This window comes from Enterobacter cloacae complex sp. IR5428, assembly GCF_049238585.1.
Lineage (GTDB): Bacteria > Pseudomonadota > Gammaproteobacteria > Enterobacterales > Enterobacteriaceae > Enterobacter > Enterobacter intestinihominis.
The window spans coordinates 1-45,184 of sequence record NZ_JBMKHV010000021.1 but is presented as its reverse complement, the minus strand read 5'-3'; the positions used below and the strand labels follow the sequence as shown (position 1 = coordinate 45,184).

The 45,184-nt window shown below is 54.4% G+C and carries 39 protein-coding genes, 1 tRNA gene and 2 rRNA genes; 19 read left to right on the top strand and 23 right to left on the bottom strand.

What is annotated here, in order from left to right:
- Positions 1–5: 5 nt before the first annotated feature.
- From rrf (ACOTXC_RS21190) to rrf (ACOTXC_RS21180), 3 genes are all read left to right on the top strand, one after another.
- Positions 6–121: ribosomal RNA gene (gene rrf / locus ACOTXC_RS21190) — 5S ribosomal RNA — on the top strand.
- 14 nt (positions 122–135) lie between these two features.
- Positions 136–211, top strand: a tRNA-Thr gene (locus ACOTXC_RS21185).
- A gap of 43 nt (positions 212–254) precedes the next feature.
- A 5S ribosomal RNA gene (gene rrf, locus ACOTXC_RS21180) occupies positions 255–370 on the top strand.
- Positions 371–717: 347 nt separating this feature from the next.
- On the opposite strand, the gene ACOTXC_RS21175 is transcribed toward rrf (ACOTXC_RS21180), so the two are convergent.
- The 3 genes from ACOTXC_RS21175 to ACOTXC_RS21165 all read right to left on the bottom strand — a co-directional run bounded on the left by ACOTXC_RS21175 (position 718) and on the right by ACOTXC_RS21165 (position 5,451).
- Positions 718–939, bottom strand: coding sequence for a lipoprotein (locus ACOTXC_RS21175; RefSeq protein WP_003860364.1), 222 nt, complete (start codon positions 937–939; stop codon positions 718–720).
- Positions 940–1,186: 247 nt separating this feature from the next.
- On the bottom strand, positions 1,187–4,300 hold the full coding sequence (locus ACOTXC_RS21170) for an efflux RND transporter permease subunit (RefSeq protein WP_421767948.1): 3,114 nt from the start codon (positions 4,298–4,300) through the stop codon (positions 1,187–1,189).
- 11 nt (positions 4,301–4,311) lie between these two features.
- Positions 4,312–5,451 carry an efflux RND transporter periplasmic adaptor subunit gene (locus ACOTXC_RS21165; RefSeq protein ID WP_023298751.1) on the bottom strand — a complete coding sequence of 380 codons (1,140 nt, stop codon included), beginning with the start codon at positions 5,449–5,451 and terminating at the stop codon, positions 4,312–4,314.
- 396 nt (positions 5,452–5,847) lie between these two features.
- On the opposite strand from ACOTXC_RS21165, the gene envR reads away from it, so the two are divergent.
- On the top strand, positions 5,848–6,495 hold the full coding sequence (gene envR / locus ACOTXC_RS21160; RefSeq protein WP_022649574.1) for an acrEF/envCD operon transcriptional regulator: 648 nt from the start codon (positions 5,848–5,850) through the stop codon (positions 6,493–6,495).
- Here envR and ACOTXC_RS21155 read toward each other — a convergent pair.
- The 14 genes from ACOTXC_RS21155 to ACOTXC_RS21090 form a co-directional block, all read right to left on the bottom strand.
- On the bottom strand, positions 6,490–8,574 hold the full coding sequence (locus ACOTXC_RS21155; protein WP_126292135.1) for a putative bifunctional diguanylate cyclase/phosphodiesterase: 2,085 nt from the start codon (positions 8,572–8,574) through the stop codon (positions 6,490–6,492). The two genes, envR and ACOTXC_RS21155, sit on opposite strands and share 6 nt — an antisense overlap.
- A gap of 139 nt (positions 8,575–8,713) precedes the next feature.
- Positions 8,714–8,878, bottom strand: a complete 165-nt coding sequence (locus ACOTXC_RS21150) for a DUF2556 family protein (RefSeq protein ID WP_003860373.1) — start codon at positions 8,876–8,878, stop codon at positions 8,714–8,716.
- Between the two features lie 178 nt (positions 8,879–9,056).
- Positions 9,057–9,353 carry a DNA-binding transcriptional regulator Fis gene (gene fis / locus ACOTXC_RS21145; protein WP_000462905.1) on the bottom strand — a complete coding sequence of 99 codons (297 nt, stop codon included), beginning with the start codon at positions 9,351–9,353 and terminating at the stop codon, positions 9,057–9,059.
- Positions 9,354–9,376: 23 nt separating this feature from the next.
- Positions 9,377–10,342, bottom strand: a complete 966-nt coding sequence (gene dusB / locus ACOTXC_RS21140; protein ID WP_006812176.1) for a tRNA dihydrouridine synthase DusB — start codon at positions 10,340–10,342, stop codon at positions 9,377–9,379.
- A gap of 329 nt (positions 10,343–10,671) precedes the next feature.
- The gene (locus ACOTXC_RS21135; protein ID WP_421767947.1) at positions 10,672–11,412 is read right to left on the bottom strand and encodes a carbonic anhydrase; all 741 of its coding nucleotides are present in this window, start codon (positions 11,410–11,412) and stop codon (positions 10,672–10,674) included.
- Positions 11,413–11,549: 137 nt separating this feature from the next.
- Positions 11,550–12,431, bottom strand: coding sequence for a 50S ribosomal protein L11 methyltransferase (gene prmA, locus ACOTXC_RS21130; RefSeq protein WP_058646881.1), 882 nt, complete (start codon positions 12,429–12,431; stop codon positions 11,550–11,552).
- An 11-nt stretch (positions 12,432–12,442) separates the two neighbouring features.
- Entirely contained in the window at positions 12,443–13,894 is a 1,452-nt protein-coding gene (panF, locus tag ACOTXC_RS21125; protein ID WP_022649570.1) for a sodium/pantothenate symporter, read from the bottom strand.
- A complete protein-coding gene (locus tag ACOTXC_RS21120) occupies positions 13,884–14,126 on the bottom strand; it encodes a YhdT family protein (protein WP_022649569.1) in 243 nt (80 codons plus the stop codon). The genes panF and ACOTXC_RS21120 overlap by 11 nt, the downstream gene beginning before the upstream one ends.
- A gap of 108 nt (positions 14,127–14,234) precedes the next feature.
- Complete coding sequence (gene accC, locus ACOTXC_RS21115; protein WP_003860388.1) at positions 14,235–15,584, bottom strand: acetyl-CoA carboxylase biotin carboxylase subunit; 1,350 nt, start codon at positions 15,582–15,584, stop codon at positions 14,235–14,237.
- A 10-nt stretch (positions 15,585–15,594) separates the two neighbouring features.
- Entirely contained in the window at positions 15,595–16,056 is a 462-nt protein-coding gene (accB, locus tag ACOTXC_RS21110) for an acetyl-CoA carboxylase biotin carboxyl carrier protein (protein ID WP_010436174.1), read from the bottom strand.
- 21 nt (positions 16,057–16,077) lie between these two features.
- Complete coding sequence (aroQ, locus tag ACOTXC_RS21105) at positions 16,078–16,530, bottom strand: type II 3-dehydroquinate dehydratase (protein ID WP_022649568.1); 453 nt, start codon at positions 16,528–16,530, stop codon at positions 16,078–16,080.
- Positions 16,531–16,764: 234 nt separating this feature from the next.
- Complete coding sequence (gene msrQ, locus ACOTXC_RS21100) at positions 16,765–17,364, bottom strand: protein-methionine-sulfoxide reductase heme-binding subunit MsrQ (RefSeq protein WP_022649567.1); 600 nt, start codon at positions 17,362–17,364, stop codon at positions 16,765–16,767.
- Complete coding sequence (gene msrP, locus ACOTXC_RS21095; RefSeq protein ID WP_126490710.1) at positions 17,365–18,366, bottom strand: protein-methionine-sulfoxide reductase catalytic subunit MsrP; 1,002 nt, start codon at positions 18,364–18,366, stop codon at positions 17,365–17,367.
- A 77-nt stretch (positions 18,367–18,443) separates the two neighbouring features.
- A complete protein-coding gene (locus ACOTXC_RS21090) occupies positions 18,444–19,418 on the bottom strand; it encodes an MDR family oxidoreductase (RefSeq protein ID WP_023298743.1) in 975 nt (324 codons plus the stop codon).
- 183 nt (positions 19,419–19,601) lie between these two features.
- On the opposite strand from ACOTXC_RS21090, the gene csrD reads away from it, so the two are divergent.
- From csrD to tldD, 8 genes are all read left to right on the top strand, one after another.
- Positions 19,602–21,542, top strand: a complete 1,941-nt coding sequence (gene csrD, locus ACOTXC_RS21085) for an RNase E specificity factor CsrD (protein ID WP_022649564.1) — start codon at positions 19,602–19,604, stop codon at positions 21,540–21,542.
- Between the two features lie 282 nt (positions 21,543–21,824).
- A complete protein-coding gene (gene mreB / locus ACOTXC_RS21080; RefSeq protein ID WP_000913396.1) occupies positions 21,825–22,868 on the top strand; it encodes a rod shape-determining protein MreB in 1,044 nt (347 codons plus the stop codon).
- 62 nt (positions 22,869–22,930) lie between these two features.
- Positions 22,931–23,947: a rod shape-determining protein MreC gene (mreC, locus tag ACOTXC_RS21075; RefSeq protein WP_003860400.1), complete on the top strand. Its 1,017-nt coding sequence runs from the start codon at positions 22,931–22,933 to the stop codon at positions 23,945–23,947.
- Positions 23,947–24,435, top strand: a complete 489-nt coding sequence (gene mreD / locus ACOTXC_RS21070; RefSeq protein ID WP_003860402.1) for a rod shape-determining protein MreD — start codon at positions 23,947–23,949, stop codon at positions 24,433–24,435. The genes mreC and mreD overlap by 1 nt, the downstream gene beginning before the upstream one ends.
- 9 nt (positions 24,436–24,444) lie before the next feature.
- Positions 24,445–25,038, top strand: coding sequence for a Maf family protein (locus ACOTXC_RS21065; protein ID WP_003860403.1), 594 nt, complete (start codon positions 24,445–24,447; stop codon positions 25,036–25,038).
- Positions 25,028–26,497, top strand: coding sequence for a ribonuclease G (gene rng / locus ACOTXC_RS21060; RefSeq protein WP_003860405.1), 1,470 nt, complete (start codon positions 25,028–25,030; stop codon positions 26,495–26,497). Before ACOTXC_RS21065 ends, rng begins: the two co-directional genes overlap by 11 nt.
- Before the next feature lie 42 nt (positions 26,498–26,539).
- A complete protein-coding gene (gene yhdP, locus ACOTXC_RS21055; RefSeq protein WP_421767946.1) occupies positions 26,540–30,346 on the top strand; it encodes an AsmA2 domain-containing protein YhdP in 3,807 nt (1,268 codons plus the stop codon).
- An 83-nt stretch (positions 30,347–30,429) separates the two neighbouring features.
- Positions 30,430–31,875 (top strand): metalloprotease TldD, encoded by a 1,446-nt coding sequence (gene tldD, locus ACOTXC_RS21050; protein WP_022649562.1) that lies wholly within the window; start codon positions 30,430–30,432, stop codon positions 31,873–31,875.
- Between the two features lie 113 nt (positions 31,876–31,988).
- Here tldD and aaeR read toward each other — a convergent pair whose 3' ends face one another.
- On the bottom strand, positions 31,989–32,915 hold the full coding sequence (gene aaeR / locus ACOTXC_RS21045; RefSeq protein WP_022649561.1) for an HTH-type transcriptional activator AaeR: 927 nt from the start codon (positions 32,913–32,915) through the stop codon (positions 31,989–31,991).
- A gap of 178 nt (positions 32,916–33,093) precedes the next feature.
- Between aaeR and aaeX the strand changes: the two genes are divergently transcribed.
- The 5 genes from aaeX to ACOTXC_RS21020 all read left to right on the top strand — a co-directional run bounded on the left by aaeX (position 33,094) and on the right by ACOTXC_RS21020 (position 38,069).
- Positions 33,094–33,297 carry a p-hydroxybenzoic acid efflux pump operon protein AaeX gene (gene aaeX, locus ACOTXC_RS21040; RefSeq protein WP_003860416.1) on the top strand — a complete coding sequence of 68 codons (204 nt, stop codon included), beginning with the start codon at positions 33,094–33,096 and terminating at the stop codon, positions 33,295–33,297.
- A 7-nt stretch (positions 33,298–33,304) separates the two neighbouring features.
- A complete protein-coding gene (aaeA, locus tag ACOTXC_RS21035) occupies positions 33,305–34,237 on the top strand; it encodes a p-hydroxybenzoic acid efflux pump subunit AaeA (protein WP_023298740.1) in 933 nt (310 codons plus the stop codon).
- Between the two features lie 5 nt (positions 34,238–34,242).
- Entirely contained in the window at positions 34,243–36,210 is a 1,968-nt protein-coding gene (gene aaeB / locus ACOTXC_RS21030; protein WP_023298739.1) for a p-hydroxybenzoic acid efflux pump subunit AaeB, read from the top strand.
- Between the two features lie 86 nt (positions 36,211–36,296).
- Positions 36,297–37,751, top strand: a complete 1,455-nt coding sequence (locus tag ACOTXC_RS21025) for an NAD-dependent succinate-semialdehyde dehydrogenase (protein WP_421767945.1) — start codon at positions 36,297–36,299, stop codon at positions 37,749–37,751.
- Between the two features lie 45 nt (positions 37,752–37,796).
- On the top strand, positions 37,797–38,069 hold the full coding sequence (locus tag ACOTXC_RS21020; protein WP_022649557.1) for a barstar family protein: 273 nt from the start codon (positions 37,797–37,799) through the stop codon (positions 38,067–38,069).
- A 59-nt stretch (positions 38,070–38,128) separates the two neighbouring features.
- Here the strand turns inward: ACOTXC_RS21020 and yhcN are convergent, their stop codons facing one another.
- Positions 38,129–38,392, bottom strand: coding sequence for a peroxide/acid stress response protein YhcN (gene yhcN / locus ACOTXC_RS21015; protein ID WP_006812160.1), 264 nt, complete (start codon positions 38,390–38,392; stop codon positions 38,129–38,131).
- A gap of 378 nt (positions 38,393–38,770) precedes the next feature.
- Positions 38,771–39,241 carry a transcriptional regulator ArgR gene (gene argR, locus ACOTXC_RS21010; RefSeq protein WP_003860428.1) on the bottom strand — a complete coding sequence of 157 codons (471 nt, stop codon included), beginning with the start codon at positions 39,239–39,241 and terminating at the stop codon, positions 38,771–38,773.
- A 397-nt stretch (positions 39,242–39,638) separates the two neighbouring features.
- Here argR and mdh point away from each other — a divergent pair, with 397 nt between their 5' ends.
- The gene (gene mdh, locus ACOTXC_RS21005; RefSeq protein ID WP_023298737.1) at positions 39,639–40,577 is read left to right on the top strand and encodes a malate dehydrogenase; all 939 of its coding nucleotides are present in this window, start codon (positions 39,639–39,641) and stop codon (positions 40,575–40,577) included.
- Positions 40,578–40,628: 51 nt separating this feature from the next.
- On the opposite strand, the gene degS is transcribed toward mdh, so the two are convergent.
- The 3 genes from degS to zapG all read right to left on the bottom strand — a co-directional run bounded on the left by degS (position 40,629) and on the right by zapG (position 43,725).
- A complete protein-coding gene (gene degS / locus ACOTXC_RS21000; RefSeq protein ID WP_003860430.1) occupies positions 40,629–41,696 on the bottom strand; it encodes an outer membrane-stress sensor serine endopeptidase DegS in 1,068 nt (355 codons plus the stop codon).
- A gap of 92 nt (positions 41,697–41,788) precedes the next feature.
- On the bottom strand, positions 41,789–43,156 hold the full coding sequence (gene degQ / locus ACOTXC_RS20995; protein ID WP_022649555.1) for a serine endoprotease DegQ: 1,368 nt from the start codon (positions 43,154–43,156) through the stop codon (positions 41,789–41,791).
- A 170-nt stretch (positions 43,157–43,326) separates the two neighbouring features.
- Positions 43,327–43,725, bottom strand: a complete 399-nt coding sequence (zapG, locus tag ACOTXC_RS20990; protein ID WP_022649554.1) for a Z-ring associated protein ZapG — start codon at positions 43,723–43,725, stop codon at positions 43,327–43,329.
- 189 nt (positions 43,726–43,914) lie between these two features.
- Between zapG and zapE the strand changes: the two genes are divergently transcribed.
- The gene (gene zapE, locus ACOTXC_RS20985) at positions 43,915–45,039 is read left to right on the top strand and encodes a cell division protein ZapE (protein ID WP_046620908.1); all 1,125 of its coding nucleotides are present in this window, start codon (positions 43,915–43,917) and stop codon (positions 45,037–45,039) included.
- The last annotated feature ends 145 nt before the right edge of the window (positions 45,040–45,184 follow it).

Sequence of the window (45,184 nt, the reverse complement as noted above, 5' to 3'; positions counted from 1 at the left end):
ATTTGCCTGGCGGCTTTAGCGCGGTGGTCCCACCTGACCCCATGCCGAACTCAGAAGTGAAACGCCGTAGCGCCGATGGTAGTGTGGGGTCTCCCCATGTGAGAGTAGGGAACTGCCAGGCATCAAATTTAGCGTGCTGATATGGCTCAGTTGGTAGAGCGCACCCTTGGTAAGGGTGAGGTCCCCAGTTCGACTCTGGGTATCAGCACCACTTTATACTTAGGTTAAAGTTCGGCAAGAAGTAAAAGAATTTGTCTGGCGGCTTTAGCGCGGTGGTCCCACCTGACCCCATGCCGAACTCAGAAGTGAAACGCCGTAGCGCCGATGGTAGTGTGGGGTCTCCCCATGTGAGAGTAGGGAACTGCCAGACATCAAACAAGTAGAAAGGCCATCCGAAAGGATGGCCTTTTTGCGTTATGCCCTCAGCTAAACCAATTTCCTTATCAGATATTCCAACGAGTGCCGTTAATACCTTACTGACGTATTAAAGCGTCTTAACCCAGCTATAAATGAATTCACGGAATGCATAATGCTTACTCGCAGCAGCGTTAAATCAATTCAGTGATTCAGACTGAGGTTGTATAGGTAAGGAAATAGGGCTATAAAAAAAACAGGATACTGAATCTAAAAATTATCTGATGATATCTGAGAGGGGAAATATACATCCCTTTGATTAGATAAAATAAAAGCGCGGCGATGGCCGCGCTTTTAAAAGTATTATTTAGTCAGGGCGACAATACCGAGAGTCAGGCCAGCTATTGCTGCGGCGCCACCGGCAATCGCACCTGCTGTTTCCCAGTTATCCTGGGTAGTCCCCTTCATACAGGTATTGGTGTGAACCAGTCGCCCCTGATCGTCGTATACCGGTACACAGGGAGAGTCGTGCGCGCAACCAGCAAGCAGCGCAGCGAGAAGTGCAACGGAAAGGAATCTTTTCATGATGTTACCTCAATATGATCGCTTATTCGCTTAAGAGCCGATGCGGCAATTTACGAATTGATGATTATTTTACCACCGCACTAATACCATACAGCACGGGGAATAATCTCAAATTGTGTGGATTGTAAAAATCATGGAGAAAAAAGAGGGGCGTTGATTATTTATGGAGGAAATGTGAAGAGATGTCTTTTTATTAGAATGCTGACAGGAAATAAAAAAGGCACCAGAGGTGCCTTTATGATTTTCATTAATCCTTATGCTTTGTAAACCGTCGCCGGACAACAACGAAGAAAACAGGAACAAAGAAAATGGCCAGCAGAGTGGCTGACAGCATCCCGCCCATCACGCCCGTCCCGACAGCGTTTTGTGCCCCACTACCTGCGCCACTACTGATGACCAGAGGCATAACACCAAGGATAAATGCCAGAGAGGTCATCAGGATAGGGCGCAGACGCATACGTGAGGCTTCCAGCGTGGCTTCAATAATCCCTTTGCCTTCTTTATCCATAAGATCCTTGGCGAACTCAACGATCAGTATGGCGTTTTTGGCTGATAAACCAATTGTCGTAAGCAGACCAACCTGGAAGTAAACGTCATTGTTCAGCCCACGTATTGATGCAGCCAGAAGCGCGCCGATCACCCCCAGGGGCACAACCAGCATGACCGAGAATAGAATTGACCAGCTTTCATAGAGAGCCGCCAGACACAGGAACACCACAATCAGTGAAATGGCATACAGTGCTGGAGCCTGATTTCCGGAAAGACGTTCCTGATAAGACATCCCCGTCCAGTCGTAGCCAATTCCGGAAGGCAGTTTCGACGCAAGGCTTTCCATCATCTCCATTGCCTCACCGGTACTTTTGCCTGGCGCAGACTCACCGAGGATCTCCATTGATGGCATCCCATTGTAACGTTCCAGACGAGGTGAGCCGTACACCCAGTGAGAGCTGCTAAAGGCAGAGAAAGGCACCATTTCGCCGTTAGCACTACGCACATACAGGTCGTTAATATCTCCTGGTAACATACGGAAGCGAGCATCAGCCTGGACATAAACTTTTTTCACGCGTCCATGATCGATAAAGTCGTTCACATAAGTGCCACCCAATGCTGTTGAGATGGTCTGATTGACATCAGATATGCTCACACCCAGCGCCTGGGCCTTCTCCTGGTCGACATCCAGTTTGTACTGTGGCGTATCTTCCAGTCCGTTAGGACGCACGCGGACCAGTAAGTCAGGATGTTCCCTTACCATGCCAAGCAGTTGGTTACGTGCCTGCGTGAGCTGCGTATGTCCCAGGTTTGCCTGGTCAATCAGTTCAAAGTCAAAGCCTGTTGCGGTACCCAGTTCAATAATGGCAGGGAGGTTAAACGGAAATACAAGACCATCTTTGATCTGGCTAAACGCTTTCGTTGCGCGGCTGACAATCGCCTCAACGCCGTTTTCCTTGCCCGGGCGTTCTTCCCATGGCTTCAGGCTGACGAAAGCGATACCGGAGTTCTGCCCCTGCCCGCTAAAGCTAAATCCGTTTACGGTAAAGACCGATTCAACGTTCGCTTTCTCTTTCGTCAGATAATAGTCCTGAACCTGATCGAGTACCTGCTGGGTACGCATCTGCGTCGCCCCTGCCGGCAGCTGAACCATCGTCATAAACACCCCCTGATCCTCTTCCGGCAGGAAGGAGGAAGGCAGGCGCAGGAACAGTACTGCCATGCCGCCGACGATGATGACGTAAACCAGCAGATAGCGTCCGGTCTTACGTAAAATGCCGCTCACGCTGTTGCTGTAGTGCTCCACGCTCTTATCAAAAAGCGCGTTAAACCAGCCGAAGAATCCACCTTTCTTTTCATGATGGTCGCTGGAAACCGGTTTGAGCAGCGTTGCACATAAAGCAGGCGTTAATATCAACGCCACCAGCACCGATAAGGCCATCGCGGAGACAATGGTTAGCGAGAACTGGCGATAGATAGCCCCGGTTGAACCTCCAAAAAATGCCATCGGAATAAACACCGCTGAAAGCACCATGGCAATGCCCACCAGAGCGCCCTGGATTTGCTCCATCGACTTCTGGGTCGCCTCTTTTGGCGGCAGCTTGTCCTCAACCATGACGCGTTCTACGTTCTCAACCACCACGATGGCATCATCGACGAGCAAACCTATCGCCAATACCATCCCGAACATCGTCAGGGTGTTAATGGAGAAACCAAACGCAGCCAGTACTGCAAAGGTACCCAGTAGCACCACGGGCACGGCAATAGTCGGAATAAGGGTCGCCCGCAGGTTTTGCAGGAACAAGTACATCACCAGGAACACGAGAACGATCGCTTCAAACAGCGTCTTCACCACTTCATGGATTGAGATCTTCACGAAAGGTGTGGTGTCGTACGGATAAACGACTTTCAGGCCCTGAGGGAAGAAGGGCTGCAACTGCGCCAGTTTACTCTTAATGGCGGCAGCGGTATCCAGCGCGTTTGCGCCAGTCGCCAGCTTGATCCCGAGCCCCGTTGCTGCCTGGCCATTGATTTTGGTGACCATGTTGTAGTTTTCGCCACCCAGTTCAATGCGGGCCACATCTTTCAGGTGGACCATTGAACCGTCCTGGTTCACCTTCAGCGTCACACGGCCAAACTCCTCCGGCGATTTCAGGCGCGTTTGAGCAATAATTGAGGCGTTCAGTTGCTGCCCTGGTACGGACGGCGTTCCTCCCAACTGGCCCGCAGCAATCTGGTCGTTCTGCGTTTTCAGTTGGTTAATGACATCCAACGGCGTGAGCTGATATTTATTCATCGCGTTGCTGTCCAGCCAGATGCGCATTGCATACTGCGCACCGAACAGCTGCACATCACCGACGCCGGAAGTACGGCTGATCGCATCTTTTACGTTAGAAGCGACATAGTCGGAGATATCATCCTGAGTGAGGTTTTTATTATCCGACACAAATCCCGCGACCAGCAGGAAGCTGCTGCTGGATTTTTCCACGCCGATCCCCTGTTGCTGTACTTCTTGCGGTAGCAGCGGCATAGCGAGCTGGAGTTTGTTCTGAACCTGCACCTGCGCGATGTCAGGATCCGTACCCGACTCGAACGTCAGGGTGATGGTGACGTTACCGGCAGAATCACTGGTGGACGACATGTACATCAGATTGTCGATTCCGTTCATGTTCTGTTCGATAACCTGCGTCACGGTATCCTGGACCGTCTGGGCATCAGCGCCAGGGTAGGTCGCTGTCACCGCAACTGCTGGCGGCGCAATGGTTGGATATTGCGCCACCGGCAGTTTTAAAATGGCCAGCCCGCCCGCAATCATCAGAATGATGGAGAGCACCCAGGCGAAAACAGGCCGTTGAATAAAGAAATTAGCCATCTCGTTATCCCTTAACTGGCTGGAGTCGCGGCGGTATCAGGAATAGCCACGACGGTGACGCCAGGGCGAACTTTTTGCAGGCCGCTGATAATGACGCGGTCGCCATTTTTCAGACCTTCCGTGATCAACCACCGATCGCCAATCGCCTGCGGTGCAACGACAGTGCGAGATTCCACCTGGTTTTTATCGTTTACCACAAGCACGGTTGCATCACCGCGAGGTGTACGGGTTACCCCCTGCTGGGGAACAAGGATGGCATCAGGCTGTGTGCCTTCGTCAATGCGTGCACGGACAAACATACCCGGTAACAGCATATGCTGAGGGTTAGGGAAGAGAGCGCGAAGGGTGATTGAGCCGGTACTTTCATCTACCGTGACATCAGAGAACTGAAGCGTTCCTTTCAGCGGATAAGGCTGGCCATTTTCCATCAGCAACTCAACGCTGCTGGTGTCTCCCTTTTGCAGGCTCGTCTGCTGCTTCAGACGCATAAAATCGCTGCTGGATTGCGTTACATCGACATAAATGGGATCGAGCTGCTGAACTGTCGCCAGTGCGGTTGACTGACCATTAGTGACTAACGCCCCTTCAGTGACGCTGGATTTGCCAATGCGCCCGTTGATTGGCGATGTGACTTTCGTATAAGCAAGATTGATCCGCGCGCTCTCAACGCCAGCTTTCGCGGCAACGACGCTTGCATCCGCCTGCTGGGCGGTTGCCACCGCCTGATCATACTCCTGCTTGCTCACATATTGCGTACCGACCAGCGGAAGGTAACGTTTTACCGTCAGATGGGCTATGTTTGCCGCCGCCTGCGCTTTTACCAGTTCACCTTTCGCATTATCGTAGGCTGCCTGATAGGTGGCCGGATCGATCTGATAAAGTGATTCACCCGCTTTGACGTCGCTGCCTTCGGTAAAATTACGGTGCAGAATGATACCACTTACCTGGGGACGAACCTCCGCTACACGATAAGCGTCAGTTCTGCCTGGCAATTCCGTCGTTACGGCCAGTGGCGCGCTTTTGACAATATGAACACTGACCTGAGGAGCTTGCCCATGCTGCTGTGGGTTTTCTTGCCCATCGCACCCGGCGAGCAGTGCAGCACAGACAATGAAACCGGATAAGGGTAAGCGTCTGAAGTGATTCGTCATTACTGTTCCTTAAACTACCCTTGAACCGATATATGCCATAAGTCGGTGAAAGGGTGTGAGGCAAAAAAAGAAATGTAGCTGCGTATAATAATGAGGGTATTCAAGGTTTTTTAATTTATAAGTGCTGATGGAGGCAATAAAAAGCAAAATCAGATTCTGAATCAGTGTATTCGAAATCCGGCTTCTGTCAGGATAATCAACGGAATACTTATGAGTAAATACAAACTATTTATTTAATGAATTTGATTCGCTCAATTTATTCGTATGAATTATAAATTAAATGAATTGACTTTTTTTGTGCAAAACTAAAACGGGTCATGGTGAATACTTTGACTTACACGACCCTTTAATAACGTTTGATGTCGTATCAACCGTATAAGTAATGAGTAGCAGGCTATGGCGCGTAAAAAGAAAGAAGAGGCTCAAAAGACCCGGCAGCAGCTGATTGAAGCCGCTATCGGGCTATTCGCGACACGTGGCGTGGCTAATACCACGCTTACCGACATCGCCGATGCTGCTCAACTTACTCGCGGGGCGGTTTACTGGCATTTTTCGAGTAAAGCGGAAATATTTAACGCCATCTGGGAACAGCAATTGCCGCTGCGTGAAATGATTCGTGACAGGTTAATACTTTCTGAAAAAGATGACCCTTTGTTAATGCTTCGTGAACAGTTTATTGTCGCGCTGCAATATATTGCGAGCGAGCCACGTCAGTATGCTCTTTTACAAATTCTGTATCATAAGTGTGAATTTCATGACGATGTGATTTCAGAATGTGAAATACGCAAGCGGATCGGTTTAAACGATACTTATCTTCGCAGGACGTTGAGACAATGCGTTGCGCGTAGCATTATTTCTTCCCAAACTAATATTGAACTGGCGCTGATTGTTTTCCACGCATTTTTTAGCGGAGTCATTAAAAACTGGTTAATGGATAGCAACAGTTTTAATCTGTACAAACAGGCGCCGGCGCTGGTGGATAATATTCTTGCGACACTAAATATCACTCGAGTGGCGCCAGTGTTCTACGATACAGCCTCATGATTGCATACGGGATGGTGACATCTCCCCGTGCTGGCACTGTTCCATAATAGCCTGCGCGGTAATCGGTTTGCCCAGCAGATAACCCTGTAGCGTATTGCATCCCAGTTCTGTCAGAAAGGTCTGCTGCGCTGCGGTTTCGACCCCTTCTGCCACGACCTTCAGATTCAGCGTTTTTGCCAGGGCGATAATCGCCGAGACGATCGTCGCATCTTCACTCTCTCCACTTAACTCTTTTACAAAAGCACGATCGATTTTCAACTCGCAGGCAGGGAGTCGCTTAAGATAAAGAAGGCTTGAATAACCTGTACCAAAATCGTCTATCGAGGCTTTTACGCCCGCATCCGTCAGCGCTGTCAGGACACGAACGCTTTCGTCCGGATTGCTCATCGCCGTGGTTTCGGTCACCTCCAGGATCAACATGCCGGGCGGTACGCTATGGCGCGTCAGACAATCGAGAACCGTTTTAACCAGCGACGGCTGTTCGAACTGCAACGTAGAAAGATTCACCGCCATTGACCAGTCCGTGTGGCCCTGAAGGTGCCATTCTCGCAGTTGGCGGCAGGCCTCGTCGATTACCCAGTTTCCAATTGGAATAATCAGCCCGGTTTTCTCTGCAAGCGGTAGAAACAGGTCGGGGGGCAGTAATCCCTGTTTGGGATGCTGCCAGCGTAACAGCGCTTCGAATCCGATGACCGGCCCGGCAGGGGCATGGAATTTAGGTTGATAAAGCAGGCGTAACTCATCACGGTCGATGGCCTGCCACAGATCATTCATCAGCTGTAGATGCGTCTGCGCCAGCGTATTCATTGACGGCTGAAAGAAGTGATAACCGTTGCGACCCATATGTTTCGTGTGGTACATCGCAGCATCAGCGTTAAACATCAGTTCACGATCGGTTTTGCCATCGTGTGGATAGAGCGCAATGCCAATGCTCAGGGTGACCATCAATTCGTAAGGATCGAGATGGAACGGGCTATCAATGACGCGTACCAGTGAATTTGCCAGTGAGGCAGCATCATCCGGGGTAGTGGTTTCGGCCAGCAGGACGAATTCATCCCCACCGATACGCGCCAGCGTGTACTGACCTTTCAACTGCAACAGCAAACGCTGAGTCACCGCAACCAGAAGATTGTCACCGACATCATGACCATAGGCATCGTTGACGGTTTTAAAGCCATCAAGATCCATAAACATCAGCGCGAAAGGGCTTCCTTCGCGATCGGCCTTGCTGATGGCCTGATCGAGGCGATCCTCAAGCAGAATACGATTGGGTAAGCGCGTCAGCGTATCATGCAACGCCAGCTGTGCGAGTTCACGGTTAGCTTCTGCCAGGGATGAGGCCAGCAGCGAGGTACGAGCCTGAAGGCGGGCATCGAACATCGATACCAGCAGCGTAATCCCCAGAATAGCGAGCGCGACCACGCTAACCAGTATCGCCAGCCAGCTCCCGTTAATGCCATGATGGTGGACCATCGTCGACATTGGAAATTGTGCTGCTTCCATGCCGGCGTAATGCATGCCAGCGATAGCGATGCCCATGGTGATCGCCGCCCCCAGACGCATCAACGCCATTCGTGCAGCTTCCTGACGTAAACGGAACGTCAGCCAAAGAGCGGCCAGTGAAGCGGCAAGGGCTATGCCCACAGAGATAGCCATCCACGTTTTATCCCAGACAATACCCGGAGTGACCTCCAGGGCAGCCATACCGGTGTAGTGCATGGTAACTATGCCTGCACCCATCACGACGGCGCCAGGCAGCAGTCGGCGCAAATGTAGCTGCTCGCCGCTAACGAGCCACAGGGCGAACATTGACGAGCTGATGGCGATAATCATCGAAAGCACGGTCAGGGTCGCGTTGTAACTCATGCTCATGGAAAGATCCATCGCCAGCATACCGATGAAATGCATCGCCCACACGCCAATCCCCATCGAAACTCCGCCACCTGCCAGCCAGACGCGTGCAGCGACGCCCTGGCTTCCGGCAACGCGCGCAGCCATATTCAGCGCGGTATAGGCGGCAAGAATGGCGACAATAAAGGAGATGACGACGAGGATTTGGTTGTATTGGCTAACCAGCATGGTCTGTTCACTCGTTGTGAGACGTTAAGCAAGAGCGGTTGGAAAGGGCACAGACATTATCATCGTCAGGAAATGACGAAAAGTGATTTAAGCCCCTGTTTTTATTGGGTGATAACAGAGGGGTACAGGATGGAAGAGGCTAGTCCAGCTCTGAGCAGTTGACCAGTTTTAGCGGGTTCACGGAATTCATATTGCGACATTTATCGGTTTCGGTGCTCATCAGTTCAATCCACTGCATCAGCAGCGCATCGAAAATGAAAACAGAGACAGCAAAAACGACCAGCCACCAGTATTTACGAATCATGTGTCATTCCGCGAAAAGAGAGCCTGTAAGGTGGTGGAAATATACACGAAAAGCGGGCGTTGAAAAGTGGGGAAGGAGAAGGTTTACAAAGCGTTGACGGTCGCTCATCCGTGCAATAAAAAAGGCGCTTCCCCATGCCGAAGAGCGCCTTTTTAAACAAGCATTTAACTGATTAGTATCAGTTCATGCCGTATTTTTTCAATTTCTTACGCAGGGTACCACGGTTGATGCCCATCATCAGGGCAGCGCGGGTTTGATTACCACGGGTGTATTGCATCACCATGTCCAACAGTGGCTGTTCAACTTCAGCCAGTACCAGCTCATACAGGTCATTAACATCCTGACCGTTCAGTTGAGCAAAATAGTTCTTCAGTGCCTGTTTAACCGAGTCACGCAGGGGCTTTTGAGTCACCTGATCCTGAGAGTTAACGGTAGAAACGGTCAGTACGTCAGAATTTACGCGTTGTTCGAACATAGTTCTGTCAGCTCTTTATTTCATTACGCAAGATTTTCGAAGTATGCCTCCAACGCCTCCAGCTGTTCGCTGGCATCCTCAATGGCGTTGAATGTGCGCCGAAACTGGTCATTTGGAGCGTGCTCCTGGAGATACCAGGATACGTGTTTACGCGCAATTCGGTACCCTTTTGCCTGGCCGTAGTGGTCATGCAGTTCCCGAACATGCGAACAAAGCAAGCGCTTAACCTCTGCCAGAGGCAGCGGGGCAAGCAGCTCCCCAGTGTCCAGATAATGCTGGATTTCCCGAAAGATCCAGGGTCTTCCCTGAGCGGCACGTCCTATCATCAGAGCATCAGCTCCCGTATAGTCGAGCACAGCTCTGGCTTTAAGCGGGTCAGTTATGTCGCCATTCGCGATAATCGGAATGGAAACTTTCTGCTTAACTGCCCGAATGCTGTCGTATTCAGCTTCACCGTTGAACAAACAGGCGCGAGTGCGTCCATGAATGGTCAGGGCCTGAATGCCACAGTCTTCGGCCAGTTGGGCAATCTCTACACAGTTACGGTGTTCCGGCGACCAACCCGTGCGAATCTTCAACGTAACAGGAACGTCCACTGCGCTGACAACCGCCGTCAGGATTGACTTCACCTGGTCGGGGTATTGCAGAAGGGCTGAACCTGCAAGCTTGCGATTCACCTTTTTGGCCGGGCAACCCATATTGATATCAATAATCTGGGCGCCACTTTCCACGTTAATACGCGCGGCATCTGCCATCTCTTCAGGCACGCTTCCGGCAATTTGCACGGTGCGGATACCTGGCTCATCCACGTGCACCATCCGAAGGCGGGACTTGTCGCTTTCCCAAACCTGCGGGTTAGACGACATCATCTCGGAAACGGTTAATCCTGCTCCCATCTCGTAGCACAGCGTCCTGAACGGCCGGTCGGTAATACCTGCCATTGGGGCTGCGATCAGGCGATTTCTAAGCTGGTGGTGTCCGATGCGCATGAGTTAAGAAATGACCATACTGTGACTGCAAGGCGGCGTATATTACGCATTTTTTGCACGAGATGAAAGGCCAAACTTTGAACAATCCTCTGTTGTAGATCAAGGAATCGCCAGTCATTCTTTTCGGATAAGATTATTCGCTATTTAAATCATTGTGTTATGAAGAAATGAACATTTTGTGGGCGCTTACAATTTCCCGTAACTTCTCATCATTTCTGAATAAATGAATCAATTAGCCGGGATAATCTGCTGCGATATGCAGCAGATTATGGCGCTTCTTTGCGATCTGCGTCGCATTTCAGCACAGGATATCAGCGCAAAAAATCGGCTTATTCAACAACCAGACGGCCATGAAGCGGCTGAACCGGGCGGCTGTTTTCGTGGTGCATAGTGTGAGTGAATTTTTGCAGCTGTTCAGCAGAGACGGTCAGCGGATGCTTGAGCACCAACCATGTCACCCCTTCTGAGCACGGTGGCGTGGTCAGGGAGCCGCTAAAACGCCAGTAGGTTTTATCCGCAGGCAGTAATTTATTCATATCGAGGGTTGGCTTAATTGTAACGTTCTGGTCAACCTGCCCTGGCATCACGCCCCAGAGTTTATCCAGTGCAGCGTTTGCCGCGCCCTGATCGAACATAACGGCAACGACCGTCAGTTCGCCGTCAGCGTTTTTATGGACCAGATGCATTTCCATTGCGTATTTTTTACCGTGCACCGTGTTTTCGGATGGTGCATGGAAATGGAACTGCTGTAACGTCCAGCGCTGTTTATCAAGCGTGATGCTGTCGCGTGTATCGGCATTTTCACTCGCCTGGATAGTATGGCCGTTGTTTGTCAGAATGACCGGGCCGTCGATATAGTGCGTTTCCAGCGGAGAGATGTGAGCTTTGACCGTATTATCAATGTTAACCGGCGACTGATACATCCCGCTTTTACATGTCTTGTACGCCTCGTCCAGTTCGCCCCAGTGTTCCGGTGCGCCTTCTCCCTGATAGCTCCAGTGTGATGCGTAAGCCGTAGCCGAAATCATGCTCAGCGCCAGCAGCGCTGCCTTGCCTGAAATGTGTTTCATCGTATTCTTCCTGTGAATTTTATTATCCAAATCAATGATTAACATTATGATTTGTGAGGTTATTTTATCGAAGAAAGGATGAAGGGGGGAGAAAAAACCGAAGGGAAAAGGCGTGGTCAGACGACCACGCCAAAGGCTTATTTTTTACGACCGGTGATGCGACACCACTCTTCTTTCTCGACAACCGGGTCGAGCGCAAAGAGATCGGCGTAGGCTTCACAGACGCTGGCTGCCTGGCTGGCAAGGATACCGGACAGGCCCAGCAGACCGCCTTCAACCGGCAGCACGCTGATTAACGGCGCCAGCTCGCGTAACGGGCCAGCCAGGATATTCGCGACCACCACATCGGCTTTCATGGCCTCTGGCTGTGCATCGGGCAGATACAGTTCAAGGCGATCGGAAACGCCATTACGCTCGGCGTTATCACGGCTGGCCTGAATCGCCTGCGGATCGATGTCGATCCCGATGGCTTTTGCCGCGCCCAGTTTCAGCGCCGCGATAGCGAGGATCCCGGATCCGCAACCGAAGTCGATCACGGTTTTGCCTTCCAGATCCAGGCCATCCAGCCATTGCAGGCACAGGGAGGTTGTCGGGTGGGTACCGGTGCCGAACGCCAGACCCGGATCCAGCATTACGTTGACCGCATTTTCATCGGGAACGTCGCGCCAGCTTGGGCAGATCCACAGACGCTGACCAAACTGCATCGGATGGAAGTTGTCCATCCACTCGCGTTCCCAGTCTTTGTCTTCCAGCTGTTCGATTTTATGCGCGAAACCCGCGCCCAGCAGCGGATGGTTTTCCAGAATCGCCACGACCTCTTTCATGTCGGTTTCTGCATCGAACAGGCCGATAACGTCCGTATCACCCCACAGGCGCGTTTCGCCTGGTAGCGGCTCAAAGACCGGCGTGTCATGCGTGTCCTGGAACGTGATAGAGACCGAACCGACCTCCATCAGCGCATCACTCAGTTCTTCGGCGTTCGCGCCGGTTGTGTTCAGTTTCAATTGGATCCACGGCATGGCAAAACTCTTTATTTATCAGTAGAAATCAGGGTGGCGGGTGGAACGGGACGGCCAAAACGGTTACCCACCACAAACGCCAGTAAACTTAACAGTAACGAAGGCACGATCGGGTGAAAGCCAAGATACTGAATTTTCAACGTGGCGAGAACGGCATACAGGACGCCCCCGACAATCATGCCGCTTAATGCACCCGCGGCATTCGCGCGTTCCCAGTACAGCCCCAGCACCAGCGGCCACAGGAAAACGGCTTCCAGCCCGCCAAAGGCGAGCAGGTTCAACCAGATGATCATCTCCGGTGGACGCCACGCGGCCAGCAGCAGCAACGCCCCCAGCACCAGGGTAATCACCGCCGACATGCGCTTGAGGCGTCGCTCATTTTCGACCTGTTCAGGGCGCAAATTCAGATAGAGATCTTTAATGATCGTAGCGGAACTTTGCAGCAACTGAGCGTTGATGGTCGACATAATGGCCGCCATGGGTGCGGCGAGGAAAATTCCGGCGGCAAACGGCGGAAGTACTTTCACCATCAGGGTTGGAATGACCAGATCCGGTACGGTAAGGTCAGGGATCACCGCGCGTCCCAGCGCGCCCGCCAGGTGCATACCAAACATCAGGATTGCCACCACAATTGTCCCGATAATAATCCCGCGGTGTACCGCTTTGCTGTCTTTATATGAGATGCAGCGCACGGCGGTATGCGGCAGGCCAATCACGCCAAAGCACACCAGCACCCAGAACGAGGTCATAAAGGTTGGAGAGAGGATGTCATCCGCCCCCTGCGGCGAGACCAGTTTCGGATCGATCGCTTCCAGGGTTTCAACCGCATGGCTCAGGCCCCCTGCGGCATGCACGATACCCACCAGCAGAACGAGAGTGCCAATAAGCATCACCATTCCCTGCATCGTGTCGTTCAGAACGCTGGCACGGAACCCGCCAAACGCGGTGTACAGCGCGATACTCACACCGAAAATGACCAGACCCGTCTCGTAGGGGATCCCGGCTGCCGTTTCCAGCAGACGTGCGCCGCCGATAAACTGCACCGTCATCGCACCAATAAACGCCACCAGCAGACTCAGGCTTGCCAGCCATACCAGCAAGCGACTCTGATAGCGGGCAAACAGCATATCGTTCAGCGTCACGGCATTGTAGCGACGGGCCAGAATGGCAAACTTTTTACCCAGTATGCCCAGAGAGAGCCAGATGGCAGGCAGCTGGATCATAGCCAGCAGTACCCAGCCCAGTCCGTACTTATAAGCGGCGCCCGGGCCACCGATAAACGAGCTGGCGCTGATGTAAGTAGCGGTCAGCGTCATGGCCAGCACGACGCCACCCATTGAGCGGCTCCCGAGGAAATACTCGTTCAGAAAGGTGCCGGTCGAACGTTTACGCATCGCATAAACCGACAGGCCAAACACCAGGAACAGGTAAGCGACAAGCGGCAGAATGACTTCAAGCTGCATCATCGTCCTCCAGGGAGATATCGCGATAGATGAATTTCACCATCGCCCAGCACAGCACAATAAACACCAGCGGCAGCAGCAGGCAGGCCATTTCAAACCAGTGCGGGAGGCCGGTAATGCCAATCGCTGAATCAGGTAAGTAAGCAGTTACTAACCATGCAGCGAGATAGAGAAGGGTCAGCCACAGCGCCCAGCGCGCTTCTTTATGGGCCTGAACAAAACGTTTGTCCATTTTTTGTCCCTTGTGGATGAAGAAAGCGGGGATTGTACATGATGGGGCTTTGCGATCCCCAGAAATAAAAAAGGCCGGATAATCCGGCCTTTTAGCAACACTGGTCTCTTACTTCTCGTTCAGACCGAGTTTTTTCTCCAGGTAGTGGATGTTAGTACCACCATTCTGGAAGTGCTCGTCGCTCATGATGCGCATCTGGAGATCTACGTTGGTTTTGATCCCGTCGATGATCAGCTCCTGAAGGGCGTTCTTCATGCGGGCAATGGCCACGTCACGGTTTTCGCCGTAGCAGATCAGCTTACCGATCATTGAGTCATAGTACGGCGGTACGGTGTAACCGGCGTAAATATGGGACTCCCAGCGCACACCAAAGCCACCCGGCGCGTGGAAACGCGTGATTTTACCCGGGCTTGGCAGGAAGGTGTTCGGGTCTTCGGCGTTGATACGGCACTCTACCGCATGGCCTTTAACCACAACTTCTTCCTGTTTGATGGACAGCGGCTGACCGGCTGCGATACGCAGCTGTTCTTTGATCAGGTCAACGCCGGTGATCATTTCGGTAACCGGGTGTTCAACCTGAATACGGGTGTTCATCTCAATGAAGTAGAACTCGCCGTTTTCGAACAGGAACTCAAAGGTACCCGCCCCGCGATAGCCGATATCGACACACGCTTTGGCGCAACGCTCACCGATGTAGCGACGCAGTTCCGGCGTAATGCCCGGCGCTGGCGCTTCTTCGACGACTTTCTGGTGACGACGCTGCATGGAGCAGTCACGTTCAGCCAGATAGATCGCGTTGCCCTGACCGTCAGCCAGCACCTGAATTTCGATGTGGCGTGGGTTTTCCAGGTATTTTTCCATGTACACCATGTCATTGCTGAAAGCCGCTTTCGCTTCCGCTTTGGTCATGGAGATGGACTGCGCCAGTTCAGCATCGCTGCGTACAACGCGCATACCGCGACCGCCGCCGCCGCCAGACGCCTTGATGATAACCGGGTAGCCAATGCGTTTAGCATGGGCGCGGTTAGCATCCATATCGTCGGTCAGCGGGCCGTCAGAGCCCGGTACGGTTGGCACGCCGGCTTTTTTCATCGCGGTGATGGCAGACACTTTGTCACCCATCAGGCGAATGGTGTCGGCTTTCGGGCCAATGAAGATAAAGCCAGAGCGTTCAACCTGCTCAGCAAAGTTGGCGTTCTCAGAGAGGAAACCATAACCCGGGTGAATCGCGACCGCGCCAGTGATTTCGGCGGCGCTGATGATAGCCGGGATGTTCAGATAGCTTTTTACGGACGGAGCCGGACCGATACAGACCGTCTCATCCGCCAGCAATACGTGTTTTAAATCGCGATCCGCGCTTGAGTGCACGGCCACGGTCTTGATGCCCAGTTCTTTACAGGCACGAAGAATACGCAGTGCAATCTCGCCACGGTTGGCGATAACAATTTTATCCAGCATGTTCGCCTCGTTACTCGATGACGACCAGCGGCTCGTCAAATTCTACCGGCTGACCACTTTCGACCAGAATCGCTTTCACAGTACCTGATTTGTCTGCTTCGATCTGGTTCATCATTTTCATGGCTTCAACGATGCACAGGGTATCGCCTACGTTGACTTTCTGACCCACTTCGATGAACGCTTTCGCGTCCGGGCTCGGGGTGCGGTAGAAAGTACCAACCATTGGGGAACGTACGATGTGACCACTGATTTCTGCAGCTGCTGCAGGTGCGGCTTCTGCTGCTGGTGCAACGGCTGCGGAGAGCGCAGGCTGCTGCACTGGCGCAGCATAAGCTTGCTGCATTACCGGGAAGCTAGCGGCTGGGGCTGCACGGCTGATGCGTACAGACTCTTCGCCTTCAGAAATTTCCAGTTCGGAGATGCCTGATTCTTCAACCAGCTCGATCAGTTTTTTAATCTTACGAATATCCATGAGTGGGTTCCGTACTCTTGTTTAGTGTGATTGTGACAAGCGTTTTACCGCTGTCTGTAAAGCGTATGAATAGCCGTCTGCACCCAGCCCACATATCACGCCAGCGGCGATATCTGACAAGTAGGAATGGTGGCGGAACGGCTCTCGGGCGTGCACGTTACTCAGGTGGATCTCGATAAACGGGATACTCACCGCGAGCAGTGCGTCGCGTATAGCAACACTGGTGTGCGTAAACGCGGCCGGATTGATCAGGATATAGTCCACAGTGTCTTTAGCCTGATGAATACGGTCGATGATTGCGTACTCCGCGTTTGACTGAAAATGGTCCAAATCCACATTCAGCGAGGCTGCTTCCGTACCCAGACGGTTAACAATTTCGCTCAATGTCAGCGTGCCGTACTTCTCTGGCTCACGGGTGCCGAGCATGTTCAGGTTCGGTCCGTTCAATACTAAAATTTGGAATTTGTCAGCCATTGTGCCGCTATCTCCTGCGATTTTCGGGTAAAAAACAACATATACCCTCAATACGCAATTGTCACCCTTTCAGAGGCCAAAAACCCCTGTCCGGAAAACCGAAGTCGCACATTATAACGATTTCGTAGCATTTGGCAGCTAAATACTGGTCTTATCAGGGAAGATTATCAACCGCTATCCGAAAAAGATTCGCGGCTGATAAATAATCTGCGGGAAAACGCACAGTTTCGTGGACTATCGTACCCACTGGCGGAACTTCTTGTAACGCCATGCTAAAAGGGCCAATGCCAGCAGGGCGTAGATGACCGGCTGAGGAGATAAAATCTTCACCGACCACAGGTAATGGATGGGCGCGAGGATCGCGACAAGATAGACGAAGTTGTGCAGCAGTTGCCAGCGCCGTCCCATTTTTCGCTGCGCGTACTGCGTGGATGTCAGTGTCAGCGCCAGTAAAACCAGCCAGCTTACGATACCCAGCGTCAGATAAGGACGCGTAACCAGTTCGCTGCCAAGGAGTGCCAGGTTGTTAATGCCCAGTTCCAGCAGGGCGTAACTGGTGAGATGCAGCGTCGCCCAGGCAAAACACCATAGCCCCAAAAGCCGACGGGTACGTATTAGCAATGGCTGTTTAGCGTAGCGCGCAAGCGGTGAGACGAGCAAGGTCGCCAGCAAAAATTTCAGAGCCATCCGACCCGTAAAATGCTGAATATCTTTAGCCGGATCGGCACTGAACTGTCCCTGGCTGGCTGCCCAAAAGAGCCAGATAAAGGGGAGCAATCCGGCTAAATGCAGGAGTACCTTCAGCCAGGTTATCTGCTTTGCCGTTAAACGCACTTAGAAGTTCTCCCGTAAATTCAGCCCACGATAGAGGGATGCCACCTCATCTGCATAGCCGTTCAACAGCAGCGTTGGCTGGCGTTTAACATCCAGCGCGCCGCCGGAACCGATAAAACGTTCCGTCGCCTGCGACCAGCGTGGATGATCAACGTGCGGGTTAACGTTGGCAAAAAAACCATACTCATCTGGCGCTGCGAGATTCCAGGTGGTGGGTGGGCGTTCACGGGTGAGCTTAATGCTGACGATCGATTTGATGCCCTTGAAACCGTATTTCCACGGTACGGTCAGGCGAATGGGCGCCCCGTTTTGCGGCGGCAGCGCTTTGCCGTAAACCCCGACGGTGAGCAGCGTAAGCGGATGCATGGCTTCGTCGAGACGTAAACCTTCAACGTAGGGATACTCCAGCCCGCCGCCGATAAACCGATCCTTCTGGCCTGGCATCTCGTCCGGGGCATAGCGCGTCTGGAAGGAAACATACTTCGCGTTGCTGGTGGGCTCAACCAGCGCCAGCAGTTTATGCAAAGGGAAACCTACCCACGGCACCACCATCGACCAGGCTTCCACACAGCGCATACGGTAAATGCGTTCTTCAAGTGGGAAGCGGGTGGTGAGGTCATGATGATCCAGCGTCAGCGGCTTTGCCACTTCGCCATCAATCTTCAGCGTCCAGGGATCGGTTTTCATGCTCCCGGCGTTGGCGGCAGGATCGGCCTTATCAAGGCCAAACTCATAGAAGTTGTTATAGCCGGTGACTTTATCTTCCGGCGTCAACGTCAGTTTATTCTGCCATTGCGCCGGTTTGGTGAAGTTAAGCGGTGCGCCAGAGGGGGCTTTCGGGCGGTCATTGCCCTTAAACCAGTCGAGCAGATCGGCGTGGGCCGCAGGGGTGAGCGTCAGGGCAGTGGCGCTGATGCCAAGCATTTTCAGGATCTGGCGACGCTGTAGCATAAAGACAGACTCGGACGTTACGTCTGCTTCCGTCAGTTTTCGGGTTTTCATGGCATCCTCCGTCAGGCGTTTTTCTAAGCATGACGGAGGAGGAGGGTTAGCGCGAATATGTCACGAAAATTTGAAGATTAGGCGATTTTAACCAGCGCACGACCGTGGAACTGGTTGTCCATGATTTTATTGGCGTACTCTGGCGCCTGGCTCAGGGTAATCTCAGTGGCGCTCTGCTCATAGAATGAGGCTGGCAGATCCCGCGCCAGACGTTCCCAGGCCTCAGCCCGCCGCTCGGCTGGGGTCATGACCGAATCGACACCCTGAAGACGCACGTTACGCAGAATAAATGGCATCACCGTCGTCGGCAGGGCAAAACCACCCGCCAGACCACAGGCCGCCACGCAGCCACCGTAATTCATTTGCGCCAGCACCTTCGCCAGCACTTTGTCGCCGACGGTATCTACAGCGCCAGCCCAGACCTGTTTTTCAAGCGGACGGGTCTCGGCGAATTCGTCGCGGCTCAGAATACGGCTTGCGCCCAACTGACGTAGATAATCATGCGTACTTTCGCGGCCAGAGACGGCGGCGACCTGGTACCCCAGCTTGTGCAGCAGCGTGACGGCCGTGCTGCCCACGCCACCGCTGGCGCCGGTCACGACAATTTCGCCAGAGTCAGGACGGATCCCGGCCTCTTCCAGCGCCATCACGCAGAGCATGGCGGTGAAACCTGCCGTGCCGACGATCATCGCCTTACGGCCGTCCAGGCCTTTCGGCATCGGGACCAGCCAGTCACCTTTTACGCGCGCCTGCGCTGCCAGTCCTCCCCAGTGGTTTTCACCTACGCCCCAGCCGGTGAGCAGCACCTGCTGTCCGGCGTGAAAACGCGGATCTTCACTGGTATGCACGCGTCCAGCCAAGTCGATGCCTGGCACCATTGGGAAATTTCGGATGATTTTACCTTTTCCCGTAATGGCCAGTGCATCTTTATAGTTCAGGCTTGACCAGTCGATATCTACGGTCACGTCGCCCTCCGGCAGGCGGCTCTCGTCAATGGCTTGCACCGAGGCAACGGTTTTGCCGTCCTGCTGTTCTAAGATCAAAGCCTGCATACAGGGTCCTCACTAGGATTGATGATGGGAAAATATGTACTGAAGACTATACTCGCTCAATGAAACGCAGTGCCGATTTAACGCAATAAATTGCCAGATACACCAGGTTTGGTAGTATGCCGCATTTGAAATGCAAGTTAGCGCTCACTTGCGACCCCTTAAACCCACGGAGTAATCTCAAGGATGCGATTAACGACGAAGTTCTCAGCTTTTATCACCTTGCTGACGGGACTGACCATATTTGTCACGCTAATCGGCTGCTCGCTGAGCTTTTATAATGCCATCCAGGATAAGCTGGTTAACCGGGTAGAATCGGTTGCATCGGTTATCGACACTCGCCTGATTACAACCTCCTTCCCGGCACTTTCGCGTGAACTGGATGAGTTAATGGTGCCTGTGGATATCGTGCAGATCGACATTAAACAGGGGAAGCAGACCGTTTTCAGCCATACCCGTCAGGGCAGCTACCGTCCTGCCGGCACGGTAGATCAGTATCGGGACATAACGGTACGCTCACTTAAACATCCGGGTATGACAATCCATCTGATGTACCAGGATCCGATGAGCAACTATTTACGCTCGCTCATGACCACCGCGCCCTTAACCATCGCCGTTGCCTTGATCGTCCTGCTGATTTTCCTCGCCGTTCGCTGGCAGCGTCGTCAACTTTCCGGCCAGGAACTGCTGGAAACACGCTCGGTGCGAATACTGAATGGCGAGCGGGGTCCGCAGGTACGGGGATCGGTTTATGAATGGCCATCACGTACCAGTAGCGCCCTGGACGTGCTGCTCTCCGAAATCCAGTTTGCCAGCGATCAGCGTAGCCGTATGGACACGTTGATTCGCTCCTACGCCGCGCAGGATAACAAAACGGGCCTTAACAACCGTCTCTTCTTTGATAATCAGCTGGCTACGCTTCTTGATGACCCCGAAAAGGTGGGGACGCATGGCGTGGTAATGATGATTCGCCTGCCCGACTTCGATCTGCTCCGTGATACCTGGGGCCAGCGCGTGGCGGAAGAGAACCTCTTCACGCTGATTAACCTGCTGTCCACCTTTATTATGCGCTACCCCGGCGCGTTACTGGCACGCTACCACCGCAGCGACTTTGCCGTCTTGCTGCCGCATCGCACCTTAAAGGAGTCCGAGAGTATCGCCAGCCAGCTGTTGAAAGCCGTCGATGCGCTACCCCAGAGCAAAATGCTCGACCGCGACGACATGGTGCATATGGGCATCTGTGCCTGGCGCGGCGGTCAGTCGACGGAGCAGGTGATGGAACATGCAGAAGCGGCCACGCGCAACGCCGTATTGCAGGGGGCGAACGGCTGGGCGGTCTATGATGATACGCTACCGGAAAAAGGGCGCGGCAACGTACGCTGGCGAACCCTGATTGAACAGATGCTGAGCCGGGGTGGACCGCGCATCTATCAAAAACCGGCGGTCATAAAAAATGGTCATGTCCATCATCGTGAGCTGATGTGCCGTATTTTTGATGGGACCGAGGAGGTTATCTCCGCAGAGTATTTGCCGATGGTGCTGCAATTCGGATTGTCCGAAGAGTATGACCGCCAGCAAATCACCCGCCTCATTCCGTTTTTATCGTACTGGCCTGAAGAAAATCTGGCTTTACAGGTGACCGTCGAATCGCTGATCCGTCCGCGTTTTCAGCGTTGGTTACGTGACACGTTAATGCAATGCGAAAAATCGCAACGCAAACGCATTATTTTTGAACTTGCAGAGGCAGATGTAGGTCAACACATCAGCCGGTTGCGCTCGGTTGTGCGTTTAATCAATGCGCTTGGGGCTCGCGTGGCGGTAACACAGGCGGGTCTTACCCTGGTCAGCACCAGCTGGATCAAAGAGCTGGATGTCGAATTATTGAAGCTGCATCCGGGTCTGGTAAGGAATATCGAAAAGCGCACGGAAAACCAGCTGCTGGTACAAAGCCTGGTGGAGGCGTGCAAAGGAACGCAAACGCAAGTATTTGCCGCAGGCGTACGTTCACGCAGTGAATGGCAGATGTTGACAGAGCGCGGCGTGACGGGCGGTCAGGGGGATTTTTTTGCCGCCTCTCAGCCGCTTGACACCAATGTGAAAAAATATTTGCAAAGATACTCTGTTTGACCTGCCGTTTACTTTGTTTTCACGTAGAATATCGCGCCTGTAGCTTTGAGTAAGACGAGCATAAAAGCCAGTGAACGACCTTTTATAGGTTACAAGTGAAAGTGAGGGACGCTGCTGTTTACTCAGCCCTGAGGGATTCAGGGGATGAATTTGTAACAAAGGAAACGTGCTGCACTAATTTTCACCGTAGCAGACGATTTTTGCGCCTTGTCGCTGCTGCGTGTGGTTGGTAAAGTAAGCGGATTTTGTTTTCCGCCCCAGCTTTCAGGATTATCCCTTAGTATGTTGAAAAAATTTCGTGGCATGTTTTCCAATGACCTGTCCATTGACCTGGGTACCGCGAATACCCTTATCTATGTAAAAGGACAAGGCATCGTATTGAATGAGCCTTCCGTTGTGGCCATTCGTCAGGATCGTGCTGGCTCGCCAAAAAGCGTGGCCGCAGTAGGCCATGATGCGAAGCAGATGCTGGGCCGTACGCCGGGCAACATTGCCGCGATCCGCCCAATGAAAGATGGCGTTATTGCTGACTTCTTCGTGACCGAAAAAATGCTTCAGCACTTCATCAAGCAGGTTCATAGCAACAGCTTTATGCGCCCAAGCCCGCGCGTACTGGTGTGTGTGCCGGTTGGCGCAACCCAGGTTGAACGCCGTGCAATCCGTGAATCCGCTCAGGGTGCCGGTGCGCGTGAAGTGTTCCTGATTGAAGAACCGATGGCTGCGGCAATTGGTGCGGGTCTGCCGGTTTCTGAAGCAACCGGTTCTATGGTGGTGGATATCGGTGGCGGTACCACTGAAGTGGCCGTTATCTCCCTGAACGGCGTGGTGTACTCCTCTTCCGTGCGTATCGGCGGGGACCGTTTCGACGAAGCCATCATCAATTACGTTCGCCGTAACTACGGCTCTCTGATCGGTGAAGCGACCGCAGAGCGCATCAAGCATGAAATCGGTTCTGCCTATCCGGGTGATGAAGTTCGCGAGATCGAAGTTCGCGGTCGTAACCTGGCAGAAGGCGTGCCACGCGGATTCACCCTGAACTCCAACGAAATCCTCGAAGCGTTGCAGGAGCCGCTGACCGGCATCGTGAGCGCGGTGATGGTAGCGCTGGAACAGTGCCCGCCAGAGCTGGCCTCCGATATCTCCGAGCGCGGTATGGTTCTGACCGGTGGTGGTGCGCTGCTGCGTAACCTCGACCGCCTGTTAATGGAAGAGACAGGTATTCCTGTCGTAGTTGCAGAAGATCCACTGACTTGCGTCGCCCGTGGTGGTGGCAAGGCGCTGGAAATGATCGACATGCACGGCGGCGACTTGTTTAGCGAAGAGTAGTCGGGTGTGAGAGGGTAGCAAATGGCTACCCTTTCTCTCTGACGCGAGAATACGCATAGCCTATGAAGCCAATTTTTAGCCGTGGCCCGTCGCTACAGTTTCGCCTGATCCTGGCGGTTCTGGTGGCGCTCGGGGTCATTATTGCCGATAGCCGCCTCGGTACGTTCAGCCAGATCCGAACGTACATGGATACCGCCGTCAGTCCTTTCTACTTTATTTCAAATGGTCCCCGTGAACTGCTCGACTCCGTGTCGCAAACGCTTTCATCGCGTGACCAGCTCGAACTCGAAAACCGTGCATTACGCCAGGAACTGCTGCTGAAAAACAGCGAGCTACTGATGCTGGGGCAATATAAGCAGGAAAACGCGCGTCTGCGGGAACTGCTTGGCTCGCCGCTGCGCCAGGATGAACAGAAAATGGTCACCCAGGTGATCTCCACCGTAAACGATCCATACAGCGATCAGGTGGTGATTGATAAAGGCAGCGTGAACGGCGTATACGAAGGTCAGCCTGTCATCAGCGATAAAGGCGTTGTGGGCCAGGTCGTGGCGGTTGCCAAACTGACCAGCCGTGTGCTGCTGATTTGCGATGCCACCCATGCACTGCCGATTCAGGTGCTGCGTAACGATATTCGCGTAATTGCCGCCGGTAATGGTTGTACGGACGATCTGCAACTGGAACACCTGCCCGCCAACACGGATATCCGCGTGGGTGACGTGCTGGTGACGTCTGGTCTGGGCGGTCGTTTCCCTGAAGGCTACCCGGTTGCGGTTGTCTCTTCCGTGAAGCTCGACACTCAACGTGCCTACACCGTGATCCAGGCGCGTCCAACGGCTGGCTTGCAGCGTTTACGCTACCTGCTGCTGCTATGGGGCGCCGATCGTAACGGCGCTAACCCGATGACGCCGGAAGATGTGCATCGCGTGGCCAATGAGCGCCTGATGCAGATGATGCCGCAGGTGCTGCCTGCGCCGGATGCAATGGGGCCACCTGCGCCCGTACCGGCTCCGGCGACGGGGTTAACGCAGCCGCTACCGGATGCGCCGCCACCGCCGCAAGTCTCGGGTGGAGGGCAGTAGTGGCCAGTTATCGTAGCCAGGGGCGCTGGGTAATCTGGCTCTCATTCCTCGTTGCATTGTTGCTGCAAATTATGCCCTGGCCGGACGACATTCTTGTTTTCCGGCCAAACTGGGTATTACTCATTTTGCTCTACTGGATCCTTGCCCTGCCGCACCGCGTAAATGTCGGCACAGGTTTTGTGATGGGTGCCATACTGGATCTTATCAGTGGCTCTACGCTTGGCGTCCGCGCCTTATCCATGAGCATTATTGCGTATCTCGTTGCACTCAAATTCCAGCTCTTTCGTAACCTTGCGCTCTGGCAACAGGCGCTGGTGGTGATGTTGTTGTCGCTCGCTGCGGATATCGTTGTTTTCTGGGCAGAGTTTTTAGTGATCAACGTCTCTTTCCGACCGGAAGTGTTCTGGAGTAGTGTAGTAAACGGTGTGCTCTGGCCGTGGCTGTTCCTGCTGATGCGTAAAATTCGCCAGCAGTTTGCCGTGCAATAAAAGGTTTCTATGACGTCTTTGTATCTTGCCTCCGGTTCTCCGCGTCGCCAGGAACTGCTCGCGCAGTTGGGTGTATCCTTCGAACGCATCGTTACCGGTATCGAAGAAAAACGTGCTGAGGGCGAAAGCGCTCAGCAGTATGTCTCCCGTCTGGCGCGTGAAAAAGCGCAGGCGGGCGTTGCATGCGTGCCGCGTGACTTACCGGTGCTGGGGGCCGATACCATCGTCATCCTCAATGGTGAGGTGCTTGAGAAACCCCGCGACGCAGACCATGCTGCGCGGATGCTGCGTAACATGTCCGGACAAACCCATCAGGTGATGACGGCGGTAGCGCTGGCAGACAGCCAGTACGTTCTGGATTGCCTTGTGGTAACGGAAGTGACGTTCAGAGTCCTCACCGACGAGGAGATCGCCGGCTATATCGCCAGCGGTGAACCTATGGATAAAGCAGGTGCATACGGTATTCAAGGGTTGGGTGGCTGTTTTGTCAGGAAGATAAATGGCAGCTATCACGCCGTAGTCGGCTTACCGCTGGTGGAAACGTATGAGTTGCTGAGCAATTTTAACTCACTGCGTGAGGGAAGGGATAATTATGACGGCTGAATTGTTGGTAAACGTAACGCCATCGGAAACCCGTGTGGCCTACATTGATGGTGGCATTCTTCAGGAAATTCATATTGAGCGTGAAGCGCGGCGCGGAATCGTAGGCAATATCTACAAAGGTCGTGTCAGTCGTGTACTGCCGGGTATGCAGGCGGCTTTTGTAGATATTGGGCTCGATAAAGCGGCGTTTTTACACGCCTCCGACATCATGCCGCATACCGAATGCGTGGCAGGCGAAGAGCAAAAGCAGTTTGCCGTGCGCGACATCTCTGAGCTGGTGCGTCAGGGCCAGGATCTGATGGTGCAGGTGGTAAAAGATCCGCTGGGCACCAAAGGCGCGCGTCTGACCACCGACATCACCCTTCCTTCACGTTATCTGGTCTTTATGCCGGGGGCGTCGCACGTCGGCGTGTCACAGCGTATTGAGAGCGAAAGCGAGCGTGAACGCCTGAAAAAGGTGGTCAGCGCCTACTGCGACGAGCAGGGCGGGTTTATTATCCGTACCGCAGCGGAAGGGATCAGCGAAGAAGACCTGGCCTCGGATGCGGCCTATCTGAAGCGCGTCTGGACCAAAGTGATGGAGCGTAAAAAACGCAACCAGACCCGCTACCGGCTGTACGGTGAGCTGGCGCTCGCTCAGCGCGTATTACGTGATTTCGCCGATGCGCAGCTCGACCGAATCCGCGTGGACTCCCGTCTGACGTACGAAGCCTTACTGGAGTTCACCGCCGAGTACATCCCGGAAATGCCGGGGCTGCTGGAGCATTACACCGGACGCCAGCCAATATTTGATCTCTATGACGTTGAAAACGAAATCCAGCGTGCGCTGGAGCGTAAGGTTGAGCTGAAATCGGGTGGCTATCTGATCATCGATCAAACCGAAGCGATGACCACCGTCGACATCAACACCGGCGCGTTTGTCGGCCATCGCAACCTCGATGACACCATCTTTAATACCAATATAGAAGCGACGCAGGCCATCGCACGCCAGCTTCGCCTGCGTAATCTGGGCGGTATTATCATCATCGACTTTATCGATATGAATAATGAAGACCACCGCCGTCGCGTGCTGCACTCCCTGGAGCAGGCGCTGAGTAAAGATCGCGTGAAAACCAGCATCAATGGCTTCTCGCAGCTCGGTCTGGTGGAAATGACCCGGAAACGGACCCGCGAAAGCGTGGAACATGTCCTGTGTAATGAGTGTCCAACCTGCCATGGACGCGGAACGGTAAAGACGGTGGAGACGGTCTGCTACGAGATCATGCGTGAGATTGTCCGTGTCCATCATGCCTACGACTCAGACCGTTTTCTGGTCTATGCTTCCCCTGCGGTGGCAGAGGCCTTGAAAGGGGAAGAGTCGCACGCGCTGGCGGAAGTGGAAATCTTTGTCGGCAAACAGGTAAAAGTGCAAATTGAGCCGCTCTATAACCAGGAGCAGTTTGACGTCGTCATGATGTAAACGCAGTTCGCTGCGAGATTTAAGGCTGACAAGGAGAGACGCGTGAGGCGATTGCCGGGGATTTTACTGCTTACAGGGGCAACGCTGGTCGTGATTGTCGCGTTGCTCGTGAGCGGGCTGCGTCTCGCCTTGCCGCATCTGGACAGCTGGCGGCCGCAGATCCTGGCAAAAATCGAATCTGCCACCGGTCTGCCGGTGGACGTGAGCCATATCGAGGCAAGCTGGCAGAACTTTGGCCCGACGCTTGATGCGCGGGATATCAGCGCCAGCCTGAAAGATGGCGGCCATCTTAAAATCAAACGCGTCACCCTGGCGCTGGATGTCTGGCAAAGCCTGCTGCATCTGCGCTGGCAGTTTCGCGATCTCACCTTCTGGCAACTTCAGCTGATGACCAACACGCCGCTGCAAAGCGGCGACAGCGATCGTGGGCTGGAAACCAGCCGTATCAGCGATCTCTTCCTGCGTCAGTTCGATCATTTCGATCTCCGCGACAGCGAAGTGAGCTTTATAACCCTTTCCGGACAGCGCGCTGAGCTGGCGATCCCACAGCTGACCTGGCTAAACGGGAAAGATCGCCACCGCGCCGAGGGGCAGGTGAATCTCTCCAGCCTGAACGGGCAGCACGGCGTTATGCAGGTGCGGATGGATCTGCGCGACGACAATGGCCTGCTGAACAACGGCAGGGTGTGGCTACAGGCGGACGACGTGGACGTGAAGCCGTGGCTGGGTGAGTGGCTACAGCAGGACATGCAGCTGGAAACCGCGCGCTTCAGCCTGGAAGGCTGGATGACCCTGACGAACGGGGCATTCGCCAGCGGCGATATCTGGCTTAAGCAGGGGGGCGCGAGCTGGAAGGGGGAAAACCATCAGCATCAGCTTTCCGTCGATAACCTCACCGCACACGTGACGCAGGATAAAGGCGGCTGGCAGTTCGCTATTCCGGATACGCGCATCTCCATGGATAACAAACCCTGGCCGCGCGGCGCACTGACGCTGGCGTGGATGCCGGAGCAGGACGTCGGCGGGATAAACGGTAAACGCAGCGATGAGCTGCGTATCCGTGCCAGTAACCTGGATCTGACGGCGATCGAAGGGCTGCGTTCAATGGCCGCAAAACTCTCCCCGGAGCTGGGCGAAATCTGGCTGGCGACGCAGCCGAGCGGGCAGATAAACCGGCTGGCGCTGGATATTCCGCTCCAGGCCACGGAAAAGACGCGTTTTCAGGCGGCATGGAAAAATCTCGCATGGAAACAGTGGAAGCTGCTGCCGGGTGCCGAGCACTTCAGCGGTAAACTGGAAGGAAGCGTGGAAAACGGCAGGCTGACGGCAGAAATGCAGGAAGCAAAAATGCCGTACGAAACGGTCTTCCGTGCGCCACTGGAGATCGAAAAGGGAAACGCCACCCTTAACTGGCTGAAGAATGACAAAGGTTTTCAGCTCGATGGTCGCGATATTGATGTAAAAGCCAAAGCGGTACATGCCCGCGGTAATTTCCGTTATCTACAGCCTGAAGGCGATGAGCCGTGGCTGGGCATTCTGGCAGGCATCAGCACGGATGACGGTTCGCAGGCGTGGCGCTACTTCCCGGAAAACCTGATGGGGAAAGCGCTGGTAGACTATCTCAGCGGCGCCATTCAGGGCGGTCAGGCGGATAACGCCACGCTGGTCTACGGCGGCAATCCGCACCTGTTCCCGTATAAGCATAACGAAGGCCAGTTCCAGGTTCTGGTGCCGCTACGCAACGCCACCTATGCCTTCCAGCCGGACTGGCCCGCGCTGAAGAATCTGAATATCGAACTCAACTTCCTGAATGACGGCTTGTGGATGAAGACGGACAGCGTTGCGCTGGGCGGCGTAACGGCAAGCAACCTGACGGCAAACATCCCGGATTACTCCAAAGAGAAACTGCTGATTGATGCGGATATTAATGGGCCGGGTAAAGCGGTTGGCCCGTATTTTGAAGATACGCCGCTGGATGACTCCCTGGCGGCCACTCTCCAGCAGTTGCAGTTAGATGGTGATGTGAATGCTCGCTTACATCTGGATATCCCGCTCGACGGTGAAATGACCACCGCCAAAGGCGACGTTCGTCTGAACAATAACAGCCTCTATATCAAGCCGCTGGACAGCACGCTGAAAAACCTTAGCGGTCAGTTCAGCTTTGTTAACGGCAATCTGAAAAGTAAGCCGCTGAAAGCGACCTGGTTCAATCAACCCGTCAATATCGATTTCTCCACCACCGAGGGCGATAAAGCCTACCAGGTGGCGGTCAATATGGACGCGAACTGGCAGCCGTCACGCATGGATGTTCTGCCGAAGCCGATTGAGAATGCGGTGGACGGCGCGGTGTCATGGAATGGCAAGGTCGCCATCGACCTGCCTTATCATGCCGGTGCGCGCTATAACGTCGACATTACGGGCGATCTAAAAAACCTCAGTAGCCAGCTTCCCGCACCGCTGAACAAGAAAAGCGGTGAAGCACTGCCCGTCAACGTAAAGGTTGCGGGCAACCTCAACAGCTTCGATTTAACCGGAAACGCTGGCGGAACAAACCACTTCAACAGCCGCTGGCTGCTTAACCGCAAGCTGACGCTGGACAGGGCGATCTGGACGACGGACAGCCGTACCACGCCGCCGCTGCCGGAGCAGGCGGGCATTGAACTGAATCTCCCGCCGATGGATGGCGCAGAGTGGCTGGCACTGTTTCAGAAAGGTGTCGGGCAAAACGTCGATCAAACGGCGCAGTTCCCGCAGTCCATTACCTTGCGCACGCCTGCGCTGACGCTGGGTGGGCAGCAGTGGAACAACCTGAGTATTGTCTCCCGGCCGACGGTGAACGGCTCAAAGGTCGAGGCGCAGGGGCGTGAAATTAACGGTTCGTTGACGATGCGCGATAACGCGCCATGGCAGGCGGCTATCCGTTATCTCTATTACAACCCGACCTTTACGGCGTCTAAAACACAGTCGACAAGTACGTCTCCTTTCAGCAGCAGTGGAACGTCGCGCGTGGATTTCAGCAACTGGCCCGATCTCCAGCTGCGCTGTGCGGAGTGCTGGCTGTGGGGACAGAAATATGGCCGTATCGACGGTGATTTTGCTATTCAGGGCAATACGCTGAGCCTCTCTGGTGGGCTGGTGGATACCGGCTTTGGCCGCATGACCGCCGCTGGCGAGTGGGTGAACAAACCGGGTGAACAGCGCACCTCGCTGAAGGGCGATATTAAAGGCAACAAGCTGGACGCAGCGGCTAACTTCTTTGGGATCAGCACGCCGCTTCGCGGATCGTCCTTCGATGTGAATTACGATCTGCACTGGCGCGCGGCACCGTGGCAGCCGGACGTTGCCTCGCTGAACGGTATCCTCAGAACCCGTTTTGGTAAGGGACAAATTGCCGATGTTAGCACCGGTCATGCAGGGCAAATACTGCGCCTGCTGAGCTTTGACGCGCTGCTGCGCAAGCTGCGCTTCGATTTCAGCGATACCTTCAACGACGGTTTCTATTATGACTCCATTCGCGGAACGGCCTGGATCAAGGACGGCGTGATGCATACCGATGATACGCTGCTGGACGGCCTGGAAGCGGACATCGCCATGAAAGGATCAGTGAACCTCGTGCGCCGGGAGCTGGATATGGAAGCGGTTGTTGCCCCGGAAATCTCCGCTACAGTGGGTGTCGCTACCGCTTTTGTGGTCAATCCGATAATTGGCGCGGCGGTATTTGCCGCCAGCAAAGTGCTGGGGCCGCTCTGGAGCAAAGTCTCGATTCTGCGTTACCGCATTACGGGCCCAATCGATAAACCGCAGATTAATGAAGTGCTGCGCCAGCCGCGCAAAGAAGCACAGCAATGATTTGACGTGGGCAGGTAATTGCCTCACTCTCAATAATATTGATTTTATACCGCCACTGGCGGCAACGAACGAGTAGCAATACGATGAGTCTGAACCTGGTAAGTGAACATTTGCTCGCAGCGAACGGCCTGAGCCATCAGGACCTGTTCTCCATTCTTGGTCAACTGACCGAACGCCGCCTCGACTACGGCGATCTCTATTTCCAGTCGAGCTATCACGAATCCTGGGTTTTAGAAGACAGCATCATTAAAGATGGTTCTTATAACATTGACCAGGGCGTCGGCGTGCGCGCCGTCAGCGGCGAAAAAACCGGTTTTGCTTATGCAGACCAGATAAGCCTGGCCGCGCTGGAGCAGAGCGCGCAGGCGGCGCGAACCATTGTGCGTGATACCGGCGACGGTCGCGTGAAAACCCTGGGTGAAGTGCAGCACGCTGCGCTTTATACCAGCATCGACCCACTGCAAAGCATGAGCCGCGAAGAGAAGCTGGACATCCTGCGTCGCGTGGACAAAGTGGCTCGCGCGGCGGACAAACGCGTGCAGGAAGTCTCTGCCAGCCTGAGCGGTGTCTATGAGCTGATTCTGGTGGCGGCGACGGACGGTACGCTGGCCGCCGACGTGCGTCCGCTTGTGCGCCTCTCTATCAGTGTGCAGGTGGAAGACGACGGCAAGCGCGAGCGCGGCTCAAGCGGTGGCGGCGGTCGTTTTGGCTACGACTGGTTCCTCGGCGACGTTGACGGCGAAGCGCGCGCGGATGCGTGGGCAAAAGAAGCCGTGCGCATGGCGCTGGTCAACCTGTCTGCCGTGGCGGCACCTGCCGGTACGCTGCCGGTGGTTCTGGGCGCAGGCTGGCCTGGCGTGCTGCTGCACGAAGCGGTCGGTCACGGCCTGGAGGGGGATTTCAACCGTCGCGGGACGTCCGTATTCAGCGGTCAGATGGGGCAGCTAGTCTCCTCCGAACTGTGTACCGTGGTGGATGATGGCACCATGCTCGACCGTCGCGGCTCGATTTCTATCGACGATGAAGGCACGCCGGGCCAGTACAACGTGCTGATCGAAAATGGCGTACTGAAAGGTTACATGCAGGACAAGCTTAACGCGCGTCTGATGGGCGTTGCGCCAACGGGTAACGGTCGTCGCGAATCCTACGCACACCTGCCGATGCCGCGCATGACCAACACCTACATGCTGCCGGGTAAATCCACGCCGCAGGAGATTATCGAATCCGTTGATTACGGGATCTTCGCGCCGAACTTTGGCGGCGGCCAGGTGGATATCACCTCCGGTAAATTTGTCTTCTCTACCTCAGAGGCGTATCTGATTGAGAAGGGCAAAGTGACCAAAGCGGTAAAAGGGGCGACGCTGATCGGATCCGGGATTGAAGCAATGCAGCAGATCTCCATGGTCGGTAACGATCTGAAGCTGGATAACGGCGTGGGCGTCTGCGGCAAAGAAGGTCAGAGCCTGCCGGTAGGCGTGGGCCAGCCAACCCTGAAGGTCGATAACCTGACGGTGGGCGGCACGGCGTAATTTTTTCATTTTCCCCTCACCCTAACCCTCTCCCCAACGGGGAGAGGGGACTGCTCCGTGCTGTCTTTTCTCCCTCGCCCCTTTGGGGAGAGGGCCGGGGTGAGGGGGGAGGCCTACTCTTTCCTTCTTCCCCGCATCCCCTGAAACAGCTCTGCCACTTCCACAAAATAGTCCGTCAGATAGTTAATACAGACCTGCACCTTCAGCGGCAGCTTGTCCTTTTCGGTATAGAGCGCGTACACCGGGCGCGGATCCGACTGGTAGCGCGGGAAGAGGATCTCCAGTTCGCCGCTGTTGATCTCGTTGATCACCCACATCAGCGGCACGTAGGCGATCCCGGCCCCGGCCACCAGCCAGCGTGAGATGGTCATCGGATCGTTGGTCACGAAGCGGCCTTCAGGCAGCAGTTTGGTGGAAAGCCCTTCTGGCGCGATCAGTTCAAATTCGTTATCTGGGCGAACGCTGTATTCCAGCCACGAGTGGTTGCTCAGGTCGGCAGGTTTTTCCGGTACGCCATACTGTGCCAGATAGCTTTTCGAAGCGCAGACCACCATCGGCATGCTGCCCAGTCGACGCGAGAACAGGCTCGAGTCCTGCAATGCGCCAACGCGGATCACCACGTCTAACCCATCGGCAATCAGATCCGGTGCCGGAATACCCGTTACCAGATTAACGGTTAAACCGGGATACTCTTTCAGCATTTCCGCCGTCATGGCAGCGAGAACATTTTGTGCCATAGTTGAAGAACACCCGATACGCAGCGTGCCGATAGGCGTGTTGTTAAAGGCGTAGAGCTGCTCGTGAACATCCTGCACTTCATGCAGCATTCGACGGCAGCCCTGATAGTAAATTTTACCCGCTTCCGTCAGCCCAATGCTGCGGGTGCTGCGGTTGAGCAGCTTTACCTGGAGCTCATCTTCCAGTTTTGACACTGTCTGGCTAATGGATGAGACGCTCATTTGTAGCTGACGTGCTGCGGCGGTAAAAGAGCCTTGCTCAACCACTTTCGCAAAGACGGACATGCGTTTTAGACGTTCCATTATTCACTCTGGCTTAAAAGTGATTTAGATCACATATGATAGATAACAGCATAACAGTTACGTTAATATATTATTAATTACATAACGGCTGCGCCACTCTCGCCCGGCAATTCATGCTCTCCTGCGGCGGCGTGAGCTTAATAATCCAGTAACCTGCATCTCTTTAATCAAGGTCAACATGAGTCTGTTTCCCGTTATCGTGGTGTTCGGTCTGTCGTTCCCACCGATATTTTTCGAGCTTCTTTTATCACTGGCGATCTTCTGGCTGGTGCGCAAGGTGCTGGTCCCTACCGGGATTTATGATTTCGTCTGGCATCCTGCATTGTTCAATACCGCGCTGTATTGCTGCCTGTTCTATTTAATATCGCGCATGTTTGTCTGAGGTTGATGTGAAAACGCTAACAAGAAAAATCTCCCGCACTGCCATCACTATGGCGCTGGTCATCCTGGCGTTCATCGCTATTTTTCGCGCCTGGGTTTATTACACCGAATCCCCGTGGACGCGCGATGCGCGTTTCAGCGCGGAGGTGGTCGCGATAGCGCCCGATGTTGCCGGTCTCATTACGGCGGTCAATGTCCACGATAACCAACTGGTGAAAAAAGATCAGGTACTGTTCACTATCGACCAGCCGCGCTATCAAAAAGCGCTGGAAGAAGCGGAAGCCGACGTAGCTTATTACAACGCGCTGGCCGCTGAAAAACGCCGTGAAGCAGGACGTCGTAACAAGCTGGGCATCCAGGCCATGTCCCGGGAAGAGATTGATCAGTCCAATAACGTGCTGCAAACCGTGCTGCATCAGCTGGCAAAAGCGCAGGCGACGCGCGATCTGGCGAAGCTCGATCTGGAACGTACCGTTATCCGCGCCCCGTCCGATGGCTGGGTAACCAACCTCAACGTCTATGCGGGTGAGTTTATCACGCGCGGCTCTACGGCCGTGGCGCTGGTGAAACAGAACTCCTTCTACGTCCTCGCCTATATGGAAGAGACCAAGCTGGAAGGCGTGCGTCCGGGCTATCGCGCCGAAATCACGCCGCTCGGCAGCAACCGGGTCCTGAAAGGAACCGTGGACAGCGTGGCCGCGGGGGTGACCAACGCCAGCAGTACCAATGATTCAAAAGGGATGGCGACCGTCGATTCTAACCTCGAGTGGGTTCGTCTGGCGCAGCGCGTACCGGTACGCATTCGTCTGGATGAGCAGCAGAGCAACCTCTGGCCCGCAGGCACCACGGCGACGGTAGTGATCACCGGTGAAAAAGACCGTGATGCCAGCCAGGATTCTATCTTCCGTCAAATCGCCCATCGCCTGCGCGAGTTTGGTTGATCGCTATGGGCATTTTTTCCATCGCCAGCCAGCACATCCGCTTCGCCGTGAAGCTGGCATGCGCCATTGTGCTGGCGCTGTTTGTTGGCTTCCATTTCCAGCTTGAAACGCCGCGCTGGGCTGTTCTGACCGCCGCGATCGTCGCCGCCGGTCCTGCCTTCGCGGCGGGTGGCGAGCCTTACTCCGGGGCAATTCGCTATCGCGGGATGCTGCGTATTATCGGCACCTTTATCGGCTGTATCGCCGCCCTGACCATTATCATCCTGATGATCCGCACGCCGCTGCTGATGCTGATTGTATGCTGTATCTGGGCGGGTTTTTGCACCTGGGTCTCTTCGCTGGTGAAGGTGGAAAACTCGTATGCCTGGGGCCTGGCGGGATATACCGCGCTGATTATTATCATCACCATTCAGAGTGAACCGCTGCTTGCTCCGCAGTTCGCCGTGGAACGTTGCAGCGAGATTGTCATTGGTATCGTCTGCGCGATTGTCGCCGATCTGCTCTTCTCTCCGCGATCCATCAAGCAGGAAGTCGATCGTGAGCTGGACGCGCTGATTGTTGCCCAGTACCAGCTCATGCAGCTGTGCATTAAGCACGGCGACAGCGAAGAGGTCGACAAGGCCTGGAGCGCGCTGGTGCGCCGCACGCAGGCGCTGGAAGGGATGCGCAGTAATCTCAATATGGAGTCTTCCCGCTGGGAGCGTGCCAATCGTCGTCTGAAAGCGATCAATACCGTCTCGTTAACGCTGATCACCCAGGCGTGTGAAACCTACCTGATTCAGAACACTCGCCCCGAAGTGGTAACGGATACCTTCCGCGAACTGTTTGATGAGCCTGTGGAGACAGTGCAGGACGTGCATCGACAGCTTAAACGCATGCGTCGTGTGATTGCCTGGACGGGCGAACGGGATACGCCAGTCACCATTTATACCTGGGTTGGCGCCGCAACGCGCTACCTGCTTCTGAAACGCGGCGTGATTAGCAACACCAAAATCAGTGCGGCGGAAGAAGAGGTGTTACAGGGCGAAGTGGTGATCAAGCCGGAATCCGCCGAGCGTCATCATGCGATGGTTAACTTCTGGCGTACCACCCTGGCCTGTATACTCGGCACGCTGTTCTGGCTGTGGACCGGCTGGACGTCCGGCAGCGGCGCGATGGTGATGATTGCCGTCGTCACCGCGCTGGCGATGCGTCTGCCCAACCCGCGCATGGTCGCGATCGATTTTCTGTACGGCACCATTGCGGCGTTACCCATTGGCGCGCTCTACTTCCTGGTAATCATCCCCTCGACGCAGCAAAGCATGCTTTTGCTCTGTATCAGCCTGGCGGTGATGGCGTTCTTTATCGGGATTGAGGTACAAAAACGCCGTCTGGGATCGTTAGGTGCGCTGGCGAGTACGATTAACATCCTCGTGCTGGATAACCCGATGACCTTCCATTTCAGCCAGTTCCTGGATAGCGCATTAGGCCAGCTGGTGGGCTGTTTCCTGGCGATGATGGTGATCCTGCTGGTGCGGGATAACTCTCAGGCGCGGACAGGGCGCGTGCTGCTCAATCAGTTTGTGTCGGCCGCCGTATCGTCCTTGACCACCAACACCGCGCGGCGCAAGCAGAACCACCTTCCGGCCCTTTACCAGCAACTGTTCCTGCTGTTGAATAAATTCCCGGGCGATGTCGCTCGCTTCCGTCTGGCGTTAACCATGATTATCGCGCACCAGCGTCTGCGGAACGCGCCAGTGCCGATCAACGACGATTTGTCCGCTTTCCACCGCCAGCTACGGCGAACGGCGGACCATGTGATATCGGCATCCAGTGATGACAAACGTCGCCGCTACTTTAAGCAACTGCTGGAGGAGCTGGATATCTACCAGGAGAAACTGCGAGTCTGGGAAGCCCCGCCGCAGGTTACCGAGCCGGTAGAGCGGCTGGTGTTTATGCTGCACCGCTACCAGAATGCGCTGACAGACAGCTAACGAAGAGAAAACCGACGCCAAAAGCGTCGGTTTTTTTGTGGCTATACTTATTCTTGCAGGTTCAAACATTCAGGAAGGGAGGACACATGACAACCCAGGCTCTTCAGGACAGTATTCTTTTTCAGACCGGGTATCTGGTTAACGGTATCTGGAAAACACTCGACACCACGTTTGATGTGCTAAACCCGGCCACGGGCGAGGTGGTTGCGAAAGTGGCGAAAGCAGGGAAAGCCGAAACCGAAGAGGCCATTGCGGCCGCGACGAAAGCCTTTCCCGCATGGCGCGCAAAAACGGCAAAAGAGCGTTCCACGATCCTCTATCGCTGGTATGAACTGATTATCGAGAACAAAAGCTGGCTCGGGCGGCTGATGACCACCGAGCAGGGCAAGCCGCTGAAAGAGGCTGAGGGCGAGGTGGACTACGCTGTCAGCTTTATTCAGTGGTTTGCCGAGCAGGCCAAGCGCGCTAACGGTGAAATCATTCCTCCGGTTAAACCCGGCTCCCGTATTCTGGCCACTCGTGAACCTGTTGGGGTGGTTGCTGCTATCACGCCATGGAATTTCCCGATGGCTATGCTCACCCGTAAGCTCGGCCCGGCGCTGGCAGCAGGATGTACCGGCGTCATCAAGCCTGCAAACAACACGCCGCTGAGCGCCTTTGCGCTGCTGACGCTGGCGAAGCAGGCCGGTGTGCCGGATGGTGTGCTGAATGCGGTCGCGGGGAGCACCTCAGAAATTAGTGACGCCATTATGGCCAGCCATGACGTGCGCAAAATCTCGTTTACGGGGTCAACCGCCGTCGGGAAAACGCTGGTTCGCAATTCCGCTGAGACCATGAAAAAGGTATCGATGGAGCTGGGCGGCAATGCGCCGTATATCGTTTTCGAGGACGCGGATATTGAGGCCGCCGTCAAAGGCGCCATCGCCAATAAATTCCGTAACGCCGGGCAGGTCTGCGTCAGCGTAAACCGTTTCTATATTCAGGAGACGGTCTATGACAAGTTTGTCAATCAGCTTGCCGATGCGGTGAAGGCGCTGAAGGTGGGTAACGGTCTGGACGAGGGCGTCGTTGTCGGCCCGCTGATTGAGCCTTCGGCTGTCGAGAAAGTCCGTGAGCACGTCGAAGATGCGGTAGCGAAGGGGGCCACGGTGCTGGCTGGGGGTAAACCGCACGAACTTGGCGGCAACTTCTGGATGCCAACCGTACTCGGTGACTGCCATGAAGGCATGAAGCTGGCAGAAGAGGAGACCTTTGGTCCCGTTGCCGCCTGCTTCCGCTTCACGTCGGAAGACGAAGTGGTTATGCGCGCTAACAATACGCCTTACGGGCTGGCGGCCTACTTTTATACCCAGAATCTCTCGCGTGTGTTCCGCGTCTCACAGGCCATTGAGAGCGGCATGATCGGAATTAATGAATGTGCGGTCTCGACCGAGCTGGGTCCGTTTGGGGGCGTAAAAGAGTCCGGGCTGGGACGCGAGGGGTCCGTGCTGGGGCTGGAGGAGTTTCTGGAAGTTAAAACCCTGCATATCGGGGGCTTATAATAGACAGGGCGGCATCTGCCGCCCGCCTGTACCGGGTGGCTGGCAATGAAAATTTATACCTTTGATTTTGACGAAATTGATAGTCAGGAAGACTTCTACCGCGAGTTTATCCGGGCGTTCGACCTGGAGCGGGGCAGCGTAAACAATCTTGATATGCTGTGGGATGTGGTTACCGGCGACAGGCTGCCGTTACCGCTGGAGATCGAATTTACCCATCTACCTGAAAAACTGCGCAGACGCTTTGGCGCATTGATTTTATTGTTTGATGAAGCGGAGGAGGAGCTGGAAGGGCAACTGCGTTTCAACGTGCGCCAGTGATAAAAAAGCCCCTGACCGGGAGGTCAGGGGCAAGTCGTATGATGAGATACGACGAGGGTTTATTTGTACAGTTCTGCGGTAGCGTGCCAGTGGTCGCCACTGCGCGCTTCGATGATGCGATAAGATGACGCACCCTGTTCTTCCGCTTTTTTGTTCAGCATTTCGTGCATGTCCATCGGAGAAGTACCGATGGCACCAACAGAAACGGTCCCGATAGCCTGACGGGATTGTGCCTGTTCGGCGTTAATAGTGTCGGCTGCAAACGCACCGAATGACAGGACTGACAGTACGCTCAGGGCAGCTACAGTGGTTTTAATTTTCATGATTATTTACCTCGTCAATTATTTTACTGGGGTCTTTGTTCTGTGACCCTCATCACAAAATCAAGTATACACTAATCACGCAAAAAATTAATACCAGACTAATGGTTTCGCCTGTTATTACGTGTTAAAAACATCATTTTTTATAACGGGAATGAATAAAAAAGGGCGTTACTCTGCAGGTGTTATGATTTTTTCTTATTTAAATCAATTGGATAGGTGGCTTTGATTTTTAGTGCGATTTTAAGGCAGATCATTCACTGAATGAATGTTAACAGGCGGTAAAAAGCACTATTTGCAAAAGCAGCAGGCAGAGAAAAGCAGGGTAAAACGAGGCGGCAGCAGAATGATCCCCGCAGCCAGGCGCTACGGGGCAGAAGATTACAGCTCCTGTTCGAACAGGACCAGAATCGCTTCGTAGAGGTCTTTCACCGAGAAACCATTTGCCGGGGTCGTAAAAATGGTGTCATCGCCGGCGATGGTCCCGAGGATCCCCTCTGCTTTACCCAGCGAGTCCAGCAGGCGGGCAATCAGCTGGGCTGCACCCGGGCTGGTGTGGATCACGACCACGGCATCGTTATAGTCAATGTCCAGAACCAGGTTTTTCAGCGGGCTGGAGGTCGTTGGCACGCCAAGTTCAGCAGGCAGGCAATAAACCATCTCCATTTTGGCGTTGCGCGTACGCACTGCACCAAACTTGGTTAACATGCGGGAGACCTTCGACTGGTTGATGTTGTCGAAGCCTTGCTCCTGCAACGCCTGAACAATTTCTCCCTGAGAACTGAATTTCTCTTCTTTGAGTAGCGCTTTAAACGCTTTCACTAATTCTTCTTGCTTAGACGAGCTTCGCATAAGTCACCCGGAATATGACGATAGAAACAACATTATTATGCATGTGGATGAATTTTTATGCAAATTATCTACCTGGCACCAGGCTGAAATAATGTTATGAAAGGGAGAGATTTTATCAGATTTCGTTATCAGAAAACATGCCTGGGTCACGCCGCGCAAATAAGCTTAAAAGTAAATTAAATGTTATCAAAATGATGTTGTTTTGGTGGCGTGGCAGGGTGTATTGTAACCCCCTCTTAATTCGTTGTTGCCCACAGCCTGATAGCATTCGGGTGAAGGTCAAAGACGTGCGACCTCAAATTCTTTAGCGATGAAAATTGTAATTAATGACGTGCTGAATTATGGTCGCCGCAACGGAGTTACAGATACTTAAGTTAACCATAATAAGGAGTTTAGGATGAAAGTCGCAGTCCTCGGCGCTGCTGGTGGTATCGGCCAGGCGCTTGCCCTACTACTGAAAACCCAACTGCCTTCAGGCTCAGAACTCTCCCTGTACGATATTGCTCCGGTAACCCCAGGTGTGGCGGTTGACCTGAGCCACATCCCGACAGCTGTGAAAATCAAAGGCTTCTCCGGTGAAGATGCGCGTCCTGCGTTGCAGGGTGCCGATGTGGTGCTGATCTCCGCGGGTGTTGCACGTAAACCGGGTATGGATCGTTCAGACCTGTTCAACGTCAACGCGGGCATCGTGAAAAACCTGGTTCAGCAGATCGCTGAAACCTGCCCGAAAGCGTGCATCGGTATCATCACCAACCCGGTGAACACCACCGTTGCCATCGCAGCAGAAGTGCTGAAGAAAGCGGGCGTTTACGACAAGAACAAACTGTTCGGCGTAACTACGCTGGATATCATCCGTTCCAATACCTTCGTGGCTGAGCTGAAAGGCAAGCAGCCAACGGAAGTGGAAGTGCCGGTTATCGGCGGACACTCTGGCGTGACCATCCTGCCTCTGCTGTCGCAGATCCCGGGCGTGAGCTTCACCGAGCAGGAAGTGGCTGACCTGACCAAACGTATTCAGAATGCAGGCACCGAAGTGGTGGAAGCGAAGGCGGGTGGCGGTTCTGCAACCCTGTCTATGGGCCAGGCGGCGGCGCGTTTCGGCCTGTCTCTGGTTCGCGCGCTGCAGGGCGAGAAAAACGTGGTTGAATGCGCTTACGTAGAAGGCGACGGTGAACACGCGCGCTTCTTCTCTCAGCCGCTGCTGCTGGGTAAAAACGGCGTTGAAGAGCGTAAGTCTATCGGCACGCTGAGCGCGTTTGAGCAAAACGCGATGGAAGGCATGCTGGATACGCTGAAGAAAGACATCACGCTGGGCGAAGAGTTCGTTAACAAGTGATCTTGTCCCGGTAAAAAAAACGGAGCGCTAAGCTCCGTTTTTTTATGCCCGTCAGTTAGTGGCCGGGTATTCCTGGATGGTGACCTGAATCGTGAGCTTCTTGTCATTACGCATGACTTCTACGGGGATGATAGAGCCCGGTCGAATTTCCGCCACCTGGTCCATCGTTTCAAGCGCAGAGACCGCCGGCGTGCCGTTGACGGAAAGAATAACGTCGTTCACCTGGATACCTGCATTGGCCGCCGGGCCGCCAGGTGCCACTTCGTTGACCACAATCCCCTGGATCTGATCGATACCACCGCCCTGCGTATGCATCGGCGCGATTTCACGCCCGCCAATACCGATGTAGCCACGGATCACGCGGCCATCGCGGATCAGCTTGTCCATGATCTTGGTCGCCAGCTGGAACGGAATGGCAAAGCCAATCCCTTCCGGTGTTTCACCATCGTTGCTCTTGTCGAAGGAGAGGGTATTAATGCCCATCAGTTCGCCCAGAGAGTTCACCAGCGCACCGCCGGAGTTACCGTGGTTGATCGAGGCATCGGTTTGCAGGAAGTTCTGCCGCCCTGACGGGTTCAGTCCAATTCGACCTGTCGCGCTGATGATCCCCTGAGTGATGGTCTGGCCCAGGTTGTACGGGTTACCGATCGCCAGCACCACATCGCCGATGTGCGGCGTTCGTTTGCGATTAATCGGGATAGTCGGCAGACCGCCCGTGGCGTTGATCTTCAGCACCGCCAGATCGGTCAGGCTGTCCGACCCCACCAGCAGGGCTTCAAACACGCGGCCATCCTGCAAGGCGACGATAATCTGGTCGGCATCGTTGATCACGTGTTTATTGGTGATGATGTAACCCCGGTCATCCATGATCACACCGGAACCGAGCGTGCGGATCTCCAGCTGGTTATGAGCGGAACTGTTAAGCCCGCGGTTATAGACGTTAACCACGGCGGGGGCGGCACGGCGTACCGCCTGATTGTACGTTGCAGGCGTTTCATCCGTGCTGTCGAACTGAGGAGCCGACAGTTTGTTGAACTGGCGTAAAGATGGCATAGCCACCAGCAGCAGACCGGCAACGATCAAACCAATGACAATTGAACGAAAGAGCTTTAAAAGCATGATGCGTGTGTCGTTAAAAAAGGAACGGTTTGCAGCATAACATGAGTTATCCGGACATCACACGCAGCGGCGATGCCCGGAGTCGCAAATGGTTAACGCAGTAAAATGTAGAGGGTGTCGTTGCCACGGATAATTTGCAGGGCAATGACCGCCGGTTTACTCTCCAGCACCTTACGCATTTCGGCAATAGACTGCACGCGAGTGCGGTTCACGCCCACGATCACGTCGTCCTGATGTAAACCTGCCTGCGCGGCCGGGCTGCTCTTCTCAACGGCAGTGACAGAAATGCCTTTCGTGCCGTCTTTAAGCTGACCGTCGCTCAGCGTTGCGCCCTGTAGCGCCGGGGAGATCTGTTCTGCACTGGCGGAAGAGGAAGTGCTCTTGTCCAGTGTCACTTCCACGGTCAGCGGTTTGCCCTCGCGGATCAGGCCCAGCTTCACTTTAGCGCCAGGCTCCGTGGTGGCAATACGCGAACGTAATTCAGCGAAGCTGCTCAGCGGTTTATCGTTCAGGCTGACAATAACGTCACCGGATTTCACGCCCGCTTTCGCAGATCCTGAGTTGGGCAGCACTTCGCTGACAAACGCCCCGCGCTGGACGTTGAGCTTAAAGGCTTTGGCGATATCAGCGCTCATCTCCATGCCTTTAATGCCCAGCAGCCCGCGCTTAACCTCGCCAAACTGTATCAGCTGTTGAGACAGGGTTTTCGCCATGTTACTCGGAATGGCAAAACCAATTCCGATGCTGCCGCCGCCTGGTGCGAGGATAGCGGTATTAATGCCGATCAGTTCGCCGTTCAGGTTAAGCAGCGCACCGCCGGAGTTGCCCCGGTTGATGGAGGCATCGGTCTGGATGAAATTTTCCAGCCCTTCGAGATTCAGGCCGCTGCGCCCCAGGGCAGAGACAATCCCGGAGGTGGCGGTCTGCCCTAAACCGAACGGATTACCGACCGCGACGGCAAAATCACCCACGCGCAGCTTATCGGAATCGGCGATGGCGATCTGGGTCAGGTTGCTGGGGTTTTGCACCTGTAGCAGGGCGATATCACTCTGATCGTCACCGCCGATCAGTTTGGCGTCAAACTCCCGGCCATCGTTCAGCTGAACGCTGATTTTATCAGCCTGGCTGATCACGTGGTTATTGGTCAGGATATAGCCTTTGGCCGCGTCGATAATCACGCCCGAACCAAGGCCTTCAAACGGCTGAGCCTGCTGATCCGGCGCCTCTTCGCCAAAATATTTCTTCAGCTCTTCGGGAATACGCTGGCTTTGGCGTGCCGTCCCTTCCACCTGAACGCTGACTACCGCAGGCAGGACTTTTTCAAGCATCGGCGCAAGGCTGGGAATGGCTTCTTGTCCTGGCACCTGCGAAGGTAGTGCCGCACTGGCGGGGAAGGACGCCGAGAGAGATAACCCGACACTTAACGCTAAGGCGCTCAACAGCTGGTTTTTTTTCTTCATCGATGCTGACTCTCGTATCCTGGAATGAAAAAGAACGGCCCCAAAAACATCTTGATGTTATTGAATTTTCAACCGCTGAACAATGAGGTGTTTGACTAAATAATAGCTGGGGACGGGAAGAAAGGACGGGCGCATAAGGTGCGCCCGTAAAATTTATTCAGGTTGTGCGATTAATCGCGTTTTACGCCACCGCGCAGCAGGCCGGACGCGCCGTCTGAATAGTCGCGTGGCATCTGAACCGGTGCCTGATCGTTACCGGCCTCAGAGTCCGCCAGACGATTGCGGAAGGGGTTGCTCTCCGCGGTCATTTCCGGCAGCAGGCTGCTGGAGCTTTTCGCCATGTGCTGGTAGAGCTGGCGATAATCTGTCGCCATGTTGTCCAGCAGCTCAGCGCTACGGGCAAAGTGGCTGACCAGCTCTTCGCGGTATTCTTCCAGTTCGGCTTTGTTCTTTTCCAGTTCGTATTGCAGTGACTGCTGCTGACGCAATTTGCGGTTACCGAAACGCATGGCCACAGCACCAATGATGATGCCGACGACTAAACCGATTAGCGCATATTCCCAGGTCATGAACTTCTCCCGTTGTCTTGTTGTTCCGTAGGGTGTTGGCTCGGCTCCTGCCTGTGCCTGATTATGCCACTATAACCGCTATTTCCGCAGAAGTGGAATCCTGACGTATCATCGCGTAGTGTAGAACGGCCTTTTTTTCATCAGCCACGCGCGCTGATGAGGTTTAACTAAAGGAATAACAATAACATCATGCAAAACCTGTCCCCATCATCGCGTTACCAACTCGCCCTGAGTGAGGGCACACACCAGCCGGATGATGTCCAGCGTGAAGCGGTAAACCGCCTGGACACGATTTACCAGGAGCTTCTGGCGAAACCCGCCGATGCGGTGCAGAGCAGTGGGCTGAAGGCGGCATTCGGCCGTTTACTGGGCAAAAAAGAGCCCACGGTAAACGCACCGGTTCGTGGCTTATATATGTGGGGCGGCGTTGGGCGGGGTAAGACCTGGCTGATGGACATGTTCTACCAGAGCCTGCCCGGCACGCGTAAGCAGCGTCTGCACTTTCACCGTTTTATGCTGCGGGTTCATGAGGAGTTGACGGCGCTCCAGGGCGAAACCGACCCGCTGGAAATCGTGGCGGACCGCTTCAAGGCGGAAACGGACGTACTCTGCTTCGACGAATTCTTTGTTTCCGATATTACGGACGCGATGCTGCTGGGGGGGCTGATGAAAGCGCTGTTTGCGCGTGGGATCACCCTGGTGGCGACCTCAAATATCCCGCCGGATGAGCTTTATCGCAACGGTCTCCAGCGGGCGCGTTTCCTGCCAGCCATAGATGCCATTAAGCAGTACTGCGACATCATGAATGTCGACGCTGGCGTCGACTATCGTTTGCGCACGCTGACGCAGGCGCACCTGTGGCTTTCACCGCTGAATGCCGACACATCCCGCGAGATGGATAAACTCTGGCTGGCGCTGGCAGGGGCGCCGCGGGATAACGCGCCAGCGCTGGAGATTAATCATCGTCCGTTGCCGACGCTTGGCGTAGAGAACCAGACGCTGGCCGTCTCGTTTGCAACGCTCTGCGTGGACGCCCGCAGCCAGCATGACTACATTGCGCTTTCGCGACTGTTCCATACCGTTATGTTATGGGATGTGCCCGTCATGACCCCTCTCATGGAGAGCGAAGCGCGCCGCTTCATCGCGCTGGTGGACGAGTTTTATGAGCGCCACGTCAAGCTGGTAGTCAGTGCCGAGGTGCCTTTATATGAGATCTATCAGGGCGAGCGCCTGAAGTTTGAGTTCCAGCGCTGCCTGTCGCGCCTGCAAGAGATGCAGAGCGAAGAGTACCTTAAGCGTGAGCATATGCCATAAATGCTCCCCTCTCCGCGTGGGCTGAGGGATCCCCAGTAATTTTTTTATGCAGAAGCAATAAAGTTGCTTTCTAAATGACTGAGGGCTGTCAGCGATGCCCTGGTCCGGCTGTAAATCGCTGAGGCGTTTGCCTTCCGGCCGGGGC

Excerpts from the sequence above, each read along its gene's own strand:
- ACOTXC_RS21175 (WP_003860364.1), bottom strand. The coding sequence starts at position 939 with ATGAAAAGATTCCTTTCCGTTGCACTTCTCGCTGCGCTGCTTGCTGGT.
- ACOTXC_RS21170 (WP_421767948.1), bottom strand. The coding sequence starts at position 4,300 with ATGGCTAATTTCTTTATTCAACGGCCTGTTTTCGCCTGGGTGCTCTCC.
- ACOTXC_RS21165 (WP_023298751.1), bottom strand. The coding sequence starts at position 5,451 with ATGACGAATCACTTCAGACGCTTACCCTTATCCGGTTTCATTGTCTGT.
- envR (WP_022649574.1), top strand. The coding sequence starts at position 5,848 with ATGGCGCGTAAAAAGAAAGAAGAGGCTCAAAAGACCCGGCAGCAGCTG.
- ACOTXC_RS21155 (WP_126292135.1), bottom strand. The coding sequence starts at position 8,574 with ATGCTGGTTAGCCAATACAACCAAATCCTCGTCGTCATCTCCTTTATT.
- ACOTXC_RS21150 (WP_003860373.1), bottom strand. The coding sequence starts at position 8,878 with ATGATTCGTAAATACTGGTGGCTGGTCGTTTTTGCTGTCTCTGTTTTC.
- fis (WP_000462905.1), bottom strand. The coding sequence starts at position 9,353 with ATGTTCGAACAACGCGTAAATTCTGACGTACTGACCGTTTCTACCGTT.
- dusB (WP_006812176.1), bottom strand. The coding sequence starts at position 10,342 with ATGCGCATCGGACACCACCAGCTTAGAAATCGCCTGATCGCAGCCCCA.
- ACOTXC_RS21135 (WP_421767947.1), bottom strand. The coding sequence starts at position 11,412 with ATGAAACACATTTCAGGCAAGGCAGCGCTGCTGGCGCTGAGCATGATT.
- prmA (WP_058646881.1), bottom strand. The coding sequence starts at position 12,431 with ATGCCGTGGATCCAATTGAAACTGAACACAACCGGCGCGAACGCCGAA.
- panF (WP_022649570.1), bottom strand. The coding sequence starts at position 13,894 with ATGCAGCTTGAAGTCATTCTGCCGCTTGTCGCTTACCTGTTCCTGGTG.
- ACOTXC_RS21120 (WP_022649569.1), bottom strand. The coding sequence starts at position 14,126 with ATGGACAAACGTTTTGTTCAGGCCCATAAAGAAGCGCGCTGGGCGCTG.
- accC (WP_003860388.1), bottom strand. The coding sequence starts at position 15,584 with ATGCTGGATAAAATTGTTATCGCCAACCGTGGCGAGATTGCACTGCGT.
- accB (WP_010436174.1), bottom strand. The coding sequence starts at position 16,056 with ATGGATATTCGTAAGATTAAAAAACTGATCGAGCTGGTTGAAGAATCA.
- aroQ (WP_022649568.1), bottom strand. The coding sequence starts at position 16,530 with ATGGCTGACAAATTCCAAATTTTAGTATTGAACGGACCGAACCTGAAC.
- msrP (WP_126490710.1), bottom strand. The coding sequence starts at position 18,366 with ATGAAAACCCGAAAACTGACGGAAGCAGACGTAACGTCCGAGTCTGTC.
- ACOTXC_RS21090 (WP_023298743.1), bottom strand. The coding sequence starts at position 19,418 with ATGCAGGCTTTGATCTTAGAACAGCAGGACGGCAAAACCGTTGCCTCG.
- csrD (WP_022649564.1), top strand. The coding sequence starts at position 19,602 with ATGCGATTAACGACGAAGTTCTCAGCTTTTATCACCTTGCTGACGGGA.
- mreB (WP_000913396.1), top strand. The coding sequence starts at position 21,825 with ATGTTGAAAAAATTTCGTGGCATGTTTTCCAATGACCTGTCCATTGAC.
- mreC (WP_003860400.1), top strand. The coding sequence starts at position 22,931 with ATGAAGCCAATTTTTAGCCGTGGCCCGTCGCTACAGTTTCGCCTGATC.
- ACOTXC_RS21065 (WP_003860403.1), top strand. The coding sequence starts at position 24,445 with ATGACGTCTTTGTATCTTGCCTCCGGTTCTCCGCGTCGCCAGGAACTG.
- rng (WP_003860405.1), top strand. The coding sequence starts at position 25,028 with ATGACGGCTGAATTGTTGGTAAACGTAACGCCATCGGAAACCCGTGTG.
- tldD (WP_022649562.1), top strand. The coding sequence starts at position 30,430 with ATGAGTCTGAACCTGGTAAGTGAACATTTGCTCGCAGCGAACGGCCTG.
- aaeR (WP_022649561.1), bottom strand. The coding sequence starts at position 32,915 with ATGGAACGTCTAAAACGCATGTCCGTCTTTGCGAAAGTGGTTGAGCAA.
- aaeX (WP_003860416.1), top strand. The coding sequence starts at position 33,094 with ATGAGTCTGTTTCCCGTTATCGTGGTGTTCGGTCTGTCGTTCCCACCG.
- aaeB (WP_023298739.1), top strand. The coding sequence starts at position 34,243 with ATGGGCATTTTTTCCATCGCCAGCCAGCACATCCGCTTCGCCGTGAAG.
- ACOTXC_RS21025 (WP_421767945.1), top strand. The coding sequence starts at position 36,297 with ATGACAACCCAGGCTCTTCAGGACAGTATTCTTTTTCAGACCGGGTAT.
- ACOTXC_RS21020 (WP_022649557.1), top strand. The coding sequence starts at position 37,797 with ATGAAAATTTATACCTTTGATTTTGACGAAATTGATAGTCAGGAAGAC.
- yhcN (WP_006812160.1), bottom strand. The coding sequence starts at position 38,392 with ATGAAAATTAAAACCACTGTAGCTGCCCTGAGCGTACTGTCAGTCCTG.
- argR (WP_003860428.1), bottom strand. The coding sequence starts at position 39,241 with ATGCGAAGCTCGTCTAAGCAAGAAGAATTAGTGAAAGCGTTTAAAGCG.
- mdh (WP_023298737.1), top strand. The coding sequence starts at position 39,639 with ATGAAAGTCGCAGTCCTCGGCGCTGCTGGTGGTATCGGCCAGGCGCTT.
- degS (WP_003860430.1), bottom strand. The coding sequence starts at position 41,696 with ATGCTTTTAAAGCTCTTTCGTTCAATTGTCATTGGTTTGATCGTTGCC.
- degQ (WP_022649555.1), bottom strand. The coding sequence starts at position 43,156 with ATGAAGAAAAAAAACCAGCTGTTGAGCGCCTTAGCGTTAAGTGTCGGG.
- zapG (WP_022649554.1), bottom strand. The coding sequence starts at position 43,725 with ATGACCTGGGAATATGCGCTAATCGGTTTAGTCGTCGGCATCATCATT.
- zapE (WP_046620908.1), top strand. The coding sequence starts at position 43,915 with ATGCAAAACCTGTCCCCATCATCGCGTTACCAACTCGCCCTGAGTGAG.